Origin of the sequence: Mesorhizobium sp. CAU 1741, from assembly GCF_039839275.1 — a bacterium.
Classification (GTDB): Bacteria; Pseudomonadota; Alphaproteobacteria; order Rhizobiales; family Rhizobiaceae; genus Aerobium.
On record NZ_JBDOQP010000002.1, the window covers coordinates 278,921 to 335,137 of the forward strand.

Sequence of the window (56,217 nt, forward strand, 5' to 3'; positions counted from 1 at the left end):
TAGCGGCCACGCCCGGCTATGACGGACGCGACCTCAGAATCCCGGAGATACCCACATGGTTCGCCCCTCCCACTTCCTCACTCTTTCCTGCGACGACCAGCCCGGCATCGTCGCATCAGTCACCGGCGCACTGGCGTCCATCGGCGCCAACATCGTCGAGAGCAGCCAGTTCTGGGACCAACCGAGCAACCAGTTCTTCATGCGCATCTCGCTGGACTCGCGCGGCGCGGACAAGCCGGCGCTCGAAGCGGCGATAACGCCTTCCGTGCAGCGGTTCGACATGCGGATCCGCCTCACCGAGACCGCGACCCGCCCTCGGATCATCATCATGGTTTCGAAGTTCGACCACGCGATGCTGCATCTGCTGTACCAGATCCGGGTCGGCTGGCTGGACGCGGATGTGGCGGCGATCGTCTCCAACCACGAGGACAGCCGCCGGGCGGCCGAAGAAGCAGGCATTCCCTATCATTGCTGGAAAGTGACGAAGGACAACAAGCAGGAACAGGAAGCCCGCCTCACGGCGCTGGTCGAGGAAACCGGGGCCGAACTGATCATCCTCGCCCGCTACATGCAGGTCCTTTCGGATGAATTCTCCAGCCGGCATTTCGGCCGCATCATCAACATCCACCACTCGTTCCTGCCCAGCTTCAAGGGCGCCAAGCCGTACCATCAGGCCTACGACCGCGGCGTCAAGCTGATCGGCGCGACCGGCCACTACGTCACGCCCGACCTCGATGAAGGCCCTATCATCGAGCAGGAGACGGAGCGGGTCACCCATGCGATGAGCGCGGACGACTTCGTCGCGGTTGGCCGTGACATCGAATCGCGCGTCCTCGCCCGGGCGGTAAAATTGCATCTGGAGAGCCGCGTCATGCTCAGCGGCAACAAGACGATCGTCTTTGCCTGAAACGCGACGAGCCCTGGCGGGTCGGCCGGGGCTCGTCAAATTGCGCGGGCGATCGGTTCAGGCGGGGTTGCCCTTACGCTCCAGGCTCGCCGCGATCTCCTGCATGCGCCGGTTGAGCGCGGCAATCTCGTCCGAGGTCTGCTGGAAGGCCCGCATGAGATCCCCCGGTTGCTCCTCGGGCCGTTCGAACGGCCCGGATCCCATCCCGGTGAGAAGCCAGGACGGGCTAACGCCCAGCAGTCCCGCCATCATCGTCAGGCGGCTTGCGCGTGGCACATCGCGGTCGCGCTCCCATGCGTTCCAGCTCTCGGTCATCACGCCAAGACGCCGCGCCGCCTGGGCTACGGTGAGCCCCGCGGCTTCGCGTCCTAGCGAGATACGACCGCCGAGCGTGTCGTCGCAGGCGGTGTCGAATTCATCGGTACTGGCGATCAAGGCCGTGCCCTCCGTTGCCATCCACAGTGATCTTCCAAGGGTGGAAACGGCGGCGCAGATGCGCCGCCGTTCCGCAATTCAGGCTCAGTCAGCCGCCGCGCGCGCTTCTTCGAGCCAGCCGTCCACGAGATCGGCATTGGCTTCGATCCACTCCGAAGCATGACGTTCGATGTCTTCCTGGTCGCCCTCGCCAGCGTTCATCTTCGCGTTCTGCGAGAAGATGTCGGCGATCGGGATGGATGCCGCCTCGAGAAGTGCGCCGACTGCAGGGTTCTCTCCGAGGAACGCGGTGTTGACCACGGGACGGATGTCGTTGGCCGGGAAGCCGAGCATGCAAGGATCGTTGATGCAGCCCTCGACGCCATCGAGCGTCGCGGCATCGGCAAGATCGGCCTGTGCTTCAGGCAGGTTGATCTCCGGCACCTCGATCCACATCACGTCTTCGCCGGGCTTGAGCTCGTCGACGGTCCAGTTCGGCGTCCAGGTATAGAACAGGATCGGCGTGCCTTCGCCATGAGCCGCCACGGCATCAGCCATCGAGGCCGCATAGCTCGCCTTGATCGGATTCACATGGTCGCGCAGATCATAGGCATCGAGGTGATGCTCGATGGTGATCTCGCAGCCCCAGCCGGGCGGGCACGCGACCAGATCGGCCTTGCCGTCGCCGTCACGGTCGAAGGCTTCCTTGACTTCGTCGCGCTTGAAATCCTCGAGCGACTTGATGTCGAATTCCTCGATCGACGCCTTGTCGACCAGATAACCTTCGAGTGCGCCACCTTCGGCCACGGCGCCGACGAGTTCGGCCCCCTGCGAATAGGTGCTCTCATAGGAATTATGCAGCGGGAACCAGCCATTCACCCACAGGTCGAGGTCGCCCTGGGCGACAGCCTGGTAGAAGGGCGGGTTGTCGAGCGTGGTCGGCCCCTCGACGGTGTAGCCGAGCTCTTCCAGAAGCTGCTTGTAGATTTCAGCGTGGAACCAGCCGGTGTCCCAGGTGGCCTGCGCCATCCGGACGGTCGTTCCGGCGCCGGGTCCTTCCTGGGCCTGCACCGACATGGCGGGAAGCGCCAGCATCGTACCAGCGGAAAGCGCCACGGCGAGCACGCGAGAGATTGATCGTGTTGTCATAGGGATAGTCTCCTTGTCTTCTTCTTGCGTCCGCCGCCCGGAGGCGGGGACATGGGAACCGCGCAAGAGACGCGGCGGGCAGGATCAGCCTGCCCTTTCGGCATCCGCCGCGGGCACAGGGCGCCGCAGCGAGAACAGGGATCGCATCGTCTCCAGGAGCGATGGCGAATGCGCGGCGCGCTTTTCACCCAGCGCCTGGCTGATGCGATCGAGAATAATGGCGAGCAGGACGATGCCAACTCCACCTGCGGTCGCGTTGCCCACGTCGAGACGGCCGAGGCCGGTGAACACGGTGAGCCCCAATCCACCCGCACCGATAAGCGCGGCGATCACCACCATCGACAGCGCCAGCATCAGGGTCTGATTGAGGCCGGCCATTACGGTGCGCATCGCGAGGGGAAACTGGACCTCGATCAGCATCTGCCAAGGGGTCGCACCGAATGCGGTTGCCGCTTCGGTGAGATCATGGCGCACGTTGCGGATGCCGAGGTCCGTCAGGCGGATGATCGGCGGCAGCGCGAAGATGATCGTGGCAATGATGCCCGGAACCACGCCGACGCCGAACAGCATCACGATCGGCACGAGGTACACGAAGGACGGGATGGTCTGCATGATGTCGAGGATCGGCCGCAGGATGGCGCGGAAGACGTCGCTGCGCGCGGCGATCACGCCGAGCGGAATGCCGATGATGACGCAGAAGAACACCGCCGTCACCACCATCGCCAACGTGGTCATGGTTTCCGGCCACAGGCCGATGAGGTCGATGAAGAGCAGCGCGACGAGCGTGAAGATCGCCACGCCACGGCCCGCGGTACGCCATGCCAGCAGCGACAGCAGCGCGGTGAAGACCAGCATCGGCAGCGCGTTGAATGCCGCCGACAGGCCGTTCAGGACCTGGGTGACCGGCCACTGCATGGAGCGGAAAAGCGGCCTGAAGTTCGGTACCAGCCAGTCGCGAACCAGCGTGTTGATCCAGTCGTCGAATGGTATCGACATGAAGTCGGATGGGCTCAGCATGCTCAGGCCCTCCCATTGGCAAGTTGTTCAAAGACGGCTTTTGGCTGCACGACGCCGGCAAGCGTCTCGTCGTCATTCGTCAGGGCGATCGGCAGGCCGGTCTGCGCCAGAGGATAAAGATCGAAAAGGCGGGTATCGAGCGAGGCGGCAGGAAAATCCGCCATCAGCGCGGATTTGAGATTGCCCCCATCGCGTGATGCCGCCACGGCGGCGCGATAGGTGACGAGGCCGGCGAGACGGCCATTGTCGACGACATGGATCGCGTCAACGCCCAGTTCCTCCATCCGCGCTACGGCTGCACCCGCGTCGGACGCGCCGACATCGAGCGGCTCGGCCGGGCTGGCGATCGACTGCGCGGTGAAGACCAGCGACCGGTCGACGTCCTTGGTGAAGGCGGCGACATAATCGTCCGCCGGATTGCCGACGATGTCTTCGGCCGTCCCCGTCTGGACGATCGCGCCGCTACGCATGATGGCAATTGTGCTGCCGAGCGTCAGCGCTTCATTCAGGTCGTGGGTGATGAAAACGATGGTCTTCTTCAGCGAACGCTGCAGTTCGAGCAGTTCCTGCTGCATGTCGGCGCGGATCAGCGGATCGAGCGCACTGAACGGCTCGTCCATCAGCAATATCTCCGGCTCGGAGGCGAGGCCTCGCGCCAGGCCGACGCGCTGCTGCATGCCGCCTGAGAGCTCGTCGGGATAGCTGTCGGCGCGCGCGCCCAGCCCGACCTGATCGAGAGCGACCTGGGCGCGATCGCGCCGCTCGGCCGCCTTCATGCCCCGGATCTTGAGCCCGAAAGCGACGTTATCGGCAACCGTCTTGTGGGGAAAGAGTGCAAAGTGCTGAAACACCATCGCGACTTTCTCGCGGCGAACCCGGCGCAGTTCTTCATCAGAACATGCCGCAACATCGATGCCGTCGATAAGTACTTCCCCGGCGCTCGGCTTGATCAGGCCGTTGATCATTCTTACGAGCGTCGATTTTCCAGAACCGGAAAGTCCCATGACGACGAAGATTTCACCTTCCGCAACCTGGAAGTTCGCATTGTCGACGCCAACTGTCTGGCCGGTCGCTTCGAATATCTCGTCCTTGTTCTTGCCGGACTCGAGAAGCGCGAGCGCTTCAGCGGCTTTCCCGCCAAAGATTTTGTAGAGGTTATTTCCGTTTATCTTTGCTTTCATGAACAACTTTTCGGACCTAGAGAAATCATGCCGACGAGGCATGAAATCTATCCGATGATAATTCCTATAGCGTTGGCGCCCATCACAACGTGGCAGGCGCATGTATATTCAGCAAAGGCTGATTGTTCGGCGTTCTCGCCAGCGGATAGTCTGCCCATATATGGACACAATCCTTTCGGGGTCAACCCCACGACCTTTCCGATGAGCGATGAATCACGGCTCCGGCGACGCCAGCCGCTGCGACCAGAAGGCGCATCTTTGCCCCTGCAACAACTCCTCTCCCGGCAGCCGCGCAGCAGCTACCGGGGCCTTGGCTTAGGCAATCAAGGCTTCGGGCAATCTGGTCTGGACGGCCAGGCGGACGCAGTTGCGGCCATTGCGCTTTGCGCCATAAAGCGCTTCGTCGGCCAACGTCACCAGCTCCGCAAACTCGGTCGTGTCGCCGGGGAATATCGAGATCCCCATGGAGATGGTCAGTTTGGGCAGGATCTCGTCATCGCAGCGGACGACGAGGTTCTCGATGCCGGCGCGAAGCTCCTCCGCCTTTTGCAAAGCATCGTCGCCGTCAGCGTCCCTGAGCAGCAGCAGGAACTCTTCGCCGCCATATCGGAACAGCCAATCGCCCTCGCGGATTTCCGAATGCAGGTAGTTGACCACCGCTACCAGCGCGGCATCGCCCGCGCGGTGGCCATGCACGTCGTTGAAGCGCTTGAAATGGTCGACGTCGAGCATGACCACCGCGAGGTTGCGCTCGTACCGCGCTGCCTGCGCGATCTCCTTTGTCGCCAGCACCTCCAGGTAACGCCGGTTGAAGGCATTGGTGAGCGGGTTGCGGATTGACTGCTCGTTGAGGGTCTCGCGCAGCTTGAGGCTGGCCAGCGTCAGGCCCAATTGCCGTCCTGCCATGCCGACGAGACGCATCAGCGCTTCGTTGTCGCCATCACCCATTGCAAATGCATCGCGCTCCATGCTCAGCAAACCCAAAGTCTCGCCAAACGCCTGCAGCGGAACGCAGATGGTGTGGCCTGCGTCGTGGTCGCCCTGACAATGCCGGCAAATCGGAGTGCCTGCCGCCGCGCTATAGACGTGGACCTGCCCCTTGCGCAGCGCCCAGCAATCGTCCGGCAATACGATCGGGACGATAGGGCCGTCTCCCCATTTCGTCACCAGCTTGAGCTGGTTGCGCGAGGCGGCGAAAACGCGAAAGGCGCCGGAGTGCGTGGGGAAGAGTCGTTGCAGGAACGGGCCGGAGAGGTTGGCTACCTCGTCCAGCGAATTGCACGACTGCAGGAAATTGCTCATTTCGTTCAGGAGCGCGATTTCATTTCGCTCCGACTTGAGCTGCATGACATTGGCGTCGAGGCTTCGGGCGTAGTCCTGTATCTTCGTGGCTGACTGGCGTCTTGAATTCAACTCGCGCCGCATCAGCATGAAAGATGCAACGACCATGGCGAATGTCGTCCCGACGAAGACCGCCATCGAAATGTAGGCCCTGCTGCGCGAGTTGTGGTAGGCAAGTTGGCGCTCGGCGAGCAGATCGTCTTCCTCGGCGATCAACTCAGAGAAAATCGTCCTGATCCGGCCGGTCGTCGCCTCTTCGTTGGTTCGCTGAAGCAGCGCGGTGACCGAGGCAAAGCTACCTCGCGTTCTATTCTCGAAGGCGGCTTCCAGTTCGGCGAAGCGCTCTTGCATCAGCGTGCTCGCATGGGTCACGCGCTGCACCTGTTCGGGGTTGTCGTCTACCGAGCTGAGAAGCCTCTGGATCAGATTGTCGGCGTCAGTCACGGCCCGACCGTAAGGGACGAGATCGCCACTGTTGCCGGTAATCAGAAAAGTGCGCTGCGCCGCCTCCGCGCTCATCAGGTCGGCGAAGGCCTGGGCCATGATCTGCCGCGCGATCGAGGTGTGCTTGACCCATGCCGTCGCTTCGGAGAGCCGGTTGAGGCTGGAATAGAGCATCATGCTGTTGACGACCAGCACGGTGGCAGCGCCCAGCACGAAGAGGCGACCAAAACCCCACCGCCGCGGCGTTCCGTCCGCAGTAGTCATTACGCGTGCGAGCATGTCGACGCTCCTCAAGCCCTGAAATCCCCTCTATCAGCTAGCGCTTAAAGATGAGCAATTCCTTACGATGCAAGGGTTTGGTATCGCTTTGCGTCGGTTGGATTAACTACGGATGCAGGAAGCGTTTGATCGAAAGCAGCAGAAAACCGATAGTCAGCTAAAGTATTGGTGCTGGGGAGCAAAGCATGTTTGAGTGGATGGGCAGCGCATTCGATGTCCCGATGATGATGGTATTCAACCAGATGGCGCAAGTTTCGGTTGTGCTCGACCTGATCATCGTCAAGTTCATGATGCTCGATACGGTCCGGATTCTGCCGATCGTCACGGCCCTGATCGCCGTTGCGCTGATGCAGAAACATCTGCGGGACATCAACCAGACATTCGTAACCGCGCTTGGCGGCTCGTTCGTCGCAATCTTCGCGGCGCGCATCGCACAGAACATTTCCGAGCGGCCCCGCCCCATCTTCGCCGACATCGAAGGCTTTCGCATTCCGTTCGGTACCGAACTCGACATTCCCGCCGACTGGAGCTCTTTCCCGAGCGACACCGCGGCGCTCGCCTTTGCGCTTGCAACGGCGGTGCTGCTGCGCTCGAGGCTGCTCGGCAGCGCCTGCCTGGTCTGGGCACTTGTGGTCTCCACCTTCCCGCGCGTCTATGCGGGCTACCACTATCCCAGCGACATCCTCGGCGGCGCGATCATCGGCGCGTCTTCCGTGATGGCCGTCGCGTATCTGTCGCCCTCATGGCTCGTTTCGCTGAGCGAGAGCGTCATGCGACGCAGCCAGCCGATCTATTACGCGGCAATATTCGTCGCCCTGTACACCACCGCGACCATGTTCTTCGACGTCCGGCAGACGTTGAGCGCCGCCGCGGACATACTTCTGGAAGACGAGAACACGCGCACGACTGCCTGGGGCGAGAGTCTGGAACGTGAGCGCATCGTCGCCGAGGGCAGTTCGCACTCGATGGAACTGAGGCCTTCGAAGAGCCCGATCATCATGGTCGATTGAAACGGCGCGATCCCGAGCGCGGTTGCTGGCCGGGAAAAGAATGGTGCCGCTAGTAGAGGATTGAACTCTCGACCTCTCCCTTACCAAGGGAGTGCGCTACCACTGAGCAACCACCGCAGGTCGCGAAGGCGACGCGCACCTTCTCACCATTGTCGCAGCCGATCTCGGAGCGTGCGGCCGCCGATCGCGCCGAACCGCCATCCTGGACAACCCCGATTAGCTAAGCGCGCAAATCCTCTTCATTTGAGCGAGGCATTCAAACCTCCTGTCCGAGCCCAAGATTTGCATCAATCCGCCTCGGCGTGTATCCCTTCAATGAACCGGGAAGAACGAAAAAATGCTCTATTGTCACGATATTGAAGCGGGCCGTACGCTACCTGGGTAATATATTTGAGCAGGGAGATTACAGCGGGATGACTTTATACTTCTTTTCCTTCGAGGGTATCGCGGAGGGCACTGCCGATTCCGGCACGAAGATCGGCTACAATGGACAGGCCCAAGATTCGACGGAATTGAACGCTTGGCAAGCGTCGATTGGCGGGGACGCGATTTTCGTCCCGATCAATTCAGCCGAGGCGTATTCGGCGCTCCAGACCGGCGTGATAGATCTTTACGCAACGACATCGGGGGAGTTCGCAAACTACCTTGCTTCGGTTCTGGCTGGCACGCCGGTTGATCCGCCCGGCGATGGGCCGTCGCCGGATGATGACACGCCGCCTGACGATACGCCTGATGAAACCGACGCACCACCGTCCAACGGCGGTCTCCAGCTTGTGATACCACGAAATCTGGGCATTTCTTCGCCGAACGAACTGGATGGAGCGACGATTGCGTACTCGACCGACCTCGTGAGCGAGGCGGCACTATCCAGTTACTTCGGAGACCTTGGCATCCGCGTCGAGTTCGTCATTTTCGCTTCTATTGATGAGGCGGTGGAAGCCTATAGTGCTGGACGCACCGACGTCCTCGCCGTTGGCTCTGGGCTGGCTGACACGATCATTGCTCGAAGTCTCGGTGGGGAGACACAGGAGGTCTTCGAGATCACAACAGGCTCTGCCGCCCCTCAACATGTCAGCAACGTGGCGCTCCTCTACGAGGCCGGCTTTGCACGCGAGGCTGATACCGGTGGGTTGAACTACTGGATCGACCTCAACGAGGGCGGCATGGACCTGATGTCCATGGCAGTCCTGCTCCTCGATAGCGACGAGTTCACCCAGCGCTTCGGCGATGACGACGCCATGTCCGCTTCGCAGTTCGTGAACGTCATGTACATGAATGTTCTGAACCGGCCCGGTGAAACGGCAGGTGTGGACTATTGGGTCGGCCAGATGAACGCTGGCGCCTCGCGCGAGGCGATCTTGCTCAATTTCGCCATCAGTGCCGAGAATGTGCAGGCAAGCACCGTCGGAATGCTTCATGAAGCCGCGCCCGGATACTGGGACTTCGGTTGATCCTGCTATCGGGGACGCTGTTGCCCGATGCATTGCCTGCAGCCCAGGCTCAGGACCTATTAATGTCGATTGAGATGTGATTCACGGTCTCCGAGAAGGAGGCCGTGATGGGTGATTTGTTTCTGCCAAGTGAGTGCCAGATGGCGCGGATATCGCGGTTCTTAGGGAGCTTTGGAGAATCATCCATCGGGTCGCCACCAGCGAGCTACTGTGGTGCGCTGGCGTGCTAGGTTTGTGCTACCAGCACGCTCCAGCGTATCCCTAAGTTATTGAAAAACAACAAACAGGGCAAATGCGCGCTATGCGCGTGCTAGTCCCTTCTGGATTTTGCCCGATCCAGGAAACTCAATTATTACAAGGGGTTGATGGTGCTGTGAGAGAGGATTGAACTCTCGACCTCTCCCTTACCAAGGGAGTGCTCTACCACTGAGCTACCACAGCAGGTCGCGAATGCGGCGGACTTCTGCCACAAGGTTTGCCGGAGCGCAAGCGCTCAAGAACGCATTTTGCAGCTCGTCGTCACTGTGATATCGAGCGCGCCCATTGCGGGCCGTTGGCAATGGGCTAGGAGGCCGGGACGACCTCTGCTATAGGCGGGCGCCGCCAGAAGAACACAATTCGTCTTTAGCCGGAGATTCTGATGAACCCGCCAGACGACGAGCGCCGGAAGGTCAGTTCGCCGGATCCAAAGCAGGCGCGACTTGCCGAAAAGCTGCGCGCCAACCTTCAGCGGCGCAAGGCGCAGGCGCGTTCGAGGCGGGACGGAGCGGCCGATTCGCGGCCGGAGGGGTTGTTGAGGGACAACGGGGACGACCATACGGGCCGGGACTGACCGGAGCGGCCTCTTCTCCGACGATCGACAACCAATTTGAACGGGTGGCTCGTCCCTGTGACGGACACGCCCTCGAAGATCACCAAACCGGCGGGCCGGGAAGGATATTGCGCATGGATCGCATCAGGATAGTCGGCGGCAACCAGCTCAACGGATCGATACCGATCTCCGGCGCCAAGAACGCAGCCCTGCCGCTGATGATCGCCTCGCTGCTCACCAGCGAGACCCTGAGCCTCGAGAACCTGCCGCATCTGGCCGACGTCGAGCAGCTCACGCGAATCCTAGGCAATCACGGCGTCGACTATTCCGTCAACGGGCGCCGCGAAGAGCAGAACTCGCTCTATGCACGCACGGTGAATTTCACCGCCGGCAACATCGTCGACACGACCGCGCCTTATGAACTCGTCTCGAAGATGCGCGCATCGTTCTGGGTGATCGGGCCGCTCCTGGCGCGCATGGGCGAGGCGCGCGTGTCGCTGCCGGGCGGCTGCGCGATCGGCACGCGTCCCGTCGACCTGTTCATCGAGGGGCTGGCCGCGCTCGGCGCGGAGATCGAGATCGAGCAAGGTTACGCGCAGGCCCGAGCGCCGAAGGGGCTCATTGGCAACCGCTACGTCTTTCCGAAGGTTTCCGTCGGCGCCACGCACGTCCTGATGATGGCCGCGACGCTCGCCAGGGGCGAGACGGTGCTTGAAAACGCCGCCCGCGAGCCGGAGGTCGTCAACCTCGCCGAATGCCTGATCGCGATGGGTGCCAAGATTTCCGGCGCCGGCACCTCGACCATCGTCATCCAGGGCGTCGGCTCGCTGCACGGCGCCACCCACGCCGTGATTCCCGATCGCATCGAGACCGGCACCTATGCGATGGCCGTGGCAATGACCGGGGGCGACGTGGTTCTCGAAGGCGCGCGCGCCGACCTTCTGGAAAACGCGCTTGCCGCCATCGAGCGCGCCGGCGCAGAGGTCACGCCGCTGAACTCGGGCATTCGCATCCGCCGCAATGGCGCCGGCATCCAGCCCGTCGACGTGACAACCGAGCCCTTTCCCGGCTTCCCGACCGATCTGCAGGCCCAGTTCATGGGGCTGATGACGATGGCGAAGGGACGCTCGCACATCACCGAGACGATCTTCGAGAACCGGTTCATGCATGTGCAGGAGCTGGCGCGTCTCGGGGCTCGGATCACGCTTTCAGGCCAGACGGCGATCGTCGATGGCGTTTCGCAGTTGAAAGGCGCGCCGGTGATGGCGACCGACCTTCGCGCATCTGTCTCGCTGGTGATCGCGGGCCTCGCGGCGGAAGGCGAGACCGTGGTCAATCGCGTCTACCACCTCGATCGCGGCTTCGAGCGGCTGGAAGAGAAGCTTTCGGGCTGCGGCGCGACGATCGAGCGACTTTCTTCTTAGGATTCCGTCTCTGTCGCGCCGCTTGTCCCGGCGCATCTGTTGCACCATACGTAAAGACGGCCTAACACCGGGGCGAACCCGTCCCGGCCTCTCCGGATTGCGCACCGCCATGTCACAGCTCAAGCTTGTCGCCCTTGACGAACAGGACCTGGAGATTGTTTCCGCGCATGTGCAGGACGCCGTCATGAAAGTCGGCGACCTGACCTATCTGGCGGCGGAAAAGCGCTTCGTCATCGCCATGAACCGCTTTGTGTGGGAAAATCGGCCCGGCCTGTTCAGCCGTCGACACGAGCGCCGTCGCTGTGCACTGCATTTCGAGGGCGTGGAGGTTGTCAGGACGACGGGTTTTGCGCGCGAGGCGACAGATGAAGTGCTGTCGCTGCTCGCGATTCGGTTCCTGCCCGGAGGCGAGGCGCCGGCGGGCGTCGTCGAGCTCACCTGCTCGGGCAATGCAGCGATCCGCCTCGACGTGGACTATGTCGAGGCGAGGCTCTCCGACCTCGGCGCAGCGTGGGAAACGTCGTCGCGCCCCCATCACAAAAACTGAGCGGAGCCTACTTCCCCACATGCCCCTGCGCCTCGACCAAAATGCGCCCGATTTCGAGACCCGCTTTGCAGCTTTCCTGTCCACCAAGCGGGAAGTCTCCGAAGACGTGGACACCGTGGTGCGCGACATCATCGCGTCGGTGCGCCTGCGCGGGGATGCGGCGCTGATCGAATACACCGAGCGCTTCGACCAGCTCGACCTGCGCGACTGCGGTATCGCCATCACGCAGGCGGAAGTCGACGCGGCGCTGGCGGCGGTCGATCCCAGCACGCTCGCAGCGCTCGAACTGGCCCATACCCGCATCGTCGCGCATCACCAGCGCCAGATGCCGAAGGACGACAGCTATATCGACCCGATCGGCGTCGAGCTCGGCTCACGCTGGAGCGCGGTCGAGGCGGTCGGCCTGTATGTTCCCGGAGGCACGGCAAGCTATCCGAGCTCGGTGCTGATGAACGCCGTTCCGGCGAAGGTGGCGGGCGTCGAGCGCGTCGTCATGGTCGTGCCGTCGCCGCGCGGGGAGTTGAACCCGCTGGTGCTGGCGGCAGCGCGCCTTGCCGGCGTCTCGGAAATCTATCGCGTCGGCGGTGCGCAAGCCATCGCGGCGCTTGCCTATGGCACCGAGACCATCGCGCCGGTGGCCAAGATCGTCGGGCCCGGCAACGCCTTCGTGGCCGCCGCCAAGCGTCGGGTTTTCGGCACGGTGGGCATCGACATGATCGCCGGCCCATCGGAAGTGCTGGTGATCGCGGACGGCGCCAACGACCCGTCATGGCTTGCCGCGGACCTCATCGCCCAGGCCGAGCACGACACGGCGGCGCAGTCGATCCTGATCACCGACGATCCGGCGCTTGCTGACGCGGTCGCGGCCGAGGTGGAACGTCAAATCTCCGGCCTGCCGCGCGGCGAAACGGCCGCGGCGAGCTGGCGCGACTATGGCGCCATCATCCTGGTTGCCGATCTCGAGCACGCCGTGCCGTTGGCAAACCGCATCGCGGCCGAACACGTCGAGCTGGCGATGGAAGGTGCGGACGAATATTCCCGAAAGATCCGCAATGCCGGCGCCATCTTCGTCGGACGGCACACGCCGGAGGTGATCGGCGACTATGTCGGAGGCTCCAACCACGTCCTGCCTACTGCCCGCTCGGCCCGCTTCTCGTCCGGCCTGTCGGTGCTCGATTTCGTCAAGCGCACCTCGGTGCTGAAGCTCGGCCCCGACCAGTTGCGGGAAATCGGCCCCGCGGCGATCACGCTGGCGCGCGCGGAGAACCTGGACGGCCATGCGGCATCGGTCGCCATCAGGCTGAACCTGGAAAGCTGATGCGATGAGCGGGCGCGACGGCAAGTCACGGCTGGTCGACGTCGAACTCGACGAATCGATCGGCCGCTCGACGCCGGACGTGGAACACGAACGCGCTGTCGCCATCTTCGACCTGATTGAGGACAATTCCTTCAAGCCGGTCGGCGACGATCACGGGCCGTACAGGCTGCGCCTGTCGCTGGTGGACGCCAAGCTGGTGTTCACGGTGACCCGCGACAGCGGCGAATCCGTTGTGACCCACATCCTGTCGCTGACGCCCTTCAGGCGCGTGGTGAAGGACTATTTCCTGATCTGCGAAAGCTACTATGAGGCGATCCGCAGCTCCACGCCGTCCCAGATCGAGGCGATCGACATGGGCCGCCGGGGGCTGCACAATGAAGGCTCGCAAACGCTGATGGACCGGCTTTCCGGGAAGATCGACGTCGATTTCGACACGGCGCGCCGGCTCTTCACCCTGGTCTGCGTTCTGCATTGGCGGGGCTAGCATCCGTGGATGGGACTGGCCGGATCCCACGTTCAATCCTTTTCCTGTGCGGCATGAACGCTATCCGTTCCCCGATGGCCGAGGCGATCGCGCGTTCGATGCTGCCGCGCGACGTCTTCATCGCGTCGGCTGGCGTGCGTGCCGGTCCGCGGGACCCGTTCGTGGATGCAGTGCTGGCTGAACGCGGCCTGTCGCTCGGTGATCGTCAGCCCCAGCGGCTGGACGATCTCGAGGACGCCTATTTCGACCTGATCGTGACGCTCGCGCCCGAAGCCCACCACGCCGCGCTCGAACTGACGCGCACCACGGCCGTCGACGTCGAATACTGGCCTACCGCGGACCCGTCAGGAGCGGTCGGCACGCGCGAACGTATCATGGAAGCCTATCGCGACGTTGGCGAGCGCCTTCAGGCACGGATCGCGACGCGATTCGGGACCGAAACGACCGCTGAAGAGGCGGAATAAGCATGTTCACAAAGCCGCGCTAATCATATAGGTTCCGCGCAACTTTCCGGCCGCTGCGGCCGGCATGTCAATCAAAACACAGGTATCGGATGCCGAAGGAAGAAGTACTCGAATTTCCGGGTGTCGTCACTGAACTGCTGCCAAATGCGATGTTCAGGGTGAAGCTCGAGAACGAACATGAAATCATCGCACACACGGCCGGGCGCATGCGCAAGAACCGGATCCGCGTTCTGACCGGCGACAAGGTCCTGGTCGAAATGACCCCGTACGACCTGACCAAGGGTCGCATCACCTACCGCTTCAAATAGCGGTCCCCTCCCCTAAAGCCCACGGATCCTCGATGAGCGTCTCCCAGAAGCTTGTGCTGGCCTCGGGTTCCCCCAGGCGGATCGAGCTTCTGCAGCAGGCAGGCGTCGAGCCCGATCGCATCTATCCGGCCGATCTCGACGAGACGCCATTGCGGGCCGAACATCCCCGCTCGCTCGCCAAGCGGCTCTCCGCCGCCAAGGCGCAAAAGGCGCTGGAAGGGCTGAACAACGAGGGCCAGACGGGTCTGTTCGTGCTCGCCGCCGATACGGTGGTGGCGGTCGGAAGGCGGGTCCTGCCCAAGGCCGACCTCGTCGAGGAAGCCTCCAATTGCCTGAGGCTGCTGTCGGGCCGCGCGCATCGCGTCTATACCGGCGTGTGCCTGATCACGCCCGCGGGCAAGGTGCGCCAGCGGCTGGTGGAGACGCGCGTGCGCTTCAAGCGCCTGTCGCGCGACGAACTGGAAAGCTACCTCGCGTCCGGCGAATGGCGCGGCAAGGCCGGCGGCTATGCCGTGCAGGGCCTGGCCGGTACCTTCGTCGTCAAGCTGGTCGGGTCCTACACCAACGTCGTCGGCCTGCCGCTCTACGAGACGGTGGGCCTGCTGACGGCAGACGGCTACGCCGTGCATCCGCGCTGGCACGCCAGCGCCAAGGCCTGAAACCATGTCTGATCGACCCGATACGGCGAAAGTGACGCCGCTGCGTCCGCGCCGACCATGCCCCGAATGCGGCAAACCCTCGTCGCGCGCCGACTACCCGTTCTGCTCGCCGCGCTGCAAGGACGTCGACCTCAATCGCTGGCTCTCCGGCTCGTATGCCATCCCGGTCACCGAGGCCGACGAGAACCTCGACGACGACGAACACTAGACCCCGCCCGGCATCGCGCGGAGCGACCGGAAATTAGTCGCCGAATGCTGCCGGTTGACGCTGGACAGGCGCAAATCTCGTGCTATAACCCACGCGCTTCCGGGGGAACACCAACACCTCCGGGCGAAGAGACTGCTTGGCAGTTCTCTCCTCAAGTGCCCAGATAGCTCAGTTGGTAGAGCAGCGGATTGAAAATCCGCGTGTCCGTGGTTCGAATCCGCGTCTGGGCACCACTTCCCCGTTTATCGAATAGTTTCCGTGTAATAGGCCGCTAGGCGTCCAACTTTCGGATCGGTCCGAGGAACGTAGGACTTCCTGCGGCCCTGCATGGCGCCCGGATGCCGTGTCGTTTCCAGAATTTAAGCAGGCGCGCGGCCAGCGAATGATGCCGCAAGAGCAGCCACAACCGACTGCCGCCCCAGCGGCGGGAAGTTAGCCGATGATCTTGCGCGCACGCAGATCTTCGAACACCGAAAAGAACATTTCGGCCGTATCGACATGTTCGTGAAACCCAAGACGCCGTGCCTTCGATCCATCGGCGAAAAAATCGTAGTTCCACCCAAACACAGCATCACCGAATGGCCAGGACGACACGTCCGAATAGCTGACGTCTGCCAGTCCGCGGCGTTTTACCATGTCGGCCCATAGCGATTCCTTGTCGGCCATGATGGTCGACAACTGCATGGGCAGCGGCGGCGCCACATCGAGCTCGAAATAGGCAGCGATCCTGGGCCACATTTCGCTCCAGCGAAACAGGTCGCCGTTGGTGATGTTCAGAGCCTGGTTTGCACAGGCCGGTGTGGTGGCGGCCCAGACGGTGGCCCGCGCCAGCAGCCCTGCGTCCGTCATTTCCAGAAGGCTATCATATGCCCCCGGCTTGCCCGGGAAACGCAGTGGCAGCCCGAGTTCCTTGGACATGCTGGCGTAGATGGCGATCACCATGGCGAGATTCATCGGATTGCCCAATCCGAAACCGACGACCACCGAAGGGCGAAGGGCGGACCACGACCACGTTTTGTCCTTCTGCCGCTGTTCGAGGAAATTCTGCTGGTCGATGTTGAATTCAGGCGGCATGTGGTTGGCGTCGCTCTCGCGTGCGGGCGTCTTGAAGGGACCCAGATGTGCGCCGTAGACCTTGTAGCCCTGCATCAGGCTGATGTGCTGCAACCGATCGGCAACGGGCTCGATGGCGTCGACTACGTTGACCAGCATCGCCAGGTTTGGCCGAACCAATTCCGCCCAGCCGGGGCGATCCTGGTAGGCGGCATAAAAGATATGCGTGACCTCGGACAGTGATGCGAGGGCCTGGCGTGTGCCGTCGCGGTCGAGCAAATCGACGGGAACATAGCGGACACGCTCGTTGGAGACACCACCCCTGCGTGACAGCCCGACGATATCCCAATCATCCAACGTCAACAGATGATCGATAAGATTGCCGCCAATCACACCGTTGGCACCTACCACTAAGGCTGTTTTTCGTATTTCGGACATTCTCTGCTCCTCGCGCCCCTGATGGGCGATGGCGCAGGATCATCTATTTGCGTGTTGAGCGGCAGACCTCTAGATTCTCTATCAGTTATAAGGAAAACTTTGGGGGCTTTGATGGATCTCCTAGCCGCGATGGGCACTTTCGTCAGAGTGGCCGAACTGGGAAGCCTGTCTGCGGCGGGCCGGGACTTGAAGCTTTCCCAGCCTGCCGTCAGCCAGAAGATCACCGCGCTGGAACAGCATCTGGGCGTGCGGCTGCTCAACAGGACCACACGTCACGTGGCGCTGACCGAGGCAGGGCGGCGATATTATTCGCTGGTCAAGCCAGTTCTCGCTGCGGTTGACGAGGCGACCGAAATGGTCGCCGGCGCCGACAGCCCGTTGCGGGGTCACCTTCGCATTCAGGCGCCAACCGGCTTCGGCCAGATGTATCTTGCCGATATCGCAATCGCGTTTCAGTTGAAGCACCCCGGTCTCACCACTGAGCTGATGCTGGACGACCGCTTTGTGGATCTGACCGAGCAGGCCGTCGATCTGGCCGTTCGCTTCGGCACCCTGCAGCCCTCCGGCATCATAGCGCGGCGGCTCGGCACGCTCCGGCGCATTCTGGTTGCCGCACCCGCCTACCTTGCAAAGCATGGTACGCCCGAGACGCCTGAAGAGCTTTCGGCACACCGGCAGGTGCGGTTCAGTTGGGCTGCAACCGACGACGTCATGCCATTGGCAGGTCCGGCCGGGTCACGGCTGGTAGCGGTGCCGACCAGCTTCCTCGCCAACAATACGTTCGTGCTCACCAAGGCACTCGTGGCGGGGCTTGGCTTGGGCGGCGCGCAGCTGCCCCAGATACGGGCCGAACTTGCGACCGGCAAATTGGTCCAGATCATGCCCGCCTACCAATATGCCCCACTCGACGTTCATGCTGTCTATCCCACGTCGCATTTCCTTCCGGCGAAGGTCAGGGCATTCACGGATCACCTTAGAAGTGCTCTTTCAGAAATCATCTGACCGCGCCGATCTCGCATGACAAGGCTCGATTGTGCGGGTGCTCAGACTCCCGACCACCCGTTGACGACGTCGCACCCGCCGGATCTGTGCGCCGTGGGCGACCGACGGTGCAGTCGCCTTTCGATCAGAGCGCGGATTTCGCCCAGGCCGTGGCATTTCTTGTCACGAAGTCCTGAAAGGAGCGTGCGGGAAGACCGGTTACGTCGGATACATTTTCCGTGGTGCGATCTTCCGCCCCCGTGGCAATGGCCAAATCCATCTCAGCCAGCCCGGACGCAAAGCCGGCAGGCACGCCGAAGGAGACAAACCGGTCCGTCATCTGCTGCCCGGTCAATCGGCGATGGCGAATATCGCGGCCGGTTGTCCTGGAAATGACAGCCGCGACCTCGTCGTAGGACAGCGTCCCTGGCCCTGTCAGGACCAGATCCCCGCTCTTGAAATTAGGCTCCGTCAGGGCAACGCTGGCTACGGCGGCAATGTCTTCGGCATCGATGAAGCCCACCCGTCCATCGCCGGTCGCCGAATAGATAGCGTCCTCGCCAACGATGGTCGGCAGATGCTGCTGTTCGGAAAAATTCTGCATGAACCAGCTCGGGCGCAATACCGTCCAGGACGGGACGTTGCTTCGCAGCCAGCCATGAACCTGTCCCATCATCGGCCCACCTTCGTCGAGTGACGAGGCGCTGAGAAGGACAAATCGCGTTACGCCGAGCTGCAAGGCTCGCTGGAGAAATGGCAGCATGACTGGAAGCGGATCGACGACGCCGGGAGGTGCGACGAGGTAGACCGCGCGAACGCCGTCGAGGGCCTCGAGATGCGTTTCGGGCGCCATCCAGTCAAATCGAACCGCGTCTTCGCCTTTCGCAGTACGCAAGGCCTGCCGTGGACGGATGCGCATGCCGCGCAATTGGCTGACGAGGCGACGTCCCGTCTTGCCGCTTGCTCCCGTGATCAGAATGCGGTTCACGACGGCAGACCTTCCGGCTTCCCCGCAGATGCAACCCCGCCAAGAGCCTCCGTCAAAACCAGAGGGTTCCAGTAGTCCAGATAGTTGACAATATACCCCCCCGCGACGGTGACGACCGAAATGTAGCGCTGGTTGTAAGGCAGGCCCGTTGCCACCGCCCTTCCGACACATCGCATTTGCAGGATGAATACGCCTGGGGTCTGGCTGGGATGGACGATCAGATCATGGAAGCTATCGATGTCGATCAGCCCTTCGAGGCTCGCCAGATGGCGCCGCACCGCTTCACGTCCATGAAGTCGCAATGGTTCGTTGGCGGTGACATAAGGAAATTCCATCACCCCATCTTCGGCCATCATCTCAACGAAGCTGTTGGCTGTCGGGACGAGATTGTCGCCCAATGCGGTTCGCAGCAGAGCGGCGAAACTGGCCATTTTGTCTGGACTTGACGTGGAATTCATAGAATAAGCTCCTGATGGATGGAACGGTTGTGTTCCGTCCATATATGGGTGAGCTTCGATGATACGCAAGCGTTCCGACGAATTGATCGCCGAAAAACCGCGTCGCGTGCCGAGCGGCGCCGCGACCATGCGGCCCGCGGTGACAGATGCCCTGACGCGAGCGCTGTTTGAGGAATGGGCCGAGTTTGGCTATGTGGGCATCAGCCTGGAGCGCGTTGCGCAACGCGCCGGTGTCGGCAAGGCCGCGCTTTACCGGCGCTGGCCGTCAAAGCTGGCGATGGTCATCGAACGCTTGGAAGTCGTTGGTATCGACCTCGCACCGTTGATCGATACCGGGACACTGGCTGGTGACATCAGGACGATGCTGCTTCAGATAAGGCGCATCCTCAGACACCGATTGGTGCGTCGCATCCTGCCGGATCTGCATGCCGAGATGCAACGCAACCCGGCGTTGGCTAACGATATCCGCGGGCGCCTGCAACGCGAACGACGTCGCCGGGCAGCCACCGTGCTGGAACGCGCCATAGCCCGTGGCGAGCTACCGGCAACGGTCGACACAAAGCTCTTCAGCGATGCTGCTGGCGGTCTGCTCTATTGGCGCATGATCATCACGCGCGAGACGGCGGACCGCAGCTATATCGAGGGACTGGTGCGCTTCATCATCGCCGGACTGTTGCAGAATGCGGGTTCACGGTGACGCGGGAGGACCCGCAATGTGCCAGGATCGCTCAAACGGTGAATAGATGAAACGGCAGCTTGTGCCCGCAACGCGAGCCGCCAGTTCGATCCCACCCGGACGACACGACGTGTCCTCTGAGATTTCGCGCGCTCGACCGGGAACCATTTTCCTGCCTCTGCATTTATTGGATGCAGGTTCCCCTCGCCTGCGAAAGTTCCCTACCCCGAAGAATGGCTGGCCCCTACGCCAGCCATTCTTTTTTTGGTCTGCCCCTGGCCTAAGTGCGGTGAGGCGCCGGGCGATTGTTCCTGGCGAAATCAGTGGAACATAGCTGCTCTCGGCCTCGTTCTAGTCCCACAACGAACGAGCAAGGAGACGCCCAATGGCCACTGATGATGTCGCACGCGTGTGGAAGTTGATGGAGGATATCGGGTTCTGCATGCTGTCGACGCGCGAGGGAGAAGATATCCGCTCGCGTCCGATGGCTGCGCATGTCGAGCGTGACGAGCACGCAATCTATTTCCTGACCGACGCGAGCAGTCACAAGGATGACGAGATCAAGGCGGAGCCCAACGTGTCGCTGGCATTCGCGGATGCAAGCGACCAGACCTATGTCGCGGTCACCGGCCGCGCGGAGGTGTCCAATGACCGCGCGAAGATACGCGAATTGTGGTCGACGCCTGCGAAGGCGTGGTGGGACAATCCGGACGACCCGAGCATCCGGGTGCTGAAGGTTTCGCCGAAGGATGCGCAGTACTGGGATAGCCCGGGCACCGTCGTGAGCACCGTAAAGATGCTCGCAGCCGCGGTAAGCGGTTCACGACCGGACCTGGGCGATAGCGCCAAGGTTCGGCTGTAACGGCGTAATTCTCCGGGGACCGGGCATTGGGGTTCGGTCCCCCAACATCTTCGTTAACGTGATTGGCGTGGCCGGTGGCTCGCCGCTTCCCCGTCTGTCAAACGCACGTTAAGGTTGACGCAATCGTCCTTGTCGTATCGTCTGGTTGCCGTTGCTATCCAGACTTGCCCAGAGGACGATCCATTGGACTATACACCAACTGAACAAGACATCTTCGCGCTCACAGGATACGATCTAGCGAACCGTTGGAACGCGGGACACTCGCTAAGCACGCCCACGGTCGTGACATACAGTTTCGCGGAGGTTCAGGCCGACTACGATTCGTCTGCACGGCCTGGATTCGCGGGCTATTCCGAAGACCACAAGGTGCATGTGCGCGAGGGCCTTGCCCTCTGGGCCCGGGACACCGGACTGACCTTTGTCGAGGTGCCCGACGCAATCAGCGGCCAGATACGCTTCGGCATGTACGACATGAGCGGCGAACTGAACGCCGACGGCAATCCGTTGAGTGGAAAGGCAAGCACGCCCAGCCCCTATTTCGACCTGCCAATGAACGAGAACACGCGGTGGGGCGGCGACGTGTGGTTGAACAGCGGCTTTTATGCCGGCGATTCAAACGAGATCGCCCCCGGCAATCGCGGCTACTCCATCCTCATTCACGAGATCGGACACGCGCTCGGCTTCAAGCATCCGTTTCAAGGCGATCCCACGATCGACCCGGACCGTGACAACGGCTCCTACACCATCATGGCCTACGACCGCCCATGGTCGACCGTCGAACTCGGCCCCATCGATCTCGCGGCCGCGCGCCTCTACTATGGACAAACCTCCAACGAGGCCAGATTTGATGCCGCGACGCAGAAAGTCGTCATCAGCGGCGACACGAACCTGATCCTGGGAACCGAACTGTCCGACCGGATCGAGGCAGGTGACGGAAACGATCTCATCCTTGCCAGCGGAGGCAGCGACGAGGTCTTCGGGGGCCTGGGAACCGACGTTTTCCGGATTCTCGGGCCCGCGTCGGGCTACGCCGCTACTGTCTCGGGCAACACCGCGAATGTCGCGGGTCATCAACTGTTCGACGTCGAGCGGATTCAGTTCACCGACGGGATTCTCGCCCTTGATGTCGAGGGTGTCGCCGGTCAGGCCTACCGCATCTATCAGGCGGCCTTCGCCCGCACGCCTGACGACGCCGGGCTGCGATACTGGATCGACGCGATGGACAACGGCACCGACCTCGCAGCCCTGGGCGAGAGTTTCGTGGGATCTGCCGAGTTCGCCGACCTCTATGCCGGCATCGACTCGACGGACGCATACGTAAACCAGCTCTACAGGAACATCCTCGACCGCGATGGCGAGCCGAGCGGCGTTGCCTATTGGGCCGAGCAGATCGACAGCGGTGCGCTCGACATGGCACAGGTCCTGACCGGGTTCTCGGAGAGTCCAGAAAATGTCGCGCGCGTCTCCCCTTCGATAGAAGATGGCATCTGGCTGACTTAGACGGTCAACCGGGCGCGCTGCCTGGTGACGGACGCAGGAGACGACCTCGCGTCTCCATTTTCGTCTTCGGATTTGCAGAATCTCCAACCTCCAGTGCAACAACGCGCCTGGGTGACGTAGAGGAATTGACAGGCCAGCGTTAACGCTATTATTTCGCCCGTGAAGAACACGGAGAGGAATACTGATGGACTATGAAATCACGCTGGGGGACCTGCAGGGCTACCTGCAATTGGTGCAGGGTCTCGAGATCACCGATTTCAACGCGCTTTTCGACCAGGTCGAGGAGTTGCTGAGAGCCTATGGCGTCTGGGATGAAGAGATCGCAGCGAATCTCAATCTCGCTCGGCAGGAGTTGGCCGCGAATCCCGAACTCTTCAATCTCGGCAAGGCCGAGTTCGAAGCACAGATCAACACGTTGCTTGCGAAGTATCCGGCCGACACGCCGATCAAGGACATCCCCGAGCTCAACGGCGGTGTCGGTCCGGTCGACCCGGGTCCCGATCCGGATATCGACATCGGCGACATCAATTTCGAAGCGGTAGCCGCGGCGTTCGCCGACGTCACGGTCGATTACGATCCGGCTACCGGCATCATTTCCGTCAACGGTGCAGGCTACCAGTTCGATGCTTCTGTCGTTGATCGCCTGGCATTCCTCGATGGCTATCTGGCTTTCGATTTCGACGGCGTCGCGGGCCAGTCCTACCGCATCTATCAGGCCGCGTTCGACCGCACGCCGGATACAGCGGGCTTGTCCTACTGGATCGATGACATGGATGCCGGCACGACATTGCTCGACGTCGCCGCGGGCTTCATCGCGTCGGCCGAATTCCAGGCGGTGTACGGCGTCAATCCGACGGCAGCCGAATTCGTTTCCAAGCTCTACCTGAACGTTCTTGGTCGCGATGGCGAAGCTGCGGGCCTGGCCTATTGGGAAGGCCAGCTCAATGCCGGCGTCTCCATGGCACAGGTTCTGGCCAGCATCGCTGAGAGTGACGAGAACAAGGCTGGCGTAGCCGGCGCCATCGAAGACGGCATCTGGTACGTCTGAGGCATCAGCGCCGCCGCACCGGTTGGCGCATCCTCAAAACGAAGAACCCCGCGAGGCACTCGCGGGGTTCTTTTTTGCGCAAAGACGTTTGGTCCTACTCAGAACCCGCTGACATGCGGGAGCCATGTCGAGAAGCTCGGCACGAAGGTCAGCAGCATCAGGACGATCACGTGCGCGATGAAGAATGGCGGCATCTCGCGCACCAGATCGGTGACCCTCAGTTTCACCGCAGATGACACAACGAAGAGAAGGCTGCCCACGGGTGGCGTGATCAGGCCGAGCGTCAGGTTCACGATCACGACCATGGCGAACTGGATCGGGTCGATGCCCAGCGAATGTGCGATCGGCGCCAGGATCGGCACGAGCACCATGACACCGGGCAACGGATCCATGAAAAGGCCGAAAGCCAGCAGGAGCACGTTGATCGCGAGCAGGAAGACGAAGGGGCTCAGTTCCCAGCCGGCGATGATCGCGGCGAGCGATTGCGGCACGCTCTGAATGATCAACACCCAGGCGAAGGCGCGCGCTGCCGCCAGGATCAGCAGCACGGCGATGCTGACCAGCGCAGCCCGCAGCACGATGTCGGGAATGTCGCGGATCCTCAGCGAACGGTAGATGAACATGCCACAGGCAAGCGCGTAGAACACCGCCACCACCGAGGCTTCGGTAGGCGTGAATATGCCCGCACGGATGCCGCCGATGATGATGACGATGAGCATCAGCGCCGGCAGCGCGTAGAAGCTCGTCCTGACCATTTCACGCGCCGAAGGCCGGGGCTCGGAGCTGCGGTAGCCGCGCTGGCGACAGACATACCAGTTGGCCGCGCACAGGACGACCATCATCATCAGGCCCGGCACGATGCCGGCCATGAACAGGGCTCCGACCGACACCTCCTCGACCTGCATGGCGTAGAGGATCATGATGATCGAGGGCGGGATGATCGGACCGATCACGGCGGAGGCCGCCGTCAACGCGCCGGCATAGGCCCTGTCGTAGCCCCCCTTCTCCATCATCCGGATCATCATGGCGCCGGGGCCCGCCGCATCGGCCAGCGCGGAACCCGATATGCCGGCGAACATCGTCGAGGAGAGCACGTTCGCATAGCCGAGACCGCCGCGGAAATGGCCGACGAACTGCGAGGCGAAGCGCAGCAAGATGTGCGTCATCGCCCCACCGCTCATCAGTTCGGCCGCAAGGATGAAGAACGGCACCGCCATCAGAGGAAAGCTGTCGAGGCCGGAGAACATCTCCTTGGGAATGACGATCAGAGGATAGCTGGAACCGAAGAACACGGCGAGAGCGGCTGCCATCGCCATTGCGAAGGCCACCGGCACGCCGATGACCAGCAGAACGAAGAAGGAAAGGAAGAGTATCGCGATCATCGCTGTTGCCGCCTGTGCATCCGCGTCATCCCGCTGACGCCTGCCGGTCCACGTCGCCAACCTGGGCATCTTCGAGCGTCTCGCCGAGAAAGTAGCTCCTGGCGACAAGCAGGAAATGAAGCACCAGCAGAGCGAAACCGATCGGCATTGCCGCATAGACGTAGCTGAACGGGATGCGGGTCGCGGGGGTCATCTGGCGCCCCATGCGCGACATGTAATCGTAACCGATCCAGATCATCACGGCGCAGAAGCAGAGCAACAGCAGCCCGATCAGCACACGCAGGATTCGCTGACCGTTCGTCGGCAAGACGTCATGGAGATTGGTGATGGCGACGTGCCCACCGATGCGCAGCACCATACCCGCGCCCAGAAACGTCATCCAGATCATCAGGTAGCGTGCCACTTCCTCGGCCCAGGTGAGCGAGAAATTGGTGAGATAACGCATCGAGACATTGGTGAAGACGATCACCGACATTGCCGAGAGAAGCGCGACGAGAACCCATTTGTTGAGTTCCACGAAAAGACGTTCGAAAGTCTTCACCGCTGGCTCCTTCGTTGGTGCCGGCGCGAGATGCCCGCGCCGGCATTGGTCGCATCGTGCCTGAACGGCTTACTTGGTAGCGATGATCCGGTCGATCAGATCCTTGCTGTAGGTCTCGTAGTAGGTCTCGTAGGCACCGCCAAGCGCCTCCTGGAACGCGGCCTTCTGCTCGACCGTGAGCTCACCGACTTCCATGCCTTCTTCCTTGAGCTGGGCGATGCCGGAGGTCTCGACCTCATCGACAAACCCGCGCATCGCGGTGACCGCTTCGGACGTCGCCTTCCTGAACAGTTCTTGGTCCTCGGGGGACATGCCGTCCCACAACTGCTGGGACACGAGCAGCATCGCCGGCGAGTATACATGACCGGAAACGGTCAGGTATTTCTGGACTTCGGAAAGCTTTGCAGAGGTGATCACCGAGAGGGGATTTTCCTGTCCGTCGATGGTTCCCTGCTGCAGGGCGCCGATCACCTCGGGCCATGCCATCGGCGTGGGCGCCGCGCCCAGCGTCTCGAAGGCGGTGATGTGGATCGGGTTTTCCATCGTGCGCAGCTTCAGGCCGGCGACGTCATCGGGGCCGCCGATCTCGTTGCGGTTGTTGGTGATGTGGCGGAAGCCCTGCTCGCCCCAGGCCAGCGCGACCAGGCCGGCATCGCTGAACTTGGCGAGGATATCCTGGCCAATCGGGCCGTCGAGCACCGTGCGGGCGTGGTCCAGATCGCGGAACAGGAACGGAATGTCGAACACGCCCGTCTCGGGAACGAAGTTCGACAGCGTTCCGGACGAGACGATGGTCGCTTCGATCGTGCCGAGCTGCAGACCTTCGATCACTTCGCGCTCACCGCCGAGGCCGGACGACGGGAAATGCGTGAAGGAATAGCGATCGCCGGCTTCGGCTTCCACCACCTCTTCCCACTTGTTGGCGGCGACGCCGTAGTGAGAGGTGTTTGCCAGCGCGTAGCCGAGCTTGATTTCCTGTTGCGCGCTCGCCGCTCCGGAAAAGCCGAGGGTCATGATCGCCGCGCCCGCCACGGCCATCGCCGCGCGTCTCGTAATATAAGCCATTTTTATTTCTCCCTGTTGTGCAGGTAGTGCTGTCGAAGCAGTGCCGGCCCAGTGCCGACGGCTCCTCCATTCGCGCAGCCACCCTTGAGGCTGCGTATCCGTTTCAGCCGAACCCAGTCAAGGCAAGTTTGCGCTTGCTGTCCCTCGACAGTCCATTCAGCCATATTTAGCTTTTCGGCGGCATGGTGCCGACAGGCATTGACGGGCATATTCAAGTGGGGAGACAGACGTGGCCGACAGGGGAGCGAGCGCGGAGCATCGACGGCATTCCCGGGAAGGCTTCGTGCTCGAGTTGCACGAGGCCCCTCGCCTCGGTGACATTCAGCGAACCCTTGCCGCGGAAGGCAACGAATTCATCGCCACGCCCTTCCAGAGAGCCCGCTTCCTGGAAGCCTTCTGCCGGCACGTGCCGCGCAACTGCACGCCCTTCATCGTGACGGTAAGGGAACGTTCCTCTAGCCGGCTCGCCATGGTGCTGCCGCTGCTCAAGCGCCAGGCGGCGGCGCTGAGCTACATCGAAGCGACCGACCTCGGCCTGTCGGACTATTTCGCTCCCAAAGTCGCGGCCTGGTTCTCGCCAACGCCGCACCAGATGGCCGACATATGGGCGCAGCTTCGCAAGGTCCTGCCCCAGGCGGACATACTGTCTCTGAAAAAGCTGCCCGGAGAGTTGCAGCCAGGCAGGGCCAATCCGCTGGTGCTGCTGCCGGACACGGTCGACATGGGAACGGCCACCAAGACGCTCGAACTCGACGATGTCGACCACCCACAGCACTACAAGCGATCCGGGCTCTACAAGGATGGTATGCGCAATCTGCGCAAGCTCGGCACACTGGGTGACGTGGAATTTCGCGTCGCGGAGAGCGAGGCTCAGGCTCTTGACCTGTTCGAGCAACTGGTCGCGCAGCGTAGGCGCCGCTTCGTTGCGCTCGAACGTGAAGACCCCTTCATGGATGAGTCCGTACAGGCATTCTACAGGGATGTGATTACGAACGGTGCGCCGAAAGGCGAGGTGCTCTTTGGCGGCCTCTTCCTGAACGGAGAATGCATTGCCACCGACATGGGCCTCGTCGACGGCGATACGCATCATGGCCTGATCACCACGATGAACGGTGACGAGTTGCGCCGCTACTCGCCCGGCACCATCGCTTTCATGCTCATTCTAGACGAGACGATGGCGCGCGGCATTCGCTACTACGATATCGGCGTCGGCGAATTCGCCTACAAGCAGCGACTGAGCGGCACCGAGATGCGGCTTTACGAGCGCCACGAGCCGTTAAGCCTTCGGGGCCGGGTGGCGCTCGCCGATGCAACGGCGCGACGCCTCGTCAGGCACGGGATCGCGCGCTATCCGCAACTGCGTGGCCCGGCGGAAGCGGTAAGGAGCCGGCTTCGCAAGATGCGCAAGTGGGTGCCTGCAACGGCCGCGCCCCTGCCCGACTGGGAACGCTTGCAGGTGGCATTTCACGCGATAGGCGTCGCATAGGCCGTTCGTGATCCACGCCTGATCAGTCTGATGATTGTGGGATCGAGCGCCGTCAGGAGTTTGACTTCGCGCCGCATCATTGCTGCAGCCACCAGGAATGACGCCGCGGTTGCGCACACCGCACCCATCACGCCGAACGAGGGAATGAGCGCGAGCAGCGCTGCCACGCGCAAGGCGACTGATACCGCGATAATCCTCAGATATCGGCCCTCGTGGCCCGTAAGCATCAATATTGATCCACAGGGACGGGCCATGCCGACCGCCGCCGTTCCGAGACAGAGGACCAGCAACTCTGGAAAGTAGGTCGCATAGTCTTCGTTGATGAAATCGAGGACGAAGTAGCCACCTACGGCAACGCCGAGCATCCCGGTTGCCATGAATGCAACCGTGATCCAGGCAAGTCCGTCGAGGAACTCAGAGAGCTCGTCATGGCTCTCCTGAAAATACAGGCGGGGGAAGTGCCGTGTGGAAAACAGGTTAATGGAGTCGGCGGCAGCGGCAAAGAGATTGGCAAGTCGGACGGTCACGAAGTAGGCACCAGCCACCGTCGGGCTCACAAGATAGCCAATGATCAAGACATCAACGTACTGATTGGTGGCTTCAAGGCAATTGGAGGCCCACAATTTTGCGGATCGCCACAACCACGCCTTACGGTCAACCCTGGCACGTGTGTTGCCAAGGTTTGGAAATAGCCGTGCCACCATCCTGTGCATCATGAACAGATGCACACTAAGCGCGAGGACTGTCCCTATTGCCAGGCTTACGAACACCATCGACACTGTCGCGTCGGCCTGCGTCGCGATGCTCCAGGCGAGATAGGCGATCGCCGGCGAAAGCTGCAGGAGATTTCCCAGGCCGTCGCCCGCTGCCACGCCAATCGACGTGCGCAGGAGATGATTGGATATCTGAAGCATCGCGGCAAACGCCATGAAGCATGTAACTGCCAACGCGGTCTGGGAATCGAAAGACCAGGACAGCACCGGCAGCAGGACCACCGAGATCGTCAGGCTTCCGAACGCGCTCAACACAAAGCTGAATAGGAACGTCCCCTTCAATCCCGCAGCGTCGCCGCTCAGGAAAAACTCGTTCCAGCCACGGATGACGAACAGTTCCTGCCCCGCCGCCGCGACGATCAAGAGCAGTCCAGCTGCTGAATAAAGCACGGAGTAGTAGCCGAAACCGAGCGTATCAAGTGCGCGGGCGGCAAGTGCGATCAGGGTAAAGTTGAGGACCACCATCATGACCTTGATCAGGATCACGACGGCCATTCCTCGCACATCAGGGCGGCGAAGCAGCTCTTTGACACGTTGCCCGATGGTAGGGTTGCTCATCGGTGCTGTTGCCGATGAGTCCGAGCCCACGCTATCGAACATTTGGAACCAGCTCCCGCAAGATGTTCTTCAACGGCTTCGAATGGTGATAGATAAGTGAGATCGCAGCCCCGGTCGGCGTCAGCGAACGGGTCGTATTGCGCATCGGCATTTCCGTGGGCCGGAAATGCTGTTTATATCCCGGGTCTCCAAGTCCCATGTCGAAATGGGTGTGGCCCTCTCCCAGCCTCTGCTGAATAAGGCGGTAGATGATCTGGTTGCCAGCGGACATCCGCGCGAAGCGATTGGTATCAGCGCCAATGAGGACGGGGTGGAATTGCCCTTTTCCCGCTGGTCCGAAAAGCACTGCGATCGGTTCGCCCGCCAGGTAGCTCACATAGGTGATCGCGTCGCCACGGGACGCGCCGGCAACCGCGAAGTCACTGTAAAAGTCGAAGTAGGTTTTTTTCGATAGCGGGCTCGCCTTCTGCCGATCGATCTGCGCTTCGCGCAAGAATTCAAAAGCAGCGCGGATCTCGCGCTCATCAACAGCGGTGCGGTGCTCGTAGCTGCCGTGCTCCCGCTCTGCTTGCCTCTGCAATCTGCCGAGTTCCTTCGTAAACTTCTTATTGAGAACCCGCGATCGCCAGTGATCGAAATCGTTGCCGATTTCGCATTCATATCCGGCGTTTTCGCCAGCGCTGCTCTTGCTGGCATCGAGCAGTCGAGACATGTCGAAGCCGTCGGAGCGCACCTTTCTGAACATCACGACATCAGACCCCTTGAAAGTCTTTCGCAGTTGCTCGCGAAACAGTGGATCTGCTGCCAGATGTGTCAATTCGGCGCTATCGCCGACGGGTGCGTTGTAGTCGCACACGCCAAAGTCCGCGAACTGAGAGATTGCCACTCCGTGCGAGCGCTGTGACACCAGGGGGATGACCGCGATCGGCTCGCCGCCGGTCGTTCGCCGAACCACCACAGTGGCCTGCGTTGCCGCAATTTCCGGCAAGAAGCGATCGTGGAGCATGTGCTGCCAGAGCGGCGACTGAAACGCCGTCGCTCCGTGCGCCTCGTAAAGAACGCGATATTCAGGCGACAGGAAGTCGAAGCGCTCCTCGCGGTTGACTGTCCAGTCTGTCGTGGTCTCGCGCAACGGCAAAGTCGGCATGCTGCATCCTCGTAGAGTGGCCAGTGTCGTCTCGCACCAGCGAAGACTATTGGCCGGGTTCTTGGCAGGAACGGCCGATCCGCCAGGCGGTCGTTCCTGCAGGCACAATCTCGGTCAGGCGATCGGTGAACGCCCGGCTGATGCGTGCGGGTCAAGTTTGAAGTCCCGGCGCTTGATGACGTCGCCCTTGATCTGCCGTCCCATTTTCTTCCACAGGAAGGCCGATGCGGCTTTCGGATAAACGTGAAGTCCGGACGGCTTGGTGGACGGATTGTCGACGCCGAGCGTGCGTCGCAACACGCCATTGCCATAATGCACGGCGTAGGAGTTCCAGATGTCCTTCGTCCAGTGCTCCATGGTCACCGAAATATTCAGGCAGTCGTGATTATGGACGCGGTGAGGCGCATAGAGCGGCCACGTCACCATCTCCCCTGGCTGCAGATCGACAACCGTCGCGTAATCGTCGAACCATGGCTCGTAGGGCATGTTCTCGTCGGTCTCACGAAGCAGAATCTTCTCAACATGGCTGCCAGCCACGAACACTTCTGAGCGAGGATAGAGATAGACGCGCTTGACGCCTTCGATCTGCCAGAGTGACTGACCCTGAATGTCTGCGTGATAGTAGACATTCGCATCGGGCGACGAGACGAGTACGCCCATATTGCGCTTGAACGTCTCGAAGCCAGGCATGCGTCCCTGAAACTCGCTGAAGATGTCGTCCAGGAGCCTTCGATACTCCGGCGCCCAGTCCATGACACGACGGATGTTCATCCATATGCGTCCCTTCTCGATCGCCTCGAGAGCCTGGAGACCGCTCGCGTCGCCAAGAACACCGTAAAGGCGTTCCTTGTTGTTGGTGTCGGTGTCCATCGACTCGATTCCGAGTTCACGAGCCGGGCACCGTTCGATCAGACGTCCGATAGCCTCCCGCGTGAACATGCCGCTTTCACGCAGGCGATGATTGAGCCGGACGACCTCGTTGCCGAAGAGACGCTCATGACGCCCTTCCCAGTTACTGATGATGTCGCCATTCATGACCATCGAGTTCATTTTGATGCTCTCCCTGTAAGTGTTCCGCCCGCAGCGCGCGTGGATGACAAGAGGACGATACGAATGCTTTTTCTTGCAACTGTCCCATCGTTGAACAGCCAAGAAGGTACAATCCGTTACTGCAGGAAGCATGCCGAAGCGGTTAAAGCCTCTGGGGCGATCCCAAGAGCGGTTAATATTCCGTCACCAGCACTTCGGAAATTGTTGCAATGAGAGGCCACACGATCAATGCATCGTGCAGCCCGACTCCGCGTGCATACTATTTAGATTTCCAGCCGCTGCTTCAACGCCGTGCGTAGGGGTCGTACGGCAGGTCCTCGCGTGCCAGCCTGCCGCGCGGATCGTGTGCGGTCTGTCGAGGCGCCGCTCGACGCGGCGCGGCGTTCAGCAACGAGCCGGGTGCGGCGGGCACCGGATCGGTTGGTTGCAGCGGCTGCTGCTGCGACCTGGCCGGGGGGGACGCGGTCCGGCGCGGAGCAGCGCCCGTCCTTGGCAAGGGTTGGCGGGACGGGCCGCGATGCATGTCGGTCGCTATGCCGAAAACCAGCACGCCCAGGCTGCCGAGGGTGAACCCAGCAGCACCTCCGAAGGCGACCGCCTGCTTCAGGCTCGGCGGCCAACTCCGCGAGCGCGGCGGAATAGGTGGCGAGATGACACGGACATTGGTGCTGTCGAGTTGCTGGCGCTCGGTGGCCACGCGCGAGCGGGCAAGGAAATTCTCGTAGATGGTGCTGCGCGCGGCAGCTTCCCTCGTCAGTTCGCGAAGTCTGATCTGCGCTTCGTTCTCTGAAAAGACGTCGCTCGATACCTCGGTCGCTTCGCTCTCGAGCGCCGCAACGACCGACCGGGCTTGTTCCAATTCGTTCTGCGCGGCACGCAAGAGGCGCTGAACTTCAGCCTCGATCTCGCTTTGCAGCGAACGCAGTTCCAATTCGATACTCTGGCGGCGCGGATGGCGTGGCCCCAGCGTTGCCGACTGCGCGTCGGATTGTTGTTTCAAAGTGGCATATTGTGTCCGCAGCGCAGACAACGTCGACGACTGGATCGCCATCGAGTTGCTGTCGCCGGACGCGAGTGCGTCATAACGGGACTGGGCGGCGATCAAGCGCTCGCGCGCTTCGCGAAGCTGGCCGTCGACCTGCGACATCGACCGGCTGCTGATCAGTTCGCCGCTGCTGACGCGAAGGCCGTTGGCCTGCCGGAACGCCTCGACCTCCTCTTCGGCGTCGTTGACGCCGGCACGCAGTTCGGAAAGGCGCGCCGACAGCGCCGCTGCCGTCCGTCCTGCGCCTTCGGCATCGCCCGCGATCAGTTCCGCCTTGAATTCCTCGATGATCACCTCGGAGATGCGGACCGATTTCTGCGCATCGCGACTCCAGACAGACAGCGTGATGACGAAGGATCGCTCGTCGCGGCGAGCAGTTGCGCGGCGCCGCAACGCATCGAGCGCCACGATGGCGGGATCGACCCGTGGTCCCCCTTGCCCAACCCCGAAGCTGAAGCTGAACGGCGATCGTGGTGGTATGAATTCCTCGTCGCTGGTCAGGTCGAGCCGATCGACGACGCGCAAGAGCACATTGCGCGACAACAGCGTCTGAAGCTTGCCGTCGACGTTGAGCAGTTGCGTGTCGCGCTGCTCCGATCGCCCGTAGAGATCGTCGGTGACGACCTGAAGCCCGGACGGATCGACCAGAATTTCACTCGTCACCGTGTAGCGATGCGGGGTGACCACGGCATAGGTGACAGCCAGCACGACGCCGACGATCGCAGCGCCGACGATCCAGCGGAACTTGACTCGAAGCCAGTGGAGAAGCCGGGCAATGTCGATCTGGAGGTAGTGCTCCAGAGCCTGCGCGTCGCCCCTGTTATGTCGATGTGCCTCCGTGGGCTGGCGGCGCGTCATTCCCCGATCACCTCTTCTTGCCGGCCGGAACTCCTCACCGTTCCTCCCAACCTTATGGTCGAGCAGCGTTAATGATCGGTTACGTGCAGGCGCGCAGGCGTCGGAGCGAGGAGGCGGCGGCTCTTGGTTAGCGCCGCGTTAACGATTGGCGGCTAGGCTGCGGCATAGGATTGGGCCTGGATGGCCCCGCGCATTCGGCGAGGAAGGCCGGCGGAACCGCCGCATGACCATTTCGAAACGCACCTTCAACGTCGTCCTCTTCATTTTCTTCCTGCTGTCGATGTGGTTGCCGGGCGAAGAGATGCCGGCGATTCTCACCCCGCTTCGGTATGTGGTGTTCCTGACCCTGTCCGGATTCATCATTTTCACAGCCTACATGGCGGTGGGGCTTCGTGTTCCAAGAAGTGCCGAAGCGGCATTGATCTCGACCTTTCTCTTCTACGTTTCGCTTTCGGCATTCTGGAGCGTTCAGCAACCCGACACTTACATCAAGGCGATGCTTATCCTCGCCGCGATGCTGACCTGTTTGAGCATCGCCAATCTCAAGCCACTGGATGAGACGCTCCGCATACTCTTCGCGGCGACAGCGACATTCGTGGTCGCCTCCGTGTTCGTCGCCGTCCTCGTGCCCTCGATCGGGGTGGAGACCGGCTGGGAACATGCAGGCAAATGGAAAGGGCTTTCGCCACAGAAGAACGGCATGGGAGCGCTCTCCGCGCTTACCCTTGTCGCCGGCCTTGCGATACCCCTGCGGCCGCGGGCGACCCCGGGTCGGCAGGCATGGGCGCTGGCGGGTCGTTCAATTGTCGTGGCGCTAGCCGCACTCGGCGTCTACATGGCGGGCTCGCGCGGTGCACAACTGACCTCACTGCTCGGGATTGCTTCGCTGCTTCTCGCCTATGCCCCCCGACTGCTTCAGAGACTAGTACTCCTCGCGCTGCTGCTGTTCTCGGTCCCGCTGATCAATCTCGGCGTGTCCACCTTTGTCATCGACGCCGACAAGATCGGCATCGTCGGCCTGACGATCGACACAAACAGCAGAACCACGATCTGGGAGTATGGGCTCACGCAGATGGCCGGGCGAGAGTTGTTCGGCCACGGCGTCAGCGGGTTCTGGACCGAAGAACGAATGATCGCGTTCCAGGACATTCACGGCTGGGTGCTCGACAATTTCCACAACGGATACATCACCATCCTGGTCGAAGGCGGGGTGGTCGGCTTCCTTCTGTTCACGCTCGGTCTCGCACTTTGCTATGTCCTGCTGCTGGTGGCGATCGGCACCATGAAGGACCGGTTCCTCGCACTCGCCTTCGCGCTTCTCAACAGCTTCGCCGTGGGCAACCTGGTGGAGAACGAAGCGGGCCGATCGACTTCCTCGTCGATCATCATCTTCGCCGTGATCGCCTTCTCGCTTCGCTCCTACATCAGCGAGCGCCTTGCGGAGAATGACGGGAAACGCTTTGTTGACCACAGCGGCACAATGCCCGCGCGCTTAACCGGGCCGAAGCCACACAGGGTTTAGCAGTCAGTCTCCCGAAACCAGCGATTGCCGACCCATGACCGCCAGCCGCGGAAGCCGCCCGCCTCGAATTCTCTTCGTGCAGACCCAGGCCGAGATGGCCGGCGCACAGGAAATCTCGCGCCTGCTCGGCAATGAACTGGCTTCAGCGGCCGGCGGCGGCTTCGAGGTTCATCACCTCTTCCTTTATCGCAAAACCGCTGGCTGCGATGGGTTTCCGAATGTGCAATTCGTCGCTCGCGAACGCCCACGCGGGCCATTCGATGCCATGCGCTTCATCGGCCGGCTCTTCGCGATCATCCGTCGCCTGCGACCGGACGTCGTTCTGACGTTCCAGCACTATGGCAACATCGTCGCCGCACCGGCCGCACGATTGGTCGGCGTGCCGCGGATCATCGCAAACCATGTCTCCGCGCCGGCCACGATCAGCGGCCCGGTGCGTTTCATCGACAGGCTCGTCGGGCTCGCGGGGTTCTACGACGTCATTACCGTCAATTCCCAGGCGACGCGGCGCGACTATCAGGCCTATCCCTCGCGCTATACACGGCGCATCGTGCATGTGCCGCACGGCTTTTCCCAGCGCACGAGCAGCCTTGCAAAGCAGGATGCACGCGCGCGGTTCGGTCTTCCTCGCGACGTGCCGCTGATGGGGACGGTTGCCAGGCTGCATCCACTCAAGCGGATCGATCTTGCCGTCGCCACGCTGACCCATCTACCCACCGCCCATCTCGCCATCGCCGGACAGGGACCGGATCTGGAACGGCTTCGATCGATCGCGCGAGAACACGGTGTGGCCGAACGCGTGCATTTCGCGGGCGAGATGGACGCAGATGCCGTTGGCGATTTCCTGGCGGGGCTGGACCTTTTCGTCTTTCCCAGCGAGGCGGAAACTTTTGGACTGGCTGCCGTCGAAGCTGCGCAAGCGGGTGTTCCCGTCGTGGCGCAGGATCTGCCCGTGCTGCGCGAAGTGCTTGATGTCGACGGTGAACCGTGTGCGGTCTTCGTCGACGCCAGCGATACGCCCGCTTTCGCCAAAGCCATCAGCCAGGTGATGGAGGACGCATGCATCGCGGAGCATCTCTCGACACTCGGACGCCGCCTGTCCGAGCGCTATTCGGTCGGCGCAATGGTCGATGCCTATCGTGCCCTGATCGTTGGTGAGGAGGACCGATGAACGCGCGCCAATCGATCCGCATCGTCGCCGACGCTCACGCTCTTTCGGCTTTCGTACCGGCGCTGGCGGAACGGCTGGCGCGCCGGCCCGGGTCAAGCGTCACCGTCGAAATCTCTTCCACCGGAGCGATGCGTGACACCGCGCTGGAAACTCTGTTGACCTTGGAACGAATGGTCCTGCGGCGTGGCAGGTCATGCTGGTCGGACCTCATCGGGGAAGACAGGCTCAACGCGTTACTCGGCATCCCCTCCACCGCCGAGCCAGATATCGTCATCGATCTGACCGAGGCCGGCGTCGAGCATGCAACCGCCAAGGTCTTGCGGCCTCTCTATGACGGCGCGCCGGGAGAATCAGCACTTGCCTCCGCGCTGTTCTTCAACGGCACGCCGCAAATCTCCATCTTGAGCAGCAGTCCCGGCGAAGAAGTGGTTGTCGTCGCAAACGGCGTCGCGTCGCTGGAGGCCGCGAGCGGCATCGGCGGCGCGATGGAGGCCGTGTGGTCGCGGGTCCTCATGCTGATCGAGAAGGCCCTGGCTTCGCCACGCGAAACAGGACAGGCCCCTACGCGCGCGGTGCATCCGCTGACGCGCTCCGACGTGGTTCGCCGCAGCTCGAAGATGACGGCAATGGCCGCCGCGCGCGCGGCATATCGGCTATGCTGCCATGCGCCTCACTGGCGCGTCGGCTGGCGACACACGACGGAGGCTCAGGACGTTTGGAGCCGGCGGGATCTCGGCGGAAAGGCCTGGAACATCCTTGCCGATCCCGGCGATCATTTCTACGCAGACCCTTTTCCGTTCCGCCATGGCGGCCGCGACCACCTGTTCTTCGAGGACCTCGACCACAAGACCAACAAGGGCATCATATCGGTCGTCGTGTTTGACGAGGATGGCGTGCCCGGCCCAGTCGTACCCGTCATTGAAGAACCTTGGCATCTCTCCTATCCGTTCCTCATCGAGGCCGACGGAGAAATCTGGATGATCCCGGAAGCCTCGTTGAGCGGCGAGGTCAGCATCTACCGTGCCGTCGACTTCCCCCATCGCTGGCAGCGCCACGGCGCATTGCTCAGCGGCCTGGAGGCGGCCGATGCGACCGTCGTCCAGCATGAAGGCCGGTTCTACATGTTCGCGGTGGTGCGCGACGGCGTCGGAGGATACTCGGACGCTCTGTCGATCTGGCACGCCGACGGGCTCTTCGACCCCTGGCTGCCGCATGCGGGCAATCCGGTAATGGTGGATGACAGGTCCGCACGGCCAGCCGGCAATTTCGTCATCCAGAATGGCGCACTGATGCGACCGGTCCAGGATTGTCGGCACGGCTATGGCGCGGCGTTGAACCTCGCGCGCATCGACCATCTCGATCCCGAGCACTTCGAACAGTCGATCGAGACACATCTGGCGCCGGGCGTTGCTGCCTGGCCCGGCCGCAGGCTGCACACGCTCAATCGCGCCGGCACGCTCGAAGCCATCGATGGCAGCATCATTCGCCCGAAGTTGGGTCTGGCGGCATCTGTGGTTGACCGCGCCAACCGCCCAATATAGTCCGCCATGTCAGCTCGCGACCATGCCGCAGGCAAGGATAAATTCATCCTGCTCTTTCATAACAAGAAAATGAATTGGTGCTAGATTTTTACTACTCTAACTTGTTCATGTCTTAGGCAGGGGTTTGGGAAAATCATGAAACTGTTCGCAAGCATCGCGCTGGCGTTTGCTGTGACGCTCGGCGCGTCCGGTACCGTCCAGGCCAACACGCTCGTCGCAAATGTCGACATATCCTCCCAGACGATGACCGTGACCCATCGCGGAAAGGTCAAGTATCGCTGGAAGGTATCGACGGCGCGCCCGGGCAAGATCACGCCATCGGGAACATGGTCGGCGAAGTGGCTGTCCAAGAACCACAAGTCGAGCCGTTACAACAACGCACCGATGCCGTACTCGATCTTCTACAGCGGCAACTATGCGGTCCACGGCACAAACCAGGTCAACCGGCTCGGCCGGCCGGCTTCCGCCGGCTGCGTGCGGCTGCATCCGGACAATGCGCGGGTTCTGTTCGAACTGGCGCAGCGTGAAGGGCTGAAGAACACACGCATCATCGTCAGGCGCTAAGGGCTACTCGACGCTGGGGATGTTCTCGGGATCGAACTCCGGCTGGTCCGCCTGCGCGGTGGGCTGGCGGGGGAACCCCTTGCGTCCCGACACCTCCTTGGTGTCGCGCGGGATCTCCAGCGGACTGGCGGCATAGGCGGCAACGAGTTCGGCGACTGAATTCAGCGCATGGACATGGATGCGCTCGTAGCCATGCGAGGCGTCGATGCCGAATGTCGCGAGCGCGGTGCGCACGTCGTGCCCTGCCTCGATCGCCGAGGCGGAGTCCGAGCGGTAGTAGCGGAAAAGATCCTTCTGGAACGGGATGTTCTCCTCCCGACAGAGATCGACGAGCTTCTTTGTCAGGTGATAGTCGAAGGGCCCGGCCTGGTCGGCCATGGCGATCGTCACCCCGAATTCCGACGAGTTCTGTCCCGGTGCCGTGGTGCCGTTGTCGATCGTCACCATGGACGCGATCTCGGACGTAACGATCGACGCCGCGCCGACGCCGACTTCCTCGGCGATGGTGAAGAGCCAGTGGACATCCACCGGCGTGGTGATCTGCTCGCGCTCCAGCGCCTCGATCGCCGCCAGCGAGATGGCCACGCCGGCCTTGTCGTCGAGATGGCGCGAGTTGATGTAGCCGTTATCGAGGAACTCGGCGCCTGTGTCGAAGGCGACGAAGTCGCCGACGTCGATGCCCAGCGCACGTGTCTCGGAACGCGATTGCGTAATCGCGTCGATCCTGAGTTCGACATAATCCCAACCGACAGGCAGCGTGTCGACCTCGTCGTTGAAGGTGTGACCCGAGGCCTTGAGCGGCAGCACGGTACCGCGGAAGCTGCCCTGCTCACTATAAAGCGTCACCCGTCCGCCTTCCGCGAAGCGCGCCGACCAGTGGCCGATGGGCACGAGTTCGAGGCGGCCGTTCTCCTTGACCAGCTTCACCTGGGCGCCAAGCGTGTCGAGATGCGCGACGATGGCCCGCGCGCCCTTGCGGCGGCTGCCCTGGCGCACGGCACGGATGGCGCCGCGCCGTGTCAGTTCCGGCGTGAGGCCGAGACGCTCGAGCTCGCGCGAGCAGTGGTGCACGACCTGGTCGGTGTAGCCGGTCGGACTGTCGATGGAGAGCAGCGCCTTCAGCTGCGCAACGAGGTAGTCTTCGTCAATTCTCATGGTCACAATTTGCCGAGAGCCTGGGCAGCCGCGCGGTGTCCCGAAAGTGGAAATAGCAGGTCGATAAAGCGTTCCGCCGTCGGCTGCGGTTCATGGTTGGCCAGGCCGGGTCGCTCATTCGCCTCGATGAAGACATAGTCGGGCTCGCTCGGCGAACGCACCATGAAATCGATGCCGACGACCGGGATGTCGATCGCGCGCGCGGCAGCGACCGCCGCTTCCACCAGCCGGTGGTGGACGACGCCCGTCACGTCATGGATCGAACCGCCGGTGTGCAGGTTGGCGGCCTTGCGCACCACCACCTCCTGGCCCTCGTCCGGCACGCTGTCGAGCGTGAGGCCGGAGGCGGCGAGACAACGCTCCGTCTCTGCATCGATCGGTATCTTGCTTTCGCCACCCGTCGCAGCGGCGCGTCGGCGCGACTGGCTGGCGATCAGGCTGCGTATCTTCTTGGTGCCGTCTCCGACAATGCGCGGCGGTCGCCGCACGGCGGCAGCCACCAGCTTGAAGTCGATGACGACGAGCCGCAGATCCTCGCCGTCGAAGCATGCTTCGATGAGCACCCGGTCACACACTTCGCGGGCCACCGAAACCGCACGTTCGACGTCGTCTATCGTCTCCAGGCCGACGGCAACGCCGCGACCCTGCTCGCCGCGGGCCGGCTTGACGACGACGCGCCGGTGCTTTTCCAGGAACGCCTTGATGGCATCCGTGTCGCCGGTCGCCGTCATCTGCTCTGGCACCATGAGTCCAGCGCGCTCGACGACGCGGCGCGTGACGGCCTTGTCGTCGCAGATCGACATCGCCACGCCAGACGTCAGCTCCGACAGGCTTTCGCGGCAGTGCACCGAGCGACCACCATGGGAAAGCCGGAAGAAGCCACCCTCCGCGTCGGTGATCTCCACATGGACGCCACGCCGATGCGCCTCGTCGACGATGAGGCGCGCGTACGGGTTGAGTTCGTCATACGCTTCGAGGGGTCGCGCGAAGAGCTTTTCGTTGATCGGGTTCTTGCGCTTCACCGCGAAGACCGGGACGCGCCGAAAGCCGAGCTTTTCATACAAAGCGATCGCCTGGTCGTTGTCGTGCAGGACCGACAGATCCATGTAGGCGGCGCCACGGGCCGAGAAGTGCTCGGCCAGGCGGCGCACCAGCATCTCGCCGATGCCGGGATGGCGCGCCTGAGGGTCGACCGCCAGGCACCAAAGCGACGAGCCATGCTCGGGATCGTCGAAGGCGCGGCCATGGTCGATGCCGGTCACCGTGCCGATGATCTCGCCGGATGCATCGTCCTCCGCGACAAAATAGGTGATCGCCCGGTTGTCGCGGTTCGACCAGAAGAAGTCCGGCCTGACCTGTACCATGCCACGCGCCGTATAGATGCGGTTGACCGCGCGGGCGTCAGCCTCGGACGAAAGGCGCCGTACGAAATACCCGCCCGACTGGCGACGGCTGGAACGATAGGTCGACAGGTCGAGACGGAAAGTGTGTGAGGGGTCGAGGAACACCTCCTGCGGGGCGGCTGCCAGCAGCACGTGCGGATCGCGGACGTAGAGTGCGATGTCGCGCCGCTCCGCGCCCTCCTGGCGCAAGGCGTCCAGCAAATCCTCCGCCTCGGAAAATGTCTGCGCGAATATCAGGCGCCCCCACCCGCAGTCGACGGATGCCGCCTCCTGCGAGGCGGCATCTCCGGGGGCAGATCCCTGGAACGGTTGCAGGGACTCCGCGCGCATGCGTTTCAGTCGATGGGCAAGCGCCTTGTCCGAACGTGCTGCCCCTTTGCCGTTCTCCTTCGTCATGCCGTCATATCCCATGCGTCTGCATCCACATCTCAAGAAGACCGGCCTGCCACAGCTCCGAACCCTGCAGCGGCGTGATGTGCTCCGTGGGGTTGGTGAAGAGCTGCTGCAGATAGTCTTCCCGGAAGATGCCGCGTTCTTTCGCGACGCGGGAGGTCAGCGCATCCCGGACCATATCGAGATACGGACCGTCGACATATTTGAGCTGCGGAACCGGGAAGTAACCCTTCTTGCGGTCGATCACCTGGTGGGGAACGACAAGCCGCGCCGCGTCCTTCAGCACACCCTTGCCGTTTTCACGAAGCTTCTCTTCCGGCGGAATCTTCGCGGCCAGCTCGACCAGTTCATGGTCGAGGAAGGGCACGCGCGCCTCCAGGCCCCAGGCCATCGTCATGTTGTCGACGCGCTTGACCGGGTCATCGACCAGCATCACCTGGCTGTCCAGGCGCAGAGCAGCATCGACCGGCGTGTCGGCGCCGGGGCGGCGCAGATGCTCGGCGACCAGCGCGAGACTTGCATCCTCGTCGGGCAGCCAATCCGGGTTCACATGGGCCTTCATCTTCTCATGCGAGCGGTCGAAGAAGACGCGGGCGTAGTCGCCGACGACGTCGTTCGAGGAAGCCAGCGGAGGGTACCAGTGGTAGCCGCCGAAAACCTCGTCGGCGCCCTGCCCCGACTGCACAACCTTGATGTGCTTCGAGACCTCCTCGGCCAGCAGATAGAAGCCGACATTGTCGTAGGACACCATCGGTTCCGACATGGCGGCGAAGACGCTCGGCAGCGCACCCATCAGCCGGTCCGAAGGAACGAAGATCTTGTGGTGGTCGGTATCGAAGTGCTCGGCAATAAGATCCGAATAGACGAACTCGTCGCCCTTCTCGCCATTGGCTTCCTCGAAGCCGACCGAGAACGTCATCAGGCCTTTCTGGCCTTCCTCGGCAAGGAGACCGACGATCATGCTGGAATCGACACCGCCGGACAGAAGCACGCCGACAGGAACGTCGGCGACCATGCGGCGGCGAACCGCGGTCCGCAGCGCGTCGAGCACCATGTCGCGCCAGTCCTGCGACGACAGGCCGGACAGCGAGGAGTCCCGCTCGTGGGGCGGCGACCAGTAGACGGTGTCGGACTTGCGGCCGTCCGGCTCGATCACGCGTATCGTCGCCGGCGGCAGCTTGCGCACGCCATTGATGATGGTGCGTGGCGGCGGCACGACGGCATGGAACGACAGGTAATGATGCAGCGCATGGCGGTCGATCGACGTGTCGATGTCGCCGCTCTTGACCAGAGCCGGCAGCGACGACGCGAAGCGGATCGCATGTGGCGTTTCCGCAAGGTAGAGCGGCTTGATGCCGAATCGATCGCGGGCCATGACCACGCGCCCGGTATCGCGCTCGTGGATGACGAAGGCGAACATGCCGTGGAAGCGGTTGACGCATTCCTTGCCCCAGGCGTGCCACGCCTTGAGGATGACCTCCGTGTCGCCATGCGAGAAGAAATTATAGCCCTTGGCTTCGAGTTCGCGGCGCAGCTCAGGATAGTTGTAGATGCAGCCATTGAACGCGATGGAAAGCCCCAACTCGCCGTCGACCATGGGCTGCCGCGCCTTTTCGGTCAGATCGATGATCTTGAGCCGCCGGTGGGCAAGCGCCGCGTTGTTGTGGATCACCAAGCCGGAGCCGTCGGGTCCACGCGGCGCGAGCGCGTCCATCATTCTGGTCTGGGCGAGAGCCGAGGGCTGCGCGCCGTCGAAGCGTACTTCTCCGCAAATTCCACACACGTTTGGGTCAAGACCTCCGTTGTCGTTCAAAAATATCGCTCCAGCATAGGGATTATGCCGGGCAAGCGAAACCTGGCCGGTGGAAAACCTGCCGTTTTTGGAACGCTCCCTGGCAATCGAGGTTCCCTGAAATCTGTTCATTGCGCGAAATCAGGGACCGTGTTCGTGAATCCCACCGTCATCCAGCAACGGGATCGGCGTGGCAATTTGACCGACCTTCGCCCAATGGACGCGCAGGGCCACCGAGACTATTTTGCCGCGCAAATTCAGGAAGGTGCCATGAACTACCAGCGGTTTTTCGAAGAGGCGATCGATCAGCTCCATGCCGAGCGGCGCTACCGGATCTTTGCCGATCTGGAGCGGATCGTCGGGTCGTTTCCGCGCGCGATCTGGCGCAACAACGGCGATGCGCGCGAAATCACCGTGTGGTGCTCGAACGACTATCTCGGCATGGGACAGCATCCCCAGGTCATCGCGGCATCGCAGCAGGCGGCGGGTGCCATGGGTTCCGGCGCCGGTGGCACGCGCAATATTTCGGGCACCAACCATCCGCTGGTCGAGCTGGAGCTCGAACTTGCCGACCTGCACGCCAAGGAGGCCGCGCTAGTCTTCACCTCGGGTTTCGTTTCCAACGAGGCCGCCATCTCGACCATCGGCAAGCTGCTGCCGAACTGCCTCATCCTTTCCGACGAACTGAACCACGCCTCGATGATCGAGGGCGTGCGCAGATCTGGCGCCGAAAAGAAGGTTTTCCGCCACAACGACCTCGTGCATCTTGAAAGCCTGCTGCAGCATGCTGGCCGCGAGCGTGCAAAGGTCATCGTGTTCGAAAGCGTCTATTCGATGGACGGCGACATCGCACCGATCGCGGCGATCGCGGACCTCGCCGACAAGTATAACGCGATGACCTACATCGACGAGGTTCACGCCGTCGGCATGTATGGCGAACGCGGCGGTGGCATCACGGAACGTGAAGGCCTCGCCGCGCGCATCGACGTGATCGAGGGAACCCTAGCCAAGGCGTACGGCACCCTCGGTGGCTACATCACCGGCACGCGCTCGGTGATCGACGCGGTTCGCTCCTATGCCCCCGGCTTCATCTTCACGACGGCCCTGCCGCCCTCCATCGCTGCCGCCGCGACGGCATCCATCCGCCACCTGAAGACGTCGCAAGTCGAGCGCGATGCGCATCAGCGCCAGGCGCAACGCGCCAAGGATGTGCTATCGGGCGCCGACCTGCCGGTAATGGCGTCGGAAACCCACATCGTGCCGCTGCTGGTCGGCGATCCGGAACTCTGCAAGATGGCCAGCGACAGGCTGCTGGCCAAGCATGGCGTCTACATCCAGCCGATCAATTATCCGACCGTGCCGCGCGGCACGGAGCGGCTGCGCATCACGCCCACGCCATTCCACGACGACGCCTTGATCGACACGCTCAAGGACGCGTTGGTGGAGACGTGGAATGCGCTGGGGATTCCCTTCAAGGACCAGAGCCGACCCCAGACCCCGGTCAGGTCCGATCGCGTGGTGCCGCTGGTGGTGGCGAAGTCCGGCGGCTGATGACGCCCGACTGCCTTACGGATGCACGAAGCGTCCGAGGATTTCTCCCTTGCCAAGCGCCCAGGTGCCACGCACATAGGCGCCGCGAAGCGGCTTGTCGTTGATCGGTGCCAGGCTCGCGATATTCGAGAACGCCGGCGCGCCAAAGCGGATCGACGCCGTGCCTTCATACATCTCCGACAGAACCGTATCGTAGAGTTCCGCCCGAACCACCTCATGCACGGCCGTCGTCTCCAGCGACGGGTCTGGCAGAATCCGCACGCCCAGACGCGGCGTGGACATGAATTTCACCGTGGGAGATCCGACGAGCTCCGCCGGCGGCGTGACGCTCTCGACGTTGAGCTTGATCGAGAAGAGCTGTTCGCCCATCCGCTGGAGATTGCCGCAAATCTCGTTGCCCGCCCAGTACAAGGGGGTGTCGTCGCACAGCAGCTTGGTCATGCCGTAGACCTCCCGGCCCACGAGCAGCGACGCGTCGGTGGACGTGAACAGGCTGACCGCGATCAGCCCCTCCGTCTCGCCGTGGCGGACACGAAGCGTGATGCCGCCTTCATGGAACTTGCCGATATAGGGGAGCTGCGTCATCTCGCCGACAAAGGCCATCGCCGTGTTCCCGACGAGTTCGAGCTCGGGCGGCAGCGCCGCCTGTGCGGCGGCGGGGTCGATCTCATAGCTGACGCGCACCATGCGCGCATCGGTCATGTAATAGGGCGGCTTACCGTAGATCGGCGCGCCGTAGGGAATGCTGTAGCCCTTGTCCATCGCAGTCCTATGCCTTCTTGATCGACGACGGGCAGCCCGGTGTTGCCAGCCGGCACAGGGGCCGGCGCACTTGCAGCGCATCCCGCCAGAAACATTATAATGTCCTGACGATATGACATTCAAATGCCTGACACAAGGCGGACCTGTCGCAATTCAGTAGTCAGGTCAGCGCCGGCTTATCCATCTCGCCAGCCTGTCCGCCGCTTCCTCGATCTGGTCGAGCCGGCGATGGAAGCACAGCCGGAAATAGTCGTCGCCGCCGGCGCCAAAGGCCGTTCCGGGCGCAAGACCGACATTCGCATTGTCGATGATGTCGAAAGCCGCGCTGGTGGTGTCGGTGATGCCGTCGATGCGGAAGAATGCGTAGAACGCACCCGCCGGCGGCGACAGGTCGACCCGGCCGGTCGCCAACAGCCGCTCGCAGACGATATCGCGCGCCGCATGCGCACGTTCCACCTGCTGCGCGATAAACGCGTCGCCTTCATCAAGCGCGGCAACCGCGCCGCGCTGCAGGAATGCAGGCACGCCCGAGATCGAATACTGCATCAGGTTTTCGAAGACCTGCTGCAGTTCCGGATGCACCTTGAGCCAGCCGACCCGCCAGCCGGTCATCGCCCAGTTCTTGGAGAAGCTGTTGACGAACATGATCCTGTCGTCGGGTAGCATGACGTCCAGAAACGACGGCGCGCGGCGCCCGCCATAGTAGAACAGCGAGTAGATCTCGTCGGCAATCACCCACAGGCCGCGCTCGCGGGCCAGGGCGAGTATGGCCGCCAGCGTCTCGCTGTCGGCAGTCCAGCCGGTCGGATTGGAGGGTGTGTTGATGAAGATCGCCCGCGTTGCCGGCGTGATGGCGGCGGCCACCTTCTCGACATCGCAGGTCCAGCCATTGCCTGAACGGTCGAGCGTGACGGCTACCGGCTTTGCGCCGGCGATGCCTGCGGCGGCAGCAAAGTTCGGCCATGCCGGAGACAGGTATACGACCTCGTCGCCATGGCCGGCCACGGCATCGAGCGCGAGCTGGATGGCGTGCATCCCCGACGTCGCCACGATGAACTCCTCGGCGGCGAATGCCTTGCCGAAATGGCGCGTATAGTAGCGGGCAAGCGCCTCACGCAGTTCCGGTATGCCACGCTGCCACGTGTAAAAGGTCTCGCCCGCAGCCAGTGCCCTGGACGCGGCATCCGAGATAAAGGTGGGGGTCGGCAGGTCGCCCTCGCCCGCCCACAGCGGGATCATCCCCTCCTTGTTGCGGCCATGGCTCATCACCGCGACGATGCCGCTTTCCGGCGCGTTGCGGGCTTCAGGGCGAAGGTGGTCAAGCTGGGTCATGGCTTCGTCTCGCAAAAAAGGAAGACCCCGGCCGCATGCGACCGGGGTCCAAGACGCCTATCTCAGCGCCTACCTGTTCGCAAGGAGATCGCGAATTTCGGTCAACAGCTTGACGTCTGCTGGCGGCGGCGCGGCCGGAGCCGCTTCCTTTTCCCGTTCGAGACGCCGGCGCATCGCATTCACTCCCCGCACCATCAAAAAGATGATCCAGGCAAGGATCAGGAAGTTGATGAGGACGGTGATGAAATTGCCGTAGGCGAAGACCGCGCCCTGCTCACGCGCCGCAGCCAGAGTGTCCGCTGTTACGCCGGATGACAACGGCAGGAAGTAATTCGAAAAGTCGAAACCGCCGAATATTGCTCCAACGATCGGCATGATGATGTCGTCGACCAGCGAGGAGACGATGAGGCCGAAAGCACCGCCGATGATCACGCCGACGGCGAGATCCATGACATTGCCCTTGGCAATGAATTCCTGAAATTCCTTGAGCATCCTTCCCTCCTGGAGAATGGAACCTTGGACGAATCGTGCCTCACACAATGCTCGGCAATCCGAACCATAGCAAAAGCGTCGCGCGCGATAAGCGAGAAAGTTCGTCACGCAACCCGGGCGATATGGGCGCGTTCCGTACACAGTGATTTGTCGGCGCCCGTGATGGAGATGCAGACCTTCCACCACCGCGCCAGCGCCCGGCCCACGACTACCCTGAACGCCAGGCCTCAGGTCCTGTCGGCCTGAGGTGGCTGATCGGAATCAAAGTCCTGTTCCAGGTCTTTGACAATGCCCATGAAGCGCCGAAAGAAGCGCTCCATGTAACTCAGCGTCTGCTCGAACTCCTGATCGTCGGGCAGTTCGGTCGCCGCACTCTCACCTTCAAGAGCGGTGATCCTCTCCTCCAACGCTTCGACGCGCTTCTGCAGGGCCGCGATGCCGTCGTCATAGGCCTCGCGTTCCTCGACGGCGAGGCGGCAGACGAGTTGTCCGCCGCGCTCCCTGCACAGGCTGGTGCGACCTGTGGTCGTGTCGATCCGGACATAGCCTTCGTCGGTTCGCTCCAGACGGTAGCGCTCCACCTCCTGCGCCGACGCCGGCATGGCGCCGATCGCAAGCACGATAACGGGGGCCAGGATTTGGAAACGAGTCATTTCACCCTCCATTGACGATCGACCGGATCAGAGCGCATTTTTATGCCGGAATTGCGTCGTGCCCGCGCTTTTCTTCGCGGGGCGATGCGCCTATAGCGGCTGCATGTCCAAGCTCATCTACAAGATCGTTCCCGAACCCCTGTGGCGCGATGCCGTAAACCACGGCGTTTTCGCTGGAGCCGCCATCGATCTCACTGACGGCTTCATCCATTTTTCCACCGCTGCGCAGGCACGGGAGACCGCGTCGAAACACTTCGCCGACCAGCACGACCTACTGCTCGTCGCGGTCGACGAAGATAGGCTTGGTCCGGCGTTGAAATACGAAGTGTCGCGTGGTGGCGCCCTGTTCCCGCACCTTTACGGTGACCTCGACCTCGCGGCCGTCGCATGGGTGCGGCCGCTGCCGCTTGGGCCGGACGGCGCCCACCAGTTTCCGGAGTTGGACGCATGATCCCCCTGCTCGACCGGCTCGGCCAGAGGCTGCTGTTCGCCTTCGACCCGGAAATGGCGCACGGGCTCTCGATCGCGGCGCTGAAGACCGGCATTCCGCTCTGCCGAGCGCCGGCTGCCGATCCGCGTCTTTCGGTGGAGGTAGCGGGCCTGCGCTTTCCCAACCCGTTGGGCATGGCCGCAGGTTACGACAAGAATGGCGAAGTGCCTGACGCGCTGCTCGATCTCGGCTTCGGTTTCGCGGAGGTGGGCACCGTCACGCCACTGCCGCAGCGGGGCAATCCGAAACCGCGGATCTTTCGCCTCCAAGATGATCTCGCCGTGGTCAACCGGCTCGGCTTCAACAATGACGGCCATGCAGCCTGTCTCAAGCGCATGCATGCGAGAAAGAGCCGGCAGGGAATCGTCGGCGTCAACATTGGCGCCAACAAGGACAGCAGTGATCGCGTCGCCGACTATCGGCTTGGCGTCGCGCGTTTCGCGGACGCTGCGAGCTACCTGACGGTCAACATCTCGTCGCCGAACACGCCGGGCCTGCGCAACCTGCAGGCACGCGAAAGCCTGGCCGAACTGCTTTCGGCCGTGAAGACGGCGCGTGACGAGGCCAATGCCAATCCGCCGATCTTCCTCAAGATCGCGCCTGACCTCGACGATGAGGAACTCGACGACATCGCTGCCGAGGTGCTGGAGAAGGGCATCGACGGCGTGATCGTCTCCAACACCACGTTGTCGCGAGACAGTCTCACCAGCCGCGAGGCGTCGCAGACGGGCGGCATGTCGGGGCGGCCGCTGTTCATGCGCTCGACCGCAGTGCTTGCGCGCATGCGGCGCAGGCTGGGCGCCGACGTGGCCATCATCGGTGTCGGTGGCGTCGACTCGGCCGAGACGGCGGCCGAGAAGATCAGGGCGGGCGCCGACCTCGTCCAGCTTTACACGGCCATGATCTATGCCGGGCCGACGATGCCCGGCGACATCGTCACGGGGTTGTCGCGCATCGCGCAGCGGGAAGGCGTCGCCTCGATCGCGGAATTGCGCGACACCACGCTTGCGCGATGGGAAGCGACGCCGCTCTAGACGGTGCCGAACGTTGCGCGGGTTCGCGCCGGCACCATGGCGAGCAGGCTGACGCCGCGGATGATCAGGAAGATGTGCAGCGCGGCCCACAGACCGGAATTGCCGAAGACGGGACCAAGCAGCAGCAAGGCCGCGACATAGGCAGCGAACGACACCAGCATCATGTTGCGCAGGTCGCGCGACCATGTCGCGCCCATGAAGATGCCGTCCATCTGGAACGCCAGAACCCCGCTCACTGCCGTCAAAGCGGCCCAGGGCAGGAACCTGCCGGCAGCGGCACGAACCTCTTCGGCGGTGGTCATGAAGGCAATGAACGCGTCGCCGAAAAGCAGGAATATCAGCGACACTGCCCCCGACACCGCGAAGCCCCAGATCGCGGTCAGCCGCAGTGCCTTCGCGAACGCCGGCCGGTATCGTGCGCCCACCGAGCGGCCCGCGAGCTGTTCGGCGGCAGCGGCGAAACCGTCGAGGAAGTAGCCGGAGAGCAGGAAGAAATTCATCAGCACCGCATTGGCGGCGAGGGTCAGCGTCCCCAGTTGCGCGCCCTGCCGCGCAAACAGCGCAAACGCACCGAGAAGCACGAACGACCGGATCATGATGTCGCGGTTGAGCGCGAACATGGTCTTCAGTGCCTCGATGTTGCGCAGCGCGCCTTCGGGCAGCGGCGGGAGGCGCCGAAACCGCAAGACGAGAACACTCACACCGATCGTGGCGGCCATCGCTTCCGCCCCGACGGTCGCCCAGGCGACCCCGGCGATGCCCCAGCCCATCCACAGGCCAAGCCAGACCGACAGCCCGATATTCACCAGGTTGAGAAGCAGTTGCAGGCCCAGACCGAGCCTTGCCTCGCCGCGCCCCAGCACATAGCCGAGGACGGCGTAGTTCGCGAGCGCGAAGGGAGACGAAAGCAGCCTGACGGAGACATATGTCGCCATCGCCTGGGTCACCGAGGGTTCAGCCGCGATAAAGCGCGCGCCGGCCAGCACGATCAGTGGCGCCGCGATCGCCAACACGATCCCGAGGGTGACAGCGGTCATCAGTGCGCGCCAGAAGACGGCCTGTTCCTCAGGCGCGTCGCCTCTGCCGAAGGCCTGGGCGACGAGACCCGTCGTGCCCGTGCGCAGGAAATTGAACGTCGCGAATACGAGGTCGAAGACGATGGCGCCGGCCGCGAGCCCACCCAGCAATGCCGCGTCCCCGAGCCGGCCGATCACCACCGTATCGGTGATGCCGATGAGCGGCGTCGTCAGATAGGCGAGCATCATCGGAACCGCGATCGACAGGACGAGCCTGTTGTCGACTTCGAAGGCGCGTGGCGCGATCCTGCTGTGATCTGCGGTCATCCGGAACCAGAACCTCAACTGTTCGAACGGGCTCGTTCCAGATGTGGCCCAGTTGGAGTCCGGCGGCCACGACCAGTGGCCCGAAACCCTTCGTCCAGCCCTTGTCAGCGGCGATAGCTGAGGACGCGCAGGATGATGAAGATCGGAATGACGACCGCGGCACCGAGCAGGAAATAGGTCCAGAACCTGTAGATGGCGTCGAAGCCCATGTTCCACAGGCCGACGAAGAAGTCCTCTATCCGGTAGAAAACATCCCAGGGAGACCAGCCGAACGTCGCCATGACGATGCCGACGAGGAACGACACCACGATCAGCTTGATCGCGACGCGCAGCGGCGAGTCGCCAAGGAAACGCGTTATGGACGACATGCGGTCTTCTCCTGCCGGACAACTGAGTGCCCAGATACGTGCGTTCGGTGGCCGCTTCAAGGCGTCGTGCCGCCGGAACCCTTTCGATGTCGACACGTTCCTGTGGCGATATCGCATCGTGCCGAGGGGGCAAACGTGAAGCAGAACTATCTCTATCTCATCATCGGCGCGCTGGTCGTCGCCGTCATCGCGCTCGGTGCCTATGTCCTGCAGGAAGAATCGGAGCCTTCCGGCGTGGAACTGCGCATCGACGAGTCGGGCGTTTCAGTCGAACAGAACTGATCGTCATCCGATGGCGTCCCACAGACCCGGCATTTGAAGAAGGATCATCAAAATGGCAGACACACCCAATACAGACCAGAACCGCAGGGATCTTGAGAAGCAGATCGCCGATCTTCGCGCCGATATGGCGGCGCTCACCAAAACGGTCTCCGAGCGAGGCGGGGCCGTCTACGATGATCTCAGCGCCGGTGCAGAGGGCATGTACACGGAGGCCTCGCGCCAGGCACGCGGAGCGGCAAAGCAGGTGCGCAACCAGGCATACCTGGTATCGGAGGCAGCGCGCGAAAACCCCGGCACCGCCGCTACGGTGCTTTCATCGGCAGGCATCCTCGGCTTCCTCATCGGCCTGGCAGTCGGCCATGCTCTGAGCGCCAACGAGCAGCCCTCGCGCCGCTGGTACTGATCCAACCAAGCATCCCCACGACAACCCGTCATCGCTCTGCGATGGCGGGTTTTGCGTTGGGTGCCTTGTCGATCAGAAGGGTGCCGACACGCCCTTGCCGGTCGCTTTCGCCTGCTGCCAGCAATGGTGCGCACAGGCGATGTCCTGCGCCGCCACGCCGAGAGACCGGTAGAGCGTGATCGCGCTGTCGTCCGGGCGTCCGGGTGCCCTGCCTTCGATGACCTCCCCGATTTCGGCCCTGACATGGTCCTTGCCGATCCTGCCGGCGGCGATCATGTCAACGATCTCGCCGGCTTGCGCGAAGGTCGAGGGACGGAAGTCGACGAAAACCAGCGAACGCAGGACCATCTCGTCGTCGATCTCGCGTTTCGACGGGATCGATGCGCCGACGACGTTCAGATGCGTGCCGGGCGAAATCCATTCACCCCGAAGCACCGGCGTCGGCGACGTCGTCACCGTACACACGATATCGGCGCCGCGAACGATGCTCTCGACATCGGTGCCGAAGCTCACCGCGAGGTGGGGATATTTGCGTTTCGCGTGGTCAGCGAAGGCACTTGCCGATTGTTGCGTCCGGCTCGCGATCCGTAGTTCCTCGATCGGGCGAACGGTCATGGTCGCGTCGAGATGATGGCGCGCCTGTTCGCCGGCTCCGACAGTCGCGAATATCCGCGAGTTCTCGCGCGACAGGGCACGCGTCGCAACGGCGCTCGCCGCAGCGGTGCGGATCGCCGTCAGTGGCCCGCCATCCATGATCGCCACGGCCGTGCCGTGCTCAGCCTCGAACAGCACCATGGCGCCCTGGTGCGACGAGTATCCATCGGCGACATTGCCGGGATACAGGCTGACGAGCTTGATGCCATGGCAGGCGAGGTTTCGCATCATGCCCGGCATGATGCCCATCTTGTTGGGGCCGCCGGCATCCATGATCGAGCGCAGCGGCAGTTCCGCATCCCCGCGCGACACGGCCGCCATGGCATCCGCGACAACGTCGATCGCTGTCTTCGGCGGCAGCAGCGCCTCGACGTCCTGGTGCGAAAGTACCATCATAGCGCGCGAACCTTGCCGGTACCCCAGGGCGTCGAGCTGGCTGGAACCAGACCAAGCTGCTCTTCGAGGATCGCAGTGTAGAGATCGGGACGAACGGTATAGGGAAAATGTCCGCCGCTCTCGAAACGATAGGCGACCGCCGGCTGCAACTGGGTGCGGACCTCGTCGCGCATGAACAGCGGGATCAGTGGATCGTCGGCGCCCTCGATCGTGATTATGCGCTCGGACGGCAGCCCCACAGGCGGAAGTGCTGGCGCGTTCTTGATGCCCTTGAGGCGGTTGCGAAGCTCGGCCTCCGGAATGCGTCCGCCGACTTCCGCCAGAAGCAGGTCCACCATGTGCTTCTGGTCGGGATGGCTGTCGGCCCATGCATTGAGGCCTCGCCCAAAGCCGGCGCGCAGTTCCTCGATCGGTGCGGCGTCGAGATCGGAAACGTAGGGTGGGTTCTGCTTGGCAGGGGCGGTGTCATAAAGTGTGTTTGCCGCGATCAGGCGTTCGACGCGCGCCGGATGGGCTGCGGCGATGTACTGTGCGAGATAGCCACCGAGAGACGACCCGAGCACCACCGCCTTGCCGATGCGTCGGTCGTCGAGGAGCGCCGCGAGGTCTCCCGACCACTCCGCCACGCCACCGCTGGCGGGATATGTCACCGACAGAATGCGCGCCCGCCCCTCGAGCGCCTCGATCTGTTGCCAGAAGATGTCGCCGCGCCCCAGCGTGCCGGGGATCAAAAGCAGAGCCGGACCCTCGCCGCCAGTGTCGACCACGCCCCATTCGCGGCCGTTCAGCACCACACGTTCCTCGGTATGCCGGCGGGCGAAATCATCTCTCGATTGGATTAGCGGATTGGTCATGCGAAAGGGTCTTCCATTCTCGGCCAGTAGTTCGGCGCGCGGTTGCGGTAGGGGATGTTGGCATAATCCGGCGTGATCGAACCGGGCGTCGCCACGTGAATGACTTCGGCGGCGATCGGCGCAAAGCCGGCATGGAAATGCTGCGAGGACTTCACGCAGACGAGCTTCTTCGACGCCAGATCGATGCCGAGGCCGGTATAGGCCTCCGGATGGAAAGTCTGCGTGCGCAGGTCGTTGACGACGATATCGATGCCACCGCACTGCAGCCATGCGACATTGCCCAGCGGCAACGGCAGGTCGCCGAAGCGCTGCGTAAGGTCGGAGGAGAGGCGCTTGACCGTCACCTTGAGGTCGAGCGGCTGGCCCGACATCGGGCCGTGCTTGCCGCCAAGTCTGAGGTCGAGCTCCGCGCCTTCGCCGGCCTCGCGGCAAATGCGCATGGCGCCCGTATCCCAGAAGATGCCGATGACCGCGTTGTCGATGCCGCGCCGGATGATCGCTTCGAGCAGGAAAGTGGCGTCGCCCGGCGCGCCTCCGCCGGCATTGTCGGCGACATCGGCAAGGACGACCGGGCCTGCGGGATTGGAGAGCGCCATGTCGAGCGCCGTCTCGATATCCGGATGCGGCCTGTTCAGCCCGGAGCGAATCGATAGCAATTCCTGCGCAAGTTCCGCCGCCAGTGCCTCGGCCTTGTCGGCATCACCGTCGCAGATCACGAGGCTGCGTGCGCCGGCGCGCGGATGATCGCCCCAGGGAAAGCCGTGGATCAGCGACGCCGCCAGCACGCCGTCCTTGCCCTCGCGAGCGCTCATGGCGTCGACGAAGCCGCGCATCGGCTCGTAGGGCGTATGCATGGCGCAAATGATGCGGCAGTCGTGGTCGCGCATCACCGGTCGCGTGCGCCCTTCGGCTGCATCGACGGCCAGCCGGAAAAGATCGCGCGCCCGGTCGGCGACGTCGACATGCGGATATTCCTTGTAGGGCACCAGCAACGTCGTCGTTTTCAGCATCAATTCCGTCAGGTGCGAGTGCGGATCGAGCAGGCCGCCAATGACGACGTCCTCGCCGACGATCTCCCGGCAGCGCGCGATGAGGTCGCCTTCGCAATCGTCAAAGCCATCGGCGATCATGGCGCCATGCAGCGACAGCAGCACGATGTCGACCGGCATGGCGGCGCGCAGGCCGTCGAGGATTTCGTCGCGAAACGTTTCGTAGGTCGAGCGCACCGTCGGGCCGGCCGGCTGGGCGATCGCCATCAGGCCTTCCTCCACCTGCCAACCGCGCTCTTCCCCCGCCTGCTTCCAGACATGCAACGGTGCGGTCCAATACTGGACCGGCTGCGTGGTTGCGTTGCCGCGCGTCACGCCGCCTTCCTCAAAGCTCAGTGTTCCGGTCGGAAGCGGCGAAAACGAGTTGGTTTCGGTTACCAGACCGGCCATGAACAGTTTCATTTCACCACCTTGTCTTGAATGGCTGGACGTTGCGGCGACAGCGATTCAGCGTCGACACCTTGCGCGGCCAAATCGTCAGGCACGCCACGCGCCGCAATGAGAGCGGCCGCCAGCCTCGCCATCGCCGGGGCTGACTGGATGCCGTAGCCGCCCTGCCCCGCCAGCCAGAAGAAGCCCGGCGCGTCCGCCGCAAAGCCGACGACGGGCACCTTGTCGGCGACGAAACTGCGCAATCCTGCCCAGCGATTGGCGACATGACGAACCTGGAGATCGAAAGCGCGCTCGATGCGGTCGATGCAGATCGCGATGTCGAGTTCTTCCGGCTGTGCGTCGCAAGGCGGACTCGGCGTCTCGTCGGCCGGCGATATCAGCAGCCTGCCGGCATCCGGCTTGAGGTAGAACTCTTCGTCGATATCGACCACCATCGGCCATGCGTCGTCCACGCCGCGCTCAGGCCCGTCGACAATCAACGCCGTGCGGCGTTTCGGAACGAGGCCCACCGGCGCGATACCCGACTGCCTGGCGATGTCGTCGGCCCATGCGCCCGCCGCATTGACGATGATCGGTGCCCGGTAGGTGCCGCTGCCGGTTTCCACCTGCCAGTCGCCGCCCACGCGGCCAAGCGCCCTGACCTCGGCGTTCGTCACCAGCGTGCCGCCCGCTTCCTTGAGCCGGCGGAGATAGCCGTGGTGCAACGCATGGACGTCGATGTCGGCGGCGGAATTCTCCAGCAGTGCTGCTGCCGCGTAGCCATGGCGGAGAAGCGGGATGCGATCTTGGACGGCGTCACCCTCGATCAGGCCGACATCGCCACGATCGCGGACTTCCTCGAACGTTGCGGCGACGGTGTGCGCCTGGTCTTGTCTTCCGACAAGGGCGACGACCCGCTTGCGCAGCAGCGGATGTGTGGAAAACCCTGCCGGCGGTGCATCGAAAAAGCCCGCGGACGCGCGCGACAAAGCGCGGATCTGCGGAGGCCCGTAGACCTGAGAATAGATCGCAGCCGAGCGCCCGGTGGTGTGGTAGCCGGGCTGCGCCTCACGCTCCAGCACGATCACCCGGGCGTTGCCCGCCAGTTCGGCGGCGAGCGAGGCGCCGGCGATACCCGCACCGATCACCAGCACGTCGGCCTGATGGTTCGTATCGGTCATCTAGGTGAGCTCGGTTGCGGGCCCCGGGGCCGCCCCGCCAATGAGGCGGGCGGCAAGGTGCAGGAGGAGAATGGCGCAGACGGTGGGGATGGCGGCTGCGATGAAGACGAGATTGATTCCCAGCCCCGGCGACGT

Annotated in this window: 56 protein-coding genes and 2 tRNA genes (1 of these 58 running past the window's edge); 28 read left to right on the top strand and 30 right to left on the bottom strand. The window is 62.7% G+C overall.

Annotated elements, in window-relative coordinates:
• Positions 1-55: 55 nt before the first annotated feature.
• Positions 56-907, top strand: coding sequence for a formyltetrahydrofolate deformylase (gene purU / locus AAFN84_RS08280; RefSeq protein ID WP_347514091.1), 852 nt, complete (start codon positions 56-58; stop codon positions 905-907).
• Positions 908-964: 57 nt separating this feature from the next.
• Here purU and AAFN84_RS08285 read toward each other — a convergent pair whose 3' ends face one another.
• The 5 genes from AAFN84_RS08285 to AAFN84_RS08305 all read right to left on the bottom strand — a co-directional run bounded on the left by AAFN84_RS08285 (position 965) and on the right by AAFN84_RS08305 (position 6,732).
• Positions 965-1,342 (bottom strand): helix-turn-helix transcriptional regulator, encoded by a 378-nt coding sequence (locus AAFN84_RS08285; protein ID WP_347514092.1) that lies wholly within the window; start codon positions 1,340-1,342, stop codon positions 965-967.
• Positions 1,343-1,426: 84 nt separating this feature from the next.
• On the bottom strand, positions 1,427-2,470 hold the full coding sequence (proX, locus tag AAFN84_RS08290; protein WP_347514093.1) for a glycine betaine/L-proline ABC transporter substrate-binding protein ProX: 1,044 nt from the start codon (positions 2,468-2,470) through the stop codon (positions 1,427-1,429).
• An 84-nt stretch (positions 2,471-2,554) separates the two neighbouring features.
• A complete protein-coding gene (locus AAFN84_RS08295; RefSeq protein ID WP_347514094.1) occupies positions 2,555-3,487 on the bottom strand; it encodes a proline/glycine betaine ABC transporter permease in 933 nt (310 codons plus the stop codon).
• A gap of 2 nt (positions 3,488-3,489) precedes the next feature.
• Positions 3,490-4,668 carry a glycine betaine/L-proline ABC transporter ATP-binding protein gene (locus AAFN84_RS08300; RefSeq protein ID WP_347514095.1) on the bottom strand — a complete coding sequence of 393 codons (1,179 nt, stop codon included), beginning with the start codon at positions 4,666-4,668 and terminating at the stop codon, positions 3,490-3,492.
• Positions 4,669-4,983: 315 nt separating this feature from the next.
• Positions 4,984-6,732 carry a diguanylate cyclase gene (locus AAFN84_RS08305; protein WP_347514096.1) on the bottom strand — a complete coding sequence of 583 codons (1,749 nt, stop codon included), beginning with the start codon at positions 6,730-6,732 and terminating at the stop codon, positions 4,984-4,986.
• A gap of 185 nt (positions 6,733-6,917) precedes the next feature.
• On the opposite strand from AAFN84_RS08305, the gene AAFN84_RS08310 reads away from it, so the two are divergent.
• Together AAFN84_RS08310 and AAFN84_RS08315 are read left to right on the top strand one after the other, a co-directional pair.
• Complete coding sequence (locus tag AAFN84_RS08310; protein WP_347514097.1) at positions 6,918-7,742, top strand: phosphatase PAP2 family protein; 825 nt, start codon at positions 6,918-6,920, stop codon at positions 7,740-7,742.
• A 302-nt stretch (positions 7,743-8,044) separates the two neighbouring features.
• Positions 8,045-9,193 (top strand): DUF4214 domain-containing protein, encoded by a 1,149-nt coding sequence (locus AAFN84_RS08315; protein WP_347514098.1) that lies wholly within the window; start codon positions 8,045-8,047, stop codon positions 9,191-9,193.
• Positions 9,194-9,559: 366 nt separating this feature from the next.
• On the opposite strand, the gene AAFN84_RS08320 is transcribed toward AAFN84_RS08315, so the two are convergent.
• A tRNA-Thr gene (locus AAFN84_RS08320) sits at positions 9,560-9,634 on the bottom strand.
• Between the two features lie 199 nt (positions 9,635-9,833).
• On the opposite strand from AAFN84_RS08320, the gene AAFN84_RS08325 reads away from it, so the two are divergent.
• From AAFN84_RS08325 to AAFN84_RS08370, 10 genes are all read left to right on the top strand, one after another.
• Entirely contained in the window at positions 9,834-10,025 is a 192-nt protein-coding gene (locus tag AAFN84_RS08325; protein WP_347514099.1) for a hypothetical protein, read from the top strand.
• 113 nt (positions 10,026-10,138) lie between these two features.
• Positions 10,139-11,428: a UDP-N-acetylglucosamine 1-carboxyvinyltransferase gene (murA, locus tag AAFN84_RS08330; protein ID WP_347514100.1), complete on the top strand. Its 1,290-nt coding sequence runs from the start codon at positions 10,139-10,141 to the stop codon at positions 11,426-11,428.
• Between the two features lie 109 nt (positions 11,429-11,537).
• A complete protein-coding gene (locus tag AAFN84_RS08335) occupies positions 11,538-11,975 on the top strand; it encodes a DUF2948 family protein (RefSeq protein ID WP_347514101.1) in 438 nt (145 codons plus the stop codon).
• A 19-nt stretch (positions 11,976-11,994) separates the two neighbouring features.
• On the top strand, positions 11,995-13,293 hold the full coding sequence (gene hisD / locus AAFN84_RS08340) for a histidinol dehydrogenase (protein WP_347514102.1): 1,299 nt from the start codon (positions 11,995-11,997) through the stop codon (positions 13,291-13,293).
• A gap of 4 nt (positions 13,294-13,297) precedes the next feature.
• Positions 13,298-13,777 (top strand): UPF0262 family protein, encoded by a 480-nt coding sequence (locus tag AAFN84_RS08345; protein ID WP_347514103.1) that lies wholly within the window; start codon positions 13,298-13,300, stop codon positions 13,775-13,777.
• 5 nt (positions 13,778-13,782) lie between these two features.
• Positions 13,783-14,241 (top strand): low molecular weight phosphatase family protein, encoded by a 459-nt coding sequence (locus AAFN84_RS08350; protein ID WP_347514104.1) that lies wholly within the window; start codon positions 13,783-13,785, stop codon positions 14,239-14,241.
• Between the two features lie 89 nt (positions 14,242-14,330).
• Positions 14,331-14,549 carry a translation initiation factor IF-1 gene (gene infA, locus AAFN84_RS08355; RefSeq protein WP_006200926.1) on the top strand — a complete coding sequence of 73 codons (219 nt, stop codon included), beginning with the start codon at positions 14,331-14,333 and terminating at the stop codon, positions 14,547-14,549.
• 32 nt (positions 14,550-14,581) lie between these two features.
• Positions 14,582-15,208, top strand: a complete 627-nt coding sequence (locus tag AAFN84_RS08360) for a Maf-like protein (protein WP_347514105.1) — start codon at positions 14,582-14,584, stop codon at positions 15,206-15,208.
• Between the two features lie 4 nt (positions 15,209-15,212).
• Positions 15,213-15,416, top strand: coding sequence for a DNA gyrase inhibitor YacG (gene yacG / locus AAFN84_RS08365; protein WP_347514106.1), 204 nt, complete (start codon positions 15,213-15,215; stop codon positions 15,414-15,416).
• A 157-nt stretch (positions 15,417-15,573) separates the two neighbouring features.
• Positions 15,574-15,649, top strand: a tRNA-Phe gene (locus AAFN84_RS08370).
• A gap of 199 nt (positions 15,650-15,848) precedes the next feature.
• On the opposite strand, the gene AAFN84_RS08375 is transcribed toward AAFN84_RS08370, so the two are convergent.
• Positions 15,849-16,907, bottom strand: a complete 1,059-nt coding sequence (locus tag AAFN84_RS08375) for an SDR family oxidoreductase (protein WP_347514107.1) — start codon at positions 16,905-16,907, stop codon at positions 15,849-15,851.
• 111 nt (positions 16,908-17,018) lie between these two features.
• On the opposite strand from AAFN84_RS08375, the gene AAFN84_RS08380 reads away from it, so the two are divergent.
• Entirely contained in the window at positions 17,019-17,909 is an 891-nt protein-coding gene (locus tag AAFN84_RS08380) for a LysR family transcriptional regulator (protein WP_347514108.1), read from the top strand.
• 124 nt (positions 17,910-18,033) lie between these two features.
• On the opposite strand, the gene AAFN84_RS08385 is transcribed toward AAFN84_RS08380, so the two are convergent.
• Entirely contained in the window at positions 18,034-18,876 is an 843-nt protein-coding gene (locus AAFN84_RS08385; RefSeq protein ID WP_347514109.1) for an NAD(P)H-binding protein, read from the bottom strand.
• The gene (locus AAFN84_RS08390) at positions 18,873-19,403 is read right to left on the bottom strand and encodes a nuclear transport factor 2 family protein (RefSeq protein ID WP_347514110.1); all 531 of its coding nucleotides are present in this window, start codon (positions 19,401-19,403) and stop codon (positions 18,873-18,875) included. Before AAFN84_RS08390 ends, AAFN84_RS08385 begins: the two co-directional genes overlap by 4 nt.
• Between AAFN84_RS08390 and AAFN84_RS08395 the strand changes: the two genes are divergently transcribed.
• From AAFN84_RS08395 to AAFN84_RS08410, 4 genes are all read left to right on the top strand, one after another.
• The gene (locus tag AAFN84_RS08395) at positions 19,393-20,031 is read left to right on the top strand and encodes a TetR/AcrR family transcriptional regulator (protein ID WP_347514111.1); all 639 of its coding nucleotides are present in this window, start codon (positions 19,393-19,395) and stop codon (positions 20,029-20,031) included. The genes AAFN84_RS08390 and AAFN84_RS08395 overlap by 11 nt on opposite strands.
• 364 nt (positions 20,032-20,395) lie before the next feature.
• Positions 20,396-20,872, top strand: a complete 477-nt coding sequence (locus AAFN84_RS08400; protein ID WP_347514112.1) for a pyridoxamine 5'-phosphate oxidase family protein — start codon at positions 20,396-20,398, stop codon at positions 20,870-20,872.
• Between the two features lie 282 nt (positions 20,873-21,154).
• Entirely contained in the window at positions 21,155-22,372 is a 1,218-nt protein-coding gene (locus tag AAFN84_RS08405) for a DUF4214 domain-containing protein (RefSeq protein WP_347514113.1), read from the top strand.
• A 184-nt stretch (positions 22,373-22,556) separates the two neighbouring features.
• A complete protein-coding gene (locus AAFN84_RS08410; protein ID WP_347514114.1) occupies positions 22,557-23,420 on the top strand; it encodes a DUF4214 domain-containing protein in 864 nt (287 codons plus the stop codon).
• A gap of 98 nt (positions 23,421-23,518) precedes the next feature.
• On the opposite strand, the gene AAFN84_RS08415 is transcribed toward AAFN84_RS08410, so the two are convergent.
• From AAFN84_RS08415 to AAFN84_RS08425, 3 genes are all read right to left on the bottom strand, one after another.
• Positions 23,519-24,802 carry a TRAP transporter large permease gene (locus AAFN84_RS08415; protein ID WP_347514115.1) on the bottom strand — a complete coding sequence of 428 codons (1,284 nt, stop codon included), beginning with the start codon at positions 24,800-24,802 and terminating at the stop codon, positions 23,519-23,521.
• Positions 24,803-24,827: 25 nt separating this feature from the next.
• The gene (locus AAFN84_RS08420; protein ID WP_347514116.1) at positions 24,828-25,343 is read right to left on the bottom strand and encodes a TRAP transporter small permease; all 516 of its coding nucleotides are present in this window, start codon (positions 25,341-25,343) and stop codon (positions 24,828-24,830) included.
• A gap of 69 nt (positions 25,344-25,412) precedes the next feature.
• Positions 25,413-26,408 (bottom strand): TRAP transporter substrate-binding protein, encoded by a 996-nt coding sequence (locus AAFN84_RS08425; protein ID WP_347514117.1) that lies wholly within the window; start codon positions 26,406-26,408, stop codon positions 25,413-25,415.
• A gap of 229 nt (positions 26,409-26,637) precedes the next feature.
• Between AAFN84_RS08425 and AAFN84_RS08430 the strand changes: the two genes are divergently transcribed.
• Positions 26,638-27,894, top strand: coding sequence for a GNAT family N-acetyltransferase (locus tag AAFN84_RS08430; protein WP_347514118.1), 1,257 nt, complete (start codon positions 26,638-26,640; stop codon positions 27,892-27,894).
• On the opposite strand, the gene AAFN84_RS08435 is transcribed toward AAFN84_RS08430, so the two are convergent.
• From AAFN84_RS08435 to AAFN84_RS08450, 4 genes are all read right to left on the bottom strand, one after another.
• Positions 27,873-29,267, bottom strand: coding sequence for a lipopolysaccharide biosynthesis protein (locus AAFN84_RS08435; RefSeq protein ID WP_347514119.1), 1,395 nt, complete (start codon positions 29,265-29,267; stop codon positions 27,873-27,875). The two genes, AAFN84_RS08430 and AAFN84_RS08435, sit on opposite strands and share 22 nt — an antisense overlap.
• Positions 29,257-30,372, bottom strand: coding sequence for a GNAT family N-acetyltransferase (locus AAFN84_RS08440; RefSeq protein WP_347514120.1), 1,116 nt, complete (start codon positions 30,370-30,372; stop codon positions 29,257-29,259). The genes AAFN84_RS08435 and AAFN84_RS08440 overlap by 11 nt, the downstream gene beginning before the upstream one ends.
• A 114-nt stretch (positions 30,373-30,486) precedes the next feature.
• Positions 30,487-31,422, bottom strand: coding sequence for a hypothetical protein (locus AAFN84_RS08445; RefSeq protein ID WP_347514121.1), 936 nt, complete (start codon positions 31,420-31,422; stop codon positions 30,487-30,489).
• Positions 31,423-31,705: 283 nt separating this feature from the next.
• Positions 31,706-33,325 (bottom strand): GumC family protein, encoded by a 1,620-nt coding sequence (locus AAFN84_RS08450; protein ID WP_347514122.1) that lies wholly within the window; start codon positions 33,323-33,325, stop codon positions 31,706-31,708.
• Between the two features lie 223 nt (positions 33,326-33,548).
• Here AAFN84_RS08450 and AAFN84_RS08455 point away from each other — a divergent pair, with 223 nt between their 5' ends.
• From AAFN84_RS08455 to AAFN84_RS08470, 4 genes are all read left to right on the top strand, one after another.
• On the top strand, positions 33,549-34,847 hold the full coding sequence (locus tag AAFN84_RS08455; RefSeq protein WP_347514123.1) for an O-antigen ligase family protein: 1,299 nt from the start codon (positions 33,549-33,551) through the stop codon (positions 34,845-34,847).
• A gap of 34 nt (positions 34,848-34,881) precedes the next feature.
• Complete coding sequence (locus AAFN84_RS08460) at positions 34,882-36,018, top strand: glycosyltransferase family 4 protein (RefSeq protein ID WP_347514124.1); 1,137 nt, start codon at positions 34,882-34,884, stop codon at positions 36,016-36,018.
• Positions 36,015-37,559 carry a hypothetical protein gene (locus AAFN84_RS08465; RefSeq protein WP_347514125.1) on the top strand — a complete coding sequence of 515 codons (1,545 nt, stop codon included), beginning with the start codon at positions 36,015-36,017 and terminating at the stop codon, positions 37,557-37,559. Before AAFN84_RS08460 ends, AAFN84_RS08465 begins: the two co-directional genes overlap by 4 nt.
• Positions 37,560-37,694: 135 nt before the next feature.
• Complete coding sequence (locus AAFN84_RS08470; RefSeq protein ID WP_347514126.1) at positions 37,695-38,123, top strand: L,D-transpeptidase; 429 nt, start codon at positions 37,695-37,697, stop codon at positions 38,121-38,123.
• Positions 38,124-38,126: 3 nt separating this feature from the next.
• Here the strand turns inward: AAFN84_RS08470 and AAFN84_RS08475 are convergent, their stop codons facing one another.
• Genes AAFN84_RS08475 through AAFN84_RS08485 form a run of 3 tightly spaced genes read right to left on the bottom strand, consistent with a single transcriptional unit; the run spans position 38,127 to position 42,857 of the window.
• Positions 38,127-39,278, bottom strand: a complete 1,152-nt coding sequence (locus tag AAFN84_RS08475; protein WP_347514127.1) for an osmoprotectant NAGGN system M42 family peptidase — start codon at positions 39,276-39,278, stop codon at positions 38,127-38,129.
• A 2-nt stretch (positions 39,279-39,280) separates the two neighbouring features.
• Complete coding sequence (gene ngg, locus AAFN84_RS08480; protein WP_347514128.1) at positions 39,281-41,077, bottom strand: N-acetylglutaminylglutamine synthetase; 1,797 nt, start codon at positions 41,075-41,077, stop codon at positions 39,281-39,283.
• A 4-nt stretch (positions 41,078-41,081) separates the two neighbouring features.
• Positions 41,082-42,857, bottom strand: coding sequence for an N-acetylglutaminylglutamine amidotransferase (locus AAFN84_RS08485; RefSeq protein WP_347515080.1), 1,776 nt, complete (start codon positions 42,855-42,857; stop codon positions 41,082-41,084).
• A 279-nt stretch (positions 42,858-43,136) separates the two neighbouring features.
• Here AAFN84_RS08485 and hemA point away from each other — a divergent pair, with 279 nt between their 5' ends.
• Positions 43,137-44,417, top strand: coding sequence for a 5-aminolevulinate synthase (hemA, locus tag AAFN84_RS08490; protein WP_347514129.1), 1,281 nt, complete (start codon positions 43,137-43,139; stop codon positions 44,415-44,417).
• Between the two features lie 15 nt (positions 44,418-44,432).
• On the opposite strand, the gene AAFN84_RS08495 is transcribed toward hemA, so the two are convergent.
• From AAFN84_RS08495 to AAFN84_RS08510, 4 genes are all read right to left on the bottom strand, one after another.
• The gene (locus tag AAFN84_RS08495; protein WP_347514130.1) at positions 44,433-45,179 is read right to left on the bottom strand and encodes an acetoacetate decarboxylase family protein; all 747 of its coding nucleotides are present in this window, start codon (positions 45,177-45,179) and stop codon (positions 44,433-44,435) included.
• A 165-nt stretch (positions 45,180-45,344) separates the two neighbouring features.
• Entirely contained in the window at positions 45,345-46,511 is a 1,167-nt protein-coding gene (locus AAFN84_RS08500; protein WP_347514131.1) for a pyridoxal phosphate-dependent aminotransferase, read from the bottom strand.
• Positions 46,512-46,580: 69 nt separating this feature from the next.
• Positions 46,581-47,003, bottom strand: a complete 423-nt coding sequence (gene mscL, locus AAFN84_RS08505) for a large conductance mechanosensitive channel protein MscL (RefSeq protein ID WP_347514132.1) — start codon at positions 47,001-47,003, stop codon at positions 46,581-46,583.
• 227 nt (positions 47,004-47,230) lie between these two features.
• A complete protein-coding gene (locus AAFN84_RS08510; protein WP_347514133.1) occupies positions 47,231-47,668 on the bottom strand; it encodes a hypothetical protein in 438 nt (145 codons plus the stop codon).
• A 91-nt stretch (positions 47,669-47,759) separates the two neighbouring features.
• Between AAFN84_RS08510 and AAFN84_RS08515 the strand changes: the two genes are divergently transcribed.
• Positions 47,760-48,107 carry a DUF952 domain-containing protein gene (locus AAFN84_RS08515; protein WP_347515081.1) on the top strand — a complete coding sequence of 116 codons (348 nt, stop codon included), beginning with the start codon at positions 47,760-47,762 and terminating at the stop codon, positions 48,105-48,107.
• On the top strand, positions 48,104-49,180 hold the full coding sequence (locus AAFN84_RS08520; RefSeq protein WP_347514134.1) for a quinone-dependent dihydroorotate dehydrogenase: 1,077 nt from the start codon (positions 48,104-48,106) through the stop codon (positions 49,178-49,180). Before AAFN84_RS08515 ends, AAFN84_RS08520 begins: the two co-directional genes overlap by 4 nt.
• Here the strand turns inward: AAFN84_RS08520 and AAFN84_RS08525 are convergent.
• On the bottom strand, positions 49,177-50,523 hold the full coding sequence (locus AAFN84_RS08525; RefSeq protein WP_347514135.1) for an MATE family efflux transporter: 1,347 nt from the start codon (positions 50,521-50,523) through the stop codon (positions 49,177-49,179). The two genes, AAFN84_RS08520 and AAFN84_RS08525, sit on opposite strands and share 4 nt — an antisense overlap.
• A 104-nt stretch (positions 50,524-50,627) precedes the next feature.
• Positions 50,628-50,891, bottom strand: a complete 264-nt coding sequence (locus AAFN84_RS08530) for a DUF6460 domain-containing protein (RefSeq protein WP_347514136.1) — start codon at positions 50,889-50,891, stop codon at positions 50,628-50,630.
• A 135-nt stretch (positions 50,892-51,026) separates the two neighbouring features.
• Between AAFN84_RS08530 and AAFN84_RS08535 the strand changes: the two genes are divergently transcribed.
• Positions 51,027-51,173, top strand: coding sequence for a hypothetical protein (locus tag AAFN84_RS08535; protein ID WP_347514137.1), 147 nt, complete (start codon positions 51,027-51,029; stop codon positions 51,171-51,173).
• Positions 51,174-51,225: 52 nt separating this feature from the next.
• The gene (locus tag AAFN84_RS08540) at positions 51,226-51,576 is read left to right on the top strand and encodes a hypothetical protein (RefSeq protein WP_347514138.1); all 351 of its coding nucleotides are present in this window, start codon (positions 51,226-51,228) and stop codon (positions 51,574-51,576) included.
• Positions 51,577-51,648: 72 nt separating this feature from the next.
• On the opposite strand, the gene AAFN84_RS08545 is transcribed toward AAFN84_RS08540, so the two are convergent.
• The 5 genes in view from AAFN84_RS08545 to AAFN84_RS08565 are tightly spaced (each overlapping or abutting the next) and all read right to left on the bottom strand, a layout consistent with a single transcriptional unit that may run on beyond the window.
• The gene (locus AAFN84_RS08545) at positions 51,649-52,626 is read right to left on the bottom strand and encodes an ornithine cyclodeaminase family protein (RefSeq protein ID WP_347514139.1); all 978 of its coding nucleotides are present in this window, start codon (positions 52,624-52,626) and stop codon (positions 51,649-51,651) included.
• Positions 52,623-53,480 (bottom strand): alpha/beta hydrolase, encoded by an 858-nt coding sequence (locus AAFN84_RS08550; protein WP_347514140.1) that lies wholly within the window; start codon positions 53,478-53,480, stop codon positions 52,623-52,625. The genes AAFN84_RS08545 and AAFN84_RS08550 overlap by 4 nt, the downstream gene beginning before the upstream one ends.
• On the bottom strand, positions 53,477-54,931 hold the full coding sequence (locus tag AAFN84_RS08555; protein WP_347514141.1) for a M81 family metallopeptidase: 1,455 nt from the start codon (positions 54,929-54,931) through the stop codon (positions 53,477-53,479). The genes AAFN84_RS08550 and AAFN84_RS08555 overlap by 4 nt, the downstream gene beginning before the upstream one ends.
• Positions 54,928-56,082 carry an FAD-dependent oxidoreductase gene (locus tag AAFN84_RS08560; RefSeq protein WP_347514142.1) on the bottom strand — a complete coding sequence of 385 codons (1,155 nt, stop codon included), beginning with the start codon at positions 56,080-56,082 and terminating at the stop codon, positions 54,928-54,930. The genes AAFN84_RS08555 and AAFN84_RS08560 overlap by 4 nt, the downstream gene beginning before the upstream one ends.
• A protein-coding gene (locus AAFN84_RS08565) for a TRAP transporter small permease subunit (RefSeq protein WP_347514143.1) crosses the window boundary here: on the bottom strand, positions 56,083-56,217 show its end. Its footprint extends 396 nt past the window's final position; only the last 135 of its 531 coding nucleotides appear in the window; the start codon falls outside the window, past its right edge; its stop codon occupies positions 56,083-56,085.

Excerpts from the sequence above, each read along its gene's own strand:
- AAFN84_RS08525 (WP_347514135.1), bottom strand. The coding sequence starts at position 50,523 with ATGACCGCAGATCACAGCAGGATCGCGCCACGCGCCTTCGAAGTCGAC.
- AAFN84_RS08455 (WP_347514123.1), top strand. The coding sequence starts at position 33,549 with ATGACCATTTCGAAACGCACCTTCAACGTCGTCCTCTTCATTTTCTTC.
- AAFN84_RS08400 (WP_347514112.1), top strand. The coding sequence starts at position 20,396 with ATGGCCACTGATGATGTCGCACGCGTGTGGAAGTTGATGGAGGATATC.
- AAFN84_RS08460 (WP_347514124.1), top strand. The coding sequence starts at position 34,882 with ATGACCGCCAGCCGCGGAAGCCGCCCGCCTCGAATTCTCTTCGTGCAG.
- AAFN84_RS08425 (WP_347514117.1), bottom strand. The coding sequence starts at position 26,408 with ATGGCTTATATTACGAGACGCGCGGCGATGGCCGTGGCGGGCGCGGCG.
- AAFN84_RS08540 (WP_347514138.1), top strand. The coding sequence starts at position 51,226 with ATGGCAGACACACCCAATACAGACCAGAACCGCAGGGATCTTGAGAAG.
- AAFN84_RS08495 (WP_347514130.1), bottom strand. The coding sequence starts at position 45,179 with ATGGACAAGGGCTACAGCATTCCCTACGGCGCGCCGATCTACGGTAAG.
- AAFN84_RS08530 (WP_347514136.1), bottom strand. The coding sequence starts at position 50,891 with ATGTCGTCCATAACGCGTTTCCTTGGCGACTCGCCGCTGCGCGTCGCG.
- AAFN84_RS08465 (WP_347514125.1), top strand. The coding sequence starts at position 36,015 with ATGAACGCGCGCCAATCGATCCGCATCGTCGCCGACGCTCACGCTCTT.
- infA (WP_006200926.1), top strand. The coding sequence starts at position 14,331 with ATGCCGAAGGAAGAAGTACTCGAATTTCCGGGTGTCGTCACTGAACTG.
- AAFN84_RS08445 (WP_347514121.1), bottom strand. The coding sequence starts at position 31,422 with ATGAACTCGATGGTCATGAATGGCGACATCATCAGTAACTGGGAAGGG.
- AAFN84_RS08375 (WP_347514107.1), bottom strand. The coding sequence starts at position 16,907 with ATGTCCGAAATACGAAAAACAGCCTTAGTGGTAGGTGCCAACGGTGTG.
- AAFN84_RS08545 (WP_347514139.1), bottom strand. The coding sequence starts at position 52,626 with ATGATGGTACTTTCGCACCAGGACGTCGAGGCGCTGCTGCCGCCGAAG.
- yacG (WP_347514106.1), top strand. The coding sequence starts at position 15,213 with ATGTCTGATCGACCCGATACGGCGAAAGTGACGCCGCTGCGTCCGCGC.
- AAFN84_RS08555 (WP_347514141.1), bottom strand. The coding sequence starts at position 54,931 with ATGAAACTGTTCATGGCCGGTCTGGTAACCGAAACCAACTCGTTTTCG.
- AAFN84_RS08300 (WP_347514095.1), bottom strand. The coding sequence starts at position 4,668 with ATGAAAGCAAAGATAAACGGAAATAACCTCTACAAAATCTTTGGCGGG.
- AAFN84_RS08305 (WP_347514096.1), bottom strand. The coding sequence starts at position 6,732 with ATGCTCGCACGCGTAATGACTACTGCGGACGGAACGCCGCGGCGGTGG.
- AAFN84_RS08395 (WP_347514111.1), top strand. The coding sequence starts at position 19,393 with ATGATACGCAAGCGTTCCGACGAATTGATCGCCGAAAAACCGCGTCGC.
- AAFN84_RS08560 (WP_347514142.1), bottom strand. The coding sequence starts at position 56,082 with ATGACCGATACGAACCATCAGGCCGACGTGCTGGTGATCGGTGCGGGT.
- AAFN84_RS08450 (WP_347514122.1), bottom strand. The coding sequence starts at position 33,325 with ATGACGCGCCGCCAGCCCACGGAGGCACATCGACATAACAGGGGCGAC.
- purU (WP_347514091.1), top strand. The coding sequence starts at position 56 with ATGGTTCGCCCCTCCCACTTCCTCACTCTTTCCTGCGACGACCAGCCC.
- AAFN84_RS08440 (WP_347514120.1), bottom strand. The coding sequence starts at position 30,372 with ATGCCGACTTTGCCGTTGCGCGAGACCACGACAGACTGGACAGTCAAC.
- murA (WP_347514100.1), top strand. The coding sequence starts at position 10,139 with ATGGATCGCATCAGGATAGTCGGCGGCAACCAGCTCAACGGATCGATA.
- AAFN84_RS08380 (WP_347514108.1), top strand. The coding sequence starts at position 17,019 with ATGGATCTCCTAGCCGCGATGGGCACTTTCGTCAGAGTGGCCGAACTG.
- AAFN84_RS08515 (WP_347515081.1), top strand. The coding sequence starts at position 47,760 with ATGTCCAAGCTCATCTACAAGATCGTTCCCGAACCCCTGTGGCGCGAT.
- AAFN84_RS08475 (WP_347514127.1), bottom strand. The coding sequence starts at position 39,278 with ATGAGAATTGACGAAGACTACCTCGTTGCGCAGCTGAAGGCGCTGCTC.
- AAFN84_RS08345 (WP_347514103.1), top strand. The coding sequence starts at position 13,298 with ATGAGCGGGCGCGACGGCAAGTCACGGCTGGTCGACGTCGAACTCGAC.
- hemA (WP_347514129.1), top strand. The coding sequence starts at position 43,137 with ATGAACTACCAGCGGTTTTTCGAAGAGGCGATCGATCAGCTCCATGCC.
- AAFN84_RS08360 (WP_347514105.1), top strand. The coding sequence starts at position 14,582 with ATGAGCGTCTCCCAGAAGCTTGTGCTGGCCTCGGGTTCCCCCAGGCGG.
- AAFN84_RS08550 (WP_347514140.1), bottom strand. The coding sequence starts at position 53,480 with ATGACCAATCCGCTAATCCAATCGAGAGATGATTTCGCCCGCCGGCAT.
- AAFN84_RS08310 (WP_347514097.1), top strand. The coding sequence starts at position 6,918 with ATGTTTGAGTGGATGGGCAGCGCATTCGATGTCCCGATGATGATGGTA.
- hisD (WP_347514102.1), top strand. The coding sequence starts at position 11,995 with ATGCCCCTGCGCCTCGACCAAAATGCGCCCGATTTCGAGACCCGCTTT.
- AAFN84_RS08500 (WP_347514131.1), bottom strand. The coding sequence starts at position 46,511 with ATGACCCAGCTTGACCACCTTCGCCCTGAAGCCCGCAACGCGCCGGAA.
- ngg (WP_347514128.1), bottom strand. The coding sequence starts at position 41,077 with ATGACGAAGGAGAACGGCAAAGGGGCAGCACGTTCGGACAAGGCGCTT.
- AAFN84_RS08415 (WP_347514115.1), bottom strand. The coding sequence starts at position 24,802 with ATGATCGCGATACTCTTCCTTTCCTTCTTCGTTCTGCTGGTCATCGGC.
- AAFN84_RS08520 (WP_347514134.1), top strand. The coding sequence starts at position 48,104 with ATGATCCCCCTGCTCGACCGGCTCGGCCAGAGGCTGCTGTTCGCCTTC.
- AAFN84_RS08295 (WP_347514094.1), bottom strand. The coding sequence starts at position 3,487 with ATGCTGAGCCCATCCGACTTCATGTCGATACCATTCGACGACTGGATC.
- AAFN84_RS08435 (WP_347514119.1), bottom strand. The coding sequence starts at position 29,267 with ATGTTCGATAGCGTGGGCTCGGACTCATCGGCAACAGCACCGATGAGC.
- mscL (WP_347514132.1), bottom strand. The coding sequence starts at position 47,003 with ATGCTCAAGGAATTTCAGGAATTCATTGCCAAGGGCAATGTCATGGAT.
- proX (WP_347514093.1), bottom strand. The coding sequence starts at position 2,470 with ATGACAACACGATCAATCTCTCGCGTGCTCGCCGTGGCGCTTTCCGCT.
- AAFN84_RS08410 (WP_347514114.1), top strand. The coding sequence starts at position 22,557 with ATGGACTATGAAATCACGCTGGGGGACCTGCAGGGCTACCTGCAATTG.
- AAFN84_RS08470 (WP_347514126.1), top strand. The coding sequence starts at position 37,695 with ATGAAACTGTTCGCAAGCATCGCGCTGGCGTTTGCTGTGACGCTCGGC.
- AAFN84_RS08335 (WP_347514101.1), top strand. The coding sequence starts at position 11,538 with ATGTCACAGCTCAAGCTTGTCGCCCTTGACGAACAGGACCTGGAGATT.
- AAFN84_RS08325 (WP_347514099.1), top strand. The coding sequence starts at position 9,834 with ATGAACCCGCCAGACGACGAGCGCCGGAAGGTCAGTTCGCCGGATCCA.
- AAFN84_RS08510 (WP_347514133.1), bottom strand. The coding sequence starts at position 47,668 with ATGGAGGGTGAAATGACTCGTTTCCAAATCCTGGCCCCCGTTATCGTG.